Below are 42,823 nucleotides of genomic sequence, written 5' to 3'. Positions count from 1 at the left end.
CGGCCGAGCCGATCGTCACCGCCCGTCCCGGCGTCAGTGCCGCCGAGGCCGTCGCCCAGATCGTGGCCTCCGTCGGCCCGTACAGGTTCAGCATCGTCCGGCCCCCGGCGAACCGGTCCACCAGCTCCGTTCCGACCGCCTCCCCGGCCACTGCCAGCACCTCGACCGACGTCAATGCCGCCGGCTCCAGCGTCGAGAGCACCGACGGCGTGAGGACGATGTGCGTCACCTGCTCGGCATCGAGCAGCGTGGCGAGTTCCGCGCCGCCGACGACGCCGGCCGGAACCGACACCAGGCAGCCCCCGGAGCCGAAGGCGGCGAGTTGTTCGAAGATCGCCGCGTCGAAGCTCGGCGAGGCGAAGCCGAGGACCCGCGCGTCCGGTCCGACCGCGAGTGAATCATCCTGGGCGCGAACGATGTTCGCCAACCCACGGTGGGTGACCGTGACGGCCTTCGGGGTGCCGGTCGAGCCGGAGGTGTAGATCAGGTAGGCGGCGTGGTCGGGATGCAGCGGCCGGGTCCGGTCCGCGTCGGTCAACGGAGCGGCGGATTCGGCGGCGGATGCGGCCCGCAGCGCCGGGTCGTCGAGTTCCAGCCAGGTGAGCGCGCCGGGCAGCGCGGCCCGGTGCGCGGTCGTGGTCAGCCCGAGCGTGGCACCACAGTCGTCGAGCATGTGCGCGATGCGCTCGGCCGGATACGCGGGGTCGACGGGCACGAAGGCGCCGCCGGCCTTGGCGACCGCCCACACGGCGAGCACCGACTCCGCCGAGCGGGGTAGTGCGAGGGCCACGCGCACGTCCGGGCCCACCCCGGCGGCGACGAGCAGGCGGGCGAGCCGGCCGGCGGCGGCGTCGAGTTCCCGGTAGGTCCAGGTGGTGCCGTCGACACGCACGGCCGGGCGCTGGGGGTGCGCCGCGGCGGCGGCCCCGAGCAGCGTGGGCAGCAGCCACGGCCCGACACCGGCCGGACCGGCGGTGGCGTGCAGCGCGGCGGACTCGGCGGCGTCGAGCAGCTCCACGTCCCCGACGGGAACGGCCGGGTCGGTGGTGACGGCGGTGAGGAGCCGCACGAACCGCGCGGCGATCGTGTGCGCGGTGACGTCGTCGAACAGGTCGGTGGCGTAGGTGAGGGTGGCGTCCAGGCCGGCGGGCCGGCCGTCGTCGCCGGTGTGTTCGCGCAGCTCGAGCCCGAGATCGAACTGCGAGGAGTCCCGCTCGACGTCCTCGACGGCGATCTCGAGCCCGTCGATCTCGAGGGTGGGTGCCGCGAAGTCGGCCAGCGCGAGGGAGACCTGGAACAGCGGGTGGTGCGCGGTGGACCGGGCCGGGCGCACCGCCTCGACCACCTGGTCGAACGGCAGGTCGGCGTGGGCGAAGGCGGCCAGGTCGGCCTCGCGCACCTGCGCCACCAGGTCGGCGAAGGCGACGTCCGGGCGCACCGGGGTGCGCAGGACCACGGTGTTGACGAACATCCCGACCAGGTCGTCGAGTTCGGCGGCGCCGCGGCCGGCCACCGCGGTGCCCACCGCGATGTCGTCGCCGGCGCCGAGGCGGGACAGCAGCGCGACGAGCGCGGCGTGCAGGGTCATGAACACGGTGGCGTTCTCGGCGCGGGCGAGGCGACGCAGCGCGGCGTGGACGCCGGCGTCCACGGTGAAGGCGACGTCGGCGCTCGCGCCGGACTGCACCGCGGGTCCGGGCCGGTCGGTGGACAGGACGATCCGATCCGGCAGGCCGGCCAGGGTGCGGGTCCAGAAATCCAGTTGCCGGGCGGTGGTCGAGTCGGGGTCGTCGGGCTCGCCGAGCACCTCGCGCTGCCACAGCGTGTAGTCGGCGTACTGCACCGGCAGCGGCGCCCACGCCGGGGCCGCCCCCACGGTGCGCGCGGCGTACGCGGCGATCAGGTCCCGGGCCAGCGGCGCCACCGACACCCCGTCCGCGGCGATGTGGTGCAACACCAACACCAGCACGTGCTCCTGCGCACCCAGGCGCAGCACCCGGGCCCGCACCGGCAGGTCCACGGTCAGGTCGAAGCCGGCGCCGGCGAAGCCCACCACAGCAGCATGCACGGCGTCCGCGGGGACGTCGACGACGTCCGGACCGGTGGGCGTCGCGTCGACGATCACCTGGCGGGGACCTTCCGCGTCGGTGGGGAACACGGTACGCAGGCTCTCGTGCCGGGCGATCAGGTCGCCGAAGGCGGCGGCGAGCGGGGCGATGTCGAGCCGGCCGCGCAGGCGCAGCGCCACCGGGATGTTGTAGACGCCGGACGCGGGGTCGAGCTGGTTGAGCACCCACATCCGGTGCTGCGCCGGGCCGAGGGGCAGACGGGCCGGCCGCTCCCGTCGCCCGAGCGCGACGACGGCACCGGAGCGGCCCGCGGCACGGGCGGCCAGCGCCGCGGGGGTGGGCGCCTCGAACAGGTCGCGCACCGCCAGGGCGGTGCCGGCGGTGGCGTTGATGCGGGCGATCACCCGGGTCGCGTCGAGGGAGTTGCCGCCCAGGTCGAAGAACGAGTCGTCCGCGCCGAGCCCGTCCAGGCCGAGGACGTCGGCGAAGGCCGCGGCGGCGGCGGTCTCGACCGGTCCGCGCGGCGCGCGGGCCGGGCGCCGGCTGCGGCCGAAGTCCGGCTCCGGCAGCGCCGTCCGGTCCAGCTTGCCGACCGGGGTCAACGGCACCTCGTCGAGGACGACGACCGCGGCGGGCACGAGATGGGCGGGCAGCTGTTCGGCGAGCCGGTCCCGCAGCCGGTCCGGGTCCAGCCCGCGGCCCGGCACGGGCCGCACATAGGAGACGAGGACGGCCGAGCCGGTGGGACCGGGACGGCCGAGCGTGGCCGCGAAGTCCACGTCGGCGACGGCGGCGAGGGCCGCGTCGACCTCCCCGAGCTCGACGCGGATGCCGCGCACCTTGACCTGGAAGTCGGTGCGGCCCAGGTATTCCAGTACCGGACCGCCGTCGGCGTCGCGGGTCCAGCGCACGAGGTCGCCGGTGCGGTACATGCGCTCCCCGGGCCGTCCGGGATGCGCCACGAACCGGGTCGCGGTCAGCTGCGGACGGCCGTGGTACCCGCGCGCCAGCGCAGGTCCGGCCAGGTACAGCTCACCGGCCGTGCCGAGCGGCACCGGCCGCAGCCAGCCGTCGAGGACTTCGGTTTCGGTGCCGGGCACACCGGCGCCGAGGGTGACGGGCGCGTCGACGGTGAGGGGGGCGACGGTGGCCCAGATGGTGGCCTCGGTGGGGCCGTAGAGGTTGAACATCGTGCGGCCGGGCGCCCATCGGCGCACCAGGTCGGTGGGGACGGCCTCACCGCAGACACCGACCACCCGCACGGTGGGCGCGGCGGCCGGGTCGAGGGTCGCCAGCACCGCGGGGGTGAGGATGAGGTGGGTGACGCCCGCGTCGGCGAGCCGGTCGGTCAGTTCGTCGCCGCCGACGACCGTCGGGGGCACGACGACGAGCCGGGCACCGGCGGCGAACGCGGCGAGCTGTTCGAACACGGACGCGTCGAAGCTCGGTGACGCCACGTGCGCGACCCGCGCCGACGGGGTCGGCTCCAGCACGGCGAGCAGTGCGTCGACCAGGTTGCCGAGACCCCGGTGGGTGACCGTGACGGCCTTCGGCGTCCCGGTCGAGCCGGAGGTGTAGATCAGGTAGGCCGGGTCGTCGAGCCGGGCCGACGACGGCACCGCGGGGGCGGCCGGGGTGTGGCGGGCGGTCGCGGGATCGTCGAGCACCAGCCACGTCGTCGCCGAGCCGGGCAGCCGGTCGCGGTGGGCGGTGACGGTGACGCCGAGGCGGGCGCCGGAATCGGTGAGCATGTGCTCGATCCGGTCCAGCGGGTGGCGCGGGTCGACGGGGACGAACGCGGCGCCGGTCTTCGCCACCGCCCACACGGCGAGGACCGATTCGAGCGAGCGGGTGAGCGCGAGCGCGACCAGCGTGCCGGGTCCGGCACCGTGCGCGGCGAGCAGCCCCGCCAGGGCGGTGGCCCGGTCGTCGAGTTCGCGGTAGGTGAGCTCGGCGGGGCCGGCGACGACGGCGACCGTGTCCGGGTGACGGGTGGCGGTGCCGGTGAGGATGTCGGCGAGGGTGACGGCCCGGTCGCGGGCCGGGACGAACGGGGCGTCGACACCGGGGGCGCCGAGCGCGGCGATGCGGCGGTCCGGGGTCCGGGCGAGCGCACCGAGCAGCTCCGCGCACCGCTCGAGGATGCGGCGCGCGACGGCGTCACCGACCGCGGCGGGGCGGTAGCGCACGCTCAGCTCCGGCCGGGCACCCGGCTCGACGATCAGGCTCACGGGGTACGGGGTGGCTTCGGCGCCGGTGACACCGAGGACCCGCATCCCGGCGCCGTCGGCGGTCGCGGACAGGGCGTCGCGGTCGAGCGGGTAGGACTCGACGACGGCGAGGGTGTCGAACAGTTCGGTGACGCCGGCCGCCCGGTGGATCTCGGCGAGGCCGAGGTGCTGGTGCTCGAGGAGCGCCGCCTGTTCGGCCTGGAGGCGGCGCAGCAGGTCGGCGCCGGTGTCGGTGGGCTGCAGGCGCACCCGCACCGGCACGGTGTTGACGAACAGGCCGAGCACGGCGTCCACGCCGGGCAGTTCGGCCGGGCGGCCGGAGACGGTGGAGCCGAACACCACGTCGGTGCGCCCGGTGATCTCGGCCAGGGTGAGCGCCCACGCCGCCTGCACGACGGTGGCGAGGGTGACGTCGTGGGCGCGGGTGGCAGCGACGAGGGCGGCGGCGGTGTCGTCGCTCAGCGCGACGGTGTGGGCGGCCCCGCCGGTGTCGGCGGGATCGTCGTGCGGGGCGACGAGGGTGGGGGCGTCGATGCCGTCCAGGGCGTGGGCCCATGCGGTCCGTGCGGCGACGAGGTCCCGGCCGGCGAGCCAGGCCAGGTGGTCCCGGAACGACGGCGCCGGTCCGGGCATCGCCGCGCCCGCCGCGTAGGCGGTGAGCAGTTCGGCGACGAGCAGCGGGGTGGACCAGCCGTCGAGGACGAGGTGGTGGTTCGTCAGCAGCAGCCGGTACCGGTCGGCGGCGGTGCGGACCAGGTGGACGCGCAGCAGCGGCGCGGCGGCGAGGTCGAACCGCTCGGCGCGGTCCGCGTCGAGGATGCGCGCCAGCTCGCCGTCGGTGTCGGCGCGACCGCGCAGATCGGTTTCCCGCCAGGCCACGTCGGCCGTGCGGAGCACCACCTGGAGCGGGCCGGCGGCCGTGTCGCGGAACGCGGCCCGCAGGCTGTCGTGCCGGTCGACCACGGACTGCACCGCGGCGCGCAGCCGGGCGGCGTCCACGGTGCCGGCGAGTTCGAGCACGGTCTGCACGGTGTAGTCGTCGGGGGCGTCGGTGGCGGCGTACCCGGTGTGGAACAGCAGCCCGGCCTGCAGCGGGGACAGCGGCCACACGTCGGCCAGGCCTCCGCGTTCGCGCTCCCACTCGTCGATCCGGTCCTGGTCGACGGCGACCAGCGGGAAGTCGGAGGGGCTGTGACCGCCGGCGGCCGGGTCGCCGACGTGCCAGGCGAGCGCGGCGAGCGCGGCCACCCACAGCTGCGCGAACTCGTCGACGGCGTCCGCGTCGAGCAGGCCGGTCGCGTAGGTGAAGGTGGCGGCGAGGCCGTCGGCCTCGACGGTCGCGTCGATGTCGAGCACCGCGGGCAGCGGCATCTGCGGTTCGCGGGTGGCGGCGGTGCCGAGCGGCAGCCACGGTCCCTCGACGGTGGTGTCGATGCGACCGAGGAAGTTGAACGCGATCTGCGGTGCCGGATGCGCGGGCAGGACGCCGGCGACGTACCGGAGCAGGCCGTAGCCGATGCCGTGGTCGGGAACGGCGGCGAGCCGTTCCTTGACCGAACGGATCGCCGCGCCCGCCGCGGCACCGCCACCGAAGGCGTCGTCGACGTCGATCCCGGTCAGGTCCACATCGAGGGGGTGCACGGTGGTGAACCATCCGACGGTGCGGGACAGGTCGGCGCCGGGGACCGCCGCCTCCTCGCGGCCGTGGCCCTCGACGCCGACGAGCGTCGCGGGGGCGGTGCGGCCGCGGTTGCGGCGCCACCGCTCGGCCGCCAGGCCGAGCGCGGCGAGCAACGCCTCGGCGGTGCCGCAGTGGAAGCGCTGGGGCACGGCGGTCAGCACGGCGTCGGTGACCTCGGCAGGCACGTGCACGCGCAGCCGGGCGGAGGTGGCGACGATGTCGCGCGCCGGATCGAACGGCCGCTCCCCCAGTGCCGGGTCGGGCGTCGCGAGAATCCGCTCCCACAACGGCAGTTCGTCGCTGCGGTCGGCCTCGGTCAGGCCGTGCGCCCACCGGCGCAGCGACGTGCCGACCGGGGCGAGGGCGGGCGCCGCACCGCCGGCGATGGCGATGTAGGCGGCGGCGAGGTCGGGCAGCAGGATGCGCCAGGAGACTGCGTCCACGGCGAGGTGGTGGACGACGGCCACGAGCAGGTCGTCGCGGCCGTCGGGCGAGGCCAGCCACTCGAACTGCGCAACGATCCCGGCGGCCGGATCGAGTCGGTCCGCCGCGGCCTCCAGCGCGGCCTCGGCGGCGCCGCGTGGCTCGTCGACGGCGGCGCGGCGCAGCACCGCGTCGGACGCGACCGCGCCGACGGGGAGCACCTCGAGCGTGCGGGGAGCGGTCAGCCGCATCCGCAGCGCGTCGTGCCGATCGAGCAGCGCCTGCACGGCCCCGGCCAGGTGCGCCGGGTCGGTATGCTCGGGCAGCCGGATCAGCACGGCCTGCCCGTACCGGTCGACGGGCCCGCCGCCGGCCAGCAGTTCGGCGACGATCGGCGTGGTGTCGACCGGACCGGTGCCGCCGCCGGGGAGTTCGGCAAGGGCGACGCCGGCCCCGGTGTCCGCCACCGCGACGGCGGCGAGGGCGGCGACGGTGCGGCGTTCGAAGACGTCACGCGCGGTGAACCGCAGTCCGGCGGCCCGGGCGCGGGAGACGAGGGTGATCGCGACGATGCTGTCGCCGCCGAGGGCGAAGAAGCTGTCGTCGGCGCCGACGCGTTCCACGCCGAGCACCTGGGTGAACAGGGCGGCGATCAGTTCCTCGCGCGCACCCTCGGGGGCGCGGCCGACGGCGGGGGTCCCGAAGTCCGGGGCGGGCAACGCGGCGCGGTCGATCTTGCCGACAGGGGTGAGCGGCAGTTCGGGCAGCACGGTGAGCGCCGCGGGCACGAGGTAGGCGGGCAGGGTGTCGGCGAGTTCGCCGCGCAGGGCGTCGACGTCGACGGTGGCGCCGGGGTGCGCGACGACATAGGCGGCGAGGACGGTCGCGCCGGCGGGCGTGGTGGCGCCGACGGTGACGGCCCGGGCAACGGTGTGGTGCCGGAGCAGCGCGGCGTCGACCTCGCCGAGTTCGACGCGGAACCCGCGGATCTTGACCTGGTGGTCGGTGCGGCCGGCGAACTCGAGCGCGACGGCTGCGCCGCCGGTGTGTCCTTCGGGTCCCTCCGGCAGCCCGAAGGACGCACCGCGCCAGCGGACCAGGTCGCCGGTGCGGTACATGCGTTCTCCGGGCGCGTACGGGTCGGCGACGAAGCGGGCGGCGGTCAGATCGGGGCGGCCGAGGTAGCCGCGCGCGATCCCGGCGCCGGCCAGGTACAACTCGCCGGTCACCCCGGCCGGCACGGGCTGCAGCCGGCGGTCCAGGACGAGGGCACGCATGCCGCGGATCGGGGTGCCGACGGCGACCGGGTCGCCACGGTGGTGCGGGGCCGCGAAGGTGGCGGTGACGGTGGCCTCGGTGGGTCCGTACGCGTTGAGGAACGTCCGGCCCACCGACCACCGATCGGCCAGGTCGGGCGGGCAGGCGTCGCCGCCGACGACGACCGTGCCGATCTCGGCGTGCTCGTCGGGGTCGAGGGTGGCGAGCACGGCCGGGGTCGCGTCGAGGTGGGTGACTCGTCCGGCGCGGAGCACCTCGGCGAGTTCGGTGCCGCCGTAGGCCTGCGGCGGTACCACCACCAGGGTGGCGCCGGCGGTGAAGGTCACCAGCAGCTCCTCGATCGAGGAGTCGAACGCCGGCGAGTACAGGTGGGTGGCGCGCGAGTCGGCGGCGACGACCAGACGCGCGCGGGCGTCGTCGGCGAGGTTCGCGAGGCCGGCATGGGTGACGACGACCCCCTTGGGGGTGCCGGTGGACCCGGAGGTGTAGACGACGTAGGCGGCGTGCTCGGGCCGCAGCGGGATTCCCCGGTCCGCGTCGGTGAGCGGGCCGGCGTCCGTCGCCGTGACCGCGGCGACGGTCGCGGGGTCGTCCATGGCGATCCAGTCGGTGTCGTCGGGCAGTCCGTCCCGGTGCGCGGCGACGGTCAGGCCGATGCGGGCGCCGCTGTCGCGCAGGACGTGCTCGAGCCGGGCGCGGGGATGACCGGGATCGACGGGCACGAACGCGGCTCCCGTCTTGGCGACGGCCCACACGGCCTGCACCGATTCGACGGACCGCGACAGCGCCAGCGCCACGGTGGTCTCCGGGCCGGCGCCGCGCGCGAGCAGCAGCCGGGCGAGCCGGTCGGTGGCGGTGTCCAGGTCGGAGTAGGTGACGGTGCGCGGACCGTCGATCACCGCGACGGCGCCGGGGTCGAGGGCCGCCCCGGCGGTGAGCAGGTCGGCGAGGGTGCGGGCCGGCACCGGGTCGGCGCCGCGGGCCGGGACGAGGGCGGCGCGCTCGTCGTCGCCGAGCAGGTCCAGGTCGGCGAGACGCCGGTCGGGTGCGGCGGTGGCGAAACGGTGCAGGAACGCGAGGAATCGCCGGTGGTGCGCGGCGAGCTCGTCCCGGTCGTACAGGTTGGGGTTGGCCTGGAAGTCGAGGTGCGTGCTGTGACCGCCCGGATAAAGGTTGACGAACAGGTCCTCGATGAGCCCGGAGGTGAGCACGTGGACCCGCCCGGTGAGCGCGCCGAGCCGGACCCGGTGGTCGAACAGCATGAGGTTGACCGACGGGCCGAAGCCGGCGGCGTGGTCCCCGGTGAGACCGAGGTCGCGGGCGATGTCCTCCTGCCGGTACCGCTGGCGGCGCAGTGCCCCGGTCAGCTCGAGTTCCGCCGCGGCGATCACGGAGGCGACGGTGGCGGCGTCGGTGCGCAACCGCAGCGGCACCACGTTGGCGAGCATGCCCCCGGAGCGGCGCAGCGTGGCGGTGGTGCGGGCCGAGACGGGCAGGCTGAGCATCACCTCGTCGTGGCCGGTCATCCGGGCGAGGTAGGTGCCGAACGCGGCGACCACGTACGGTGCGAGGCTCGACCCGCGCCGGGCCGCGGCGTCGCGCAGGGCCTGCTCGGTGTCGGCGGGCAGTTCCGCGCCGACCAGCAGCGGGTGCGCGTCGGCGGGGGCGGCCCGGCCGGCCAGCGACACGGGATCGCTCAGCCCGGCCAGGTGCTCGGTCCAGTACGCACGGTCGGTCTCGAACCGGGGGGAGCGGCGGTAGGTCTCGTCCTCGGCGACGATGTCGGGCAGCGCCGCGGTGCGCGGCGTGTGCACCGCGGTTCCGGTGACGGTGGCGGTGTAGAGCTCGGCGGTGCGCGCGACGAGGGTCATCGCGCCGACGCCGTCGAGGGCGATGTGGTGGATCCGGGCGTACCAGAACCAGCGGTCCTCGGCGATGCGGAGCACGGCGGTGACGGCGAGCCGGTCGGTGCACATGTCGACCGGGGCGGTGTAGTCGCGCTCCATCCATGCGCGCGCCGCCGCCACGGGATCGGCCTCGGACCGCAGGTCGACCACCGTCAGGCGCTCGCCGGTGTGCACGACGGTCTGGAACGGGTGGCCGTCCTCCTCGACGACGCGCAGGAAGCCGGTGCCGAACTCGCGCCCGACGGCACGGGCGGCACCTTCGAGGGCGTCGATGTCGAGGTCCCCGGCGATGTCGACGTACTGGGCGATGTTGACGGGCGTGGCGCCGGCCAGGTGCTGTGCGAACCAGATCCCGCGCTGGGCCGCCGAGAGCGGGAACGCGCCGGCGGGCTGCGGGGCACCGAGATGTTCGTGGACGACCGGGCTTTCGTGCAACACGGGGGTACTCCTGACGACCGGTGGACTGTGTTTCTTCCACGGTCGTCCGCAGACCTCGATGTCGATACCGACCCCAGCGGTGGGCGCGGCACCCGCAGGGGTGGTCGAGAATCACCCTCGGGTGCGAGAACTCCTCAGCCGGTCCAGCCCGCGGTGGGGTCGCGCCGCCACAACAGGTCGTGGATGGCTTCGACGGCGTCCCCGGCGGAGGTCACGGCGAGCACCCCGGCGGCGGGCAGCGGCCACCCCCCGATCGAGATCACCGGGACCCCGGTGCGGACGGCGAGCGCGATCTCGCTGAGTGTGCCCCAGCTGCCGCCGACCGCGATCAGCGCCTCGCAGGTGCGTACCAGCAGGGCGTTGCGCATCTCGCCGAGACCGGTCGGGATCGACACGGTCAGGTACGGGTTGGCCTCCGCGCGGTCGTCGCCGGGCAGCAGGCCGAGGGTGGTGCCGCCGGCCTCCGCGGCGCCGCGCGATGCCGCGGCCATCACCCCGCCCAGTCCCCCGGTCACGACGACGGCGCGCCGCGCCGCGAGCAGCCCGCCGACCTGACGGGCGATCCGGCGTTGTTCGGCCGTGGCCTCCGCGGGCCCGACCACGCCGACATACCGCTGCGCATCCATGACGCGATTGTCCACCACCCAGGGTGCAGAAGTGGCCCCCTGAGGTGAAATCCACCACCACCGGGGCTGCTCGCGCGGCACCGGAACCCGGCGGATCCTTGTCCGCATGTCCACCCTCCGCACCGAGCGTCTCGTACGCCGCCACACGGTGATCGCCGACGACGGCGTGCCGCTCGCGGTCCACGAGATCGGCGCGGCCGGCGCACCCCTCACCGCCGTGTTCGTCCACGGGCACTGCGGCCGCACGGAAACCTGGGCGCCTCTACGGGATTCGTTGCTCCGGCGCCGCGGAGCGACGCTGCGGATGGTGTTCTTCGACCACCGCGGTCACGGCGCGTCCGGCACCGCCGGGCCGGAGACGTACACCGTCGAGCAGCTCGGGCGCGATCTCGCGGCGGTGCTGCGCGCGGTCTCCGCCGGTCCGGTGGTGCTGGTCGGCCACTCGATGGGCGGCATGACGATCCTGTCCTACGCCCGTCAACATCCGCACGAGATCGGCACCCGCGTCGCCGGGATCTGCCTGATCGGCACCGCCGCCGGTGATCTCGGCCGCTCGGGGCTCGGGCGGTACCTCGAGAGTCCCGCGGTCGAGTTGTTCCACCGCGCGGTGCAGCACGCGCCCGGCGCCGTGCAGCGCGCGCTGCACCTGGGTGGACGGGCGGTGCGGCCGCTGAGGCGGGGGGCACAGCGACGCGCTCCCGGCTCCCGGTGGGCGGCCCTGCTGGCGGTGCTCGCGAACGACACGCCGGTGGTGACGATGGCGGCGTTCCTGCGATCGTTCGCCGTGCTCGACGAGTCCGCCGCGTTGGCGGTGCTCGCCGCGGTCCCCGCGCTCGTGCTGTGCGGGTCGGCGGACGAGTGGACCCCGTTCGAGCTGTCCGCCGGTCTCGCGGCGCGCCTGCCGCACGCCGAGTTGGTCCGGGTCGACGGCGCCGGGCACTCGGTGATCGCCGACCGCCCCGCGGAGGTCGCGCGGGCCCTCGCCCGGTTGCTGCAGCGGGTGGGGTGAGCCGCAGTTCAGAGGTCGCGTTCGGTGATGACGCCGCTGTGCAGTGCGAGTTCGGCGAGCCGGACCCGCTTCTGGTTCTGCGGCAGATCCTCGACACCGAACTTCGCGAACAGCGCCCGCAGGTGCGTCTTGACCGCGTCGACGCTGAGGAACAGCTCGGTGGCGATGTCCTGGTTGGAGGCGGGGGTGGCGAACGCGGCGCCGTGCTTGTAGGGCCGGCACAGCGCGAGCAGGATTCCGCGTTGCGTCTCCGTGAGCGAACGCACCGTCGGCAGCTCCGACGCGACGCGGGTCGCCTCGTCCGGTCCGGCGCCGATCTCCTGGAAGGTCAGGCGGATCGAGCCGACCCGGATGCTGTCGCCCTCCCGCAGTCGCCGGCGTCCGGTGATGCGTTCCCCGTTGAGGAAGGTGCCGTTGCGGGAGAGTCCGTCGTCGAGGATGGTCCAGTGGGTGCCGATCCACTCCACGACGGCGTGCAGACGCGAGACCTCGTTGTCACCGGTGAACGCCACGTCCGAGCTCGGGGCACGGCCGATGGTGACGCGCGGCGACTCCGGCGACAGCTCGAACCGATGCTGCCGCCCCTGCTTGTCGACGTACGACAGACGCGATTCGGTGACGACGCTCATCACAACCTCCAGGGCGCGGACTCAATCCTGCCCGTAGGTTGCAGCGTCGGCAAGGGGGCCGCGCCCCAATCGCAGCAGCGTCGTCGCCAGCGCCGAACCGTCCCGCCCCAGCGCCGCGGTGAACCGCGCGAGCACCGCCATCTCGCGACGCGTGTGCACCGGCACCGTTCCGTGACCGGCGCGGCGGAGCCGGCCGGCGCGGTGCACGAGACCGGTCCGGCGCCGGATCGCGGCAAGGATCTCGGCGTCGACCCGGTCGATCTCGTCGAACACGCGATCCAGTTCGGCCGCGCCGGTGCGCGCGGTGGGGTTCGGGGTGAACGTCTCCGACGTTGCGGTCACGGGGCCTCCACGGGGTTGGCGGTCGGTCGCCCCATCGTGGCTCGGGAACACCTTGTCCCCCAAGGACCCCTGGGGTGGGGATCACCCCACCCCCTCACCCCATCCCTCAGCCGAGCAGAAGCGTCACCGCCACGAAGTAGATGACGATGGAGAGCAGATCCTGGATCACCGTGGCGAGCGGGCCGGACCCGAACGCCGGGTCCTGGCCCAGCCGCTGCAGCGCCCACGGCAGGACCATCGCGACGGTCGTCGCGATGGTGCTGGCGGCCAGCACGGCCGACGCCACGGCGACCGCGAGCTCCCGGTTCCCCGTCATGAGCAGCACCGCCGGCAGCATGGTCGCACCCAGCAGCGCCCCCACCGACAGGCCGGTCAGCACCTCGCGGCGCACGATCCGCCGGATCCCCACACCCACCGAGAACCCGCGGATGACCAGCGTCTCGGTCTGCGTACCGACCGCATCCGCCAGGTACACGATGCCCGGCACGAAGTAGGCGACGGCGAGGTCGGCGTCGAGTTCGGTCTCGAACACCTGCATCAGGCGGGCCGAGACCATGGCCCCGATCAGACCGACGACGAGCCACGGCAGCCGGTGCCACAGGCGGCGACGGACCCCCTCGACGCTCGAGGCCCGGGCCGCGTCCGCCGAGTGCACGAAGCCGCCGAGCCGGGCCATGTCCTGGTCGTGCTCGTGCAGCAGCACGGCGAGCAGCTGCTGGGGCGCGATGAGACCGCGGAACCGGCCGCGTTCGTCCACGACGGCGAGGCCCGGTTCGCCGTGCTGAACAGCCTTCCACGCGGCCCGTTCCTGCGCGGTGTCCGGGCGCACCACCGGCGGATCCGGGTCCAGCACGTCGCTCATCCGGGTGGTGCCGGGGGCCGCCAGCAGCCGTTCGATCGTGACGAGACCGGCGAGCGACTCACCGGCGAGCACGGCGACGACGGCGGCGCTGTCGAAGCTGTGCTCCCGCATCCGGTCGAGCACCCCGGCGACCGTGTCATCCGGCCCGGCGACCGGGACGGCCGCGAAGCTGTGCCGCAGCGCGGTGCCGGGACTGCCCTGCTCCCGTGCATGTGTGTCGGCAGATTCGACCATGCCCCACCGTTCCTCCGGCCGCGCTCGTCCCGAGGTTCGATCGTGCCACGACCGGTACGACCGCCCGATCCCGCCCGTGGCGATAATGTGCCGGTGAGTCCACGCGAGAATGCCCCCCGGCCCGGCCCCACCACACCCTGCCCGTGCGGCCGGGGCCTACCGTACGGCGAATGCTGTGGGCCGTTCCTCGCCGGCGGGGACGCGCCCACGGCCGAACAGCTGATGCGTTCGCGGTACACCGCCTTCGCGGTGGGCGACGAGGCGCATCTGCGCCGCACGTGGCACCCCGGCACCCGCCCGGTGCGGCTGGACCTCGATCCGCCGCAACGGTGGACCGGGCTCGAGGTGCTGCGCACGAACGGCGGCGGGTTCCTGCACACGGAGGGAACGGTCGAGTTCCGCGCCCACTACATGTTCGGCGGTCACGCGGACGTGCTGCACGAACACAGCCGATTCGTCCGCGAGGACGGCCGCTGGCTCTACGTCGACGCTCTCGGCTGACCCTGCCGGGCGACGCGACCGGGCCTCGGTCGTTCGGCGTCCTCAGGCGAAGAGGGCGAACGCGCGCGCCACGAAGAACGCCGCCACTCCGAGCACGATCAGCGCGATGAGCAGGATGGCGAAGACGGGCATCACCCGGCTCGGGTTCGGCTGGGGATGCGACAGGCCGGAGGTCTGTCCGGCGTCGGGCGGCGTGTCCCCGGGCTGCACTCCGCCGCCGGCGTCAAGGCCGGGGACGTCTTCCGGCTGGGGTCCGGGGTTCTGGGTGCTCACGTGCGCTCCTGGTGTCGGTCGTGCGGGGACGGCGCCGAGAGCAGCGCCTCGACCTCGACCACATACCCGGTTTCCGGCCCAGTAATCCTCGGGCGCGAGCGTCAGCCGAACGGTCCAGGCAGATGACGCGAGAACCAGACGGCCTCGCCGAACGGCTCCGTCGCCGCGTCGAGGTGCCCGCTCACGTCGGTGAGAGCGTCGACGAGCCCGGTCACCGCGATCTCGTCGGCGAGCGGTAGGGACTCCCGGTCGAGTGCCTCGGCGGCCGCGACGATCGCGCCGATCTCGCGGGCCAGGTCGAACAACTTGTCGCGAGCGGCACCGACCCGGGACGCGAAACTGGCGTGACTCATGTGGTCCTCTCGGGCAACGTCTTGTCGGGCAACGTCTTCGCGGGTTCGCGGTCCCCTTTCGCTGTCGAGACGACGTGTGTCACCGTCCGCCCCCGGGTGGGGCGCGGACGGTGATGCCCCGTCTCAGCTCAACGAGCCGAAGAGGTCGCGGAACAGGTGCATGAACCAGTTGAACTCAGGTCGGAAGTTCCACATGACCGATCTCCTCCTTCCCTGCCTCGACGTCCCGACCCACTGTCTCGGGTATCCGGCGCGATGTGATTCGAAACACACTCGGGCGCCCCGCCGCCGGGAACCCTCGCGATTCCCGCGGCCCGGCGGCTTCGGGGCCGTGCAGCGGCCGGCCGCGGCCACTCGCGACGACCCGGGGCGCGAGCCCCGCGATCCGGGACATCGATTCGCGCGAGGGCCCGGTCCCACGTGGTGATGCGTGGACCGGCAACCGCCACAGGCGAGCCGGCTCACGTGCCGAACCCGAATGGTCGGGGTGGAAGTGCGCGAGAAGGATCGCGGCCGGCCGCGTGTCCGCGCCGAACAACTCCTCGGCCGCTGCCCGGATCGTTGCCGCCGCGAAGCGCCCGCGCCGGGAGGAGTTGATTTGGTAATTCTTACCGTTCCGTAGTCCATGGATTCCGCAGCCCCGGTGTGCCGGTGCCGGTCCCCGCGGCGCGAGCGCTGCGGCGCCACCCGGCTGCCGCAGCACAGCGTCACCCGCCGGATCGGTCCCGCTCGACCGTGGCGAAGTGTTCCGCGAGGTGCTTCGCGACCTCGTCGGGCTGTTCGAGCGCCACGGAGTGCCCCGCGGCGTCGACCGTGACGTGCCGGCCGCCCGCGGCGTCGGCGATGTTCACCGACGAGATCGGCGGCGGGTAGGCGTGGTCCTCACGGCCGGCGACGGCGAGGACCGGCACGCGGCAGCCGGCCAGCTCCTCGACGATCCGTCCGCGATGGATGACGCCGTGGGCAGCGTCCCCGATGCGCGGCTCGAGGCGGGCGATCGCCGCGCGCCAGGTGCTCGTCATCGGGCTCTCCTGAGCGAGGCTGGAATCACCGAACATGATGTCCATGACCGTGTCGACGACGTCGGCCGTGCCGTGCTCGGTGAGGTGGCCGACCAGCGGGGCGAATTCGTCGAGCTTGTACTCCTCCTCCGCCGAGGAGCCGAGCGCGGTGGCCGTGCGGAGCAGCTCGGGCCGTCGCGCGGCGAGCCGCAGCGCGACGAACCCGCCGAGGGAGTTCCCGACGACGTGGCAGGGTGCGAGACCGAGGTGCTCGATCAGGGCCGCGGCGTCCTCGGCGAGGACGTCGACCGCCAGTTCGTCCCGCGCCGCCGGGGCGCTCTGCCCCTGTCCGCGATGATCGTAGGCGACCACCCGGTACCCGTCGTCCGCGAACTTCTGCACGAGCGCGTCGAACATCGTGTGATCGAAGAAGAGCGAGTGGCTGAACACGATCGGCACCCCGTCGCGCGGACCGACGTCGACGAAGGCGAGTTCCGTCCCGTTGACCGATGCTCGCTGCATGAGAAACCTCCTGGATCCGGGCCACCGCACCGCGCTGTGGCGTTCGTCACTACACTGCCGACGAGCGTAGGGAGCGGTCCGGTCGCAGCACTCGTCGATCCGCGCAGAGCACTGCCCGTCCCGCGCACGGCCGGCGAGGAGATCACGGTGACAGCGGACTACCAGGTGCAGTTCACGACGACCCGCCGCGTGCCGCAGCGCGACCGCGTCGAGTTCTGGACCGACCATGTGCGGTTCAACCACGGGACCCTGGACTACTCCTTCCCCGGCCCGGGCGAGCGGTCGCCGGCCGACTTCGCCGGCGCCACGCACGTGCAGCGCTGCGGCGGTCACCAGCTCGTCGAGTTCTGGTCCGATCGGATCACCTACGCGCGGACCGCCCGGCACGTCCGGGCCGACGACGACCGGAGCATGCGCCTGTTCGTGCCCAAGTCCGGCACCCTCACCGTCGCGCACGACGAGGTCTCGCTGCCGGTGCCGGTCGGCCGCGCGGCCCTGGTGTCGATGGCCCGCCCCTTCGAACTCGTCCATCGCGCGCAGGCCCGGGCGTGGGTGCTCACCGTGCCGGAAGGGTGCCTGCCCGCGCGTGCCGTCGCCGACGGGCCGAGCGTGCTCGACCTGCGCCGCGGCGTCGCCTCCGTGGCGGGGACGATGACGCGGGCGCTGGCCCGCGAACGGAAGTCGTTGTCCGGTCCCGCATTCGTCGCGATCAGCGCGCGGGTGATCGAACTCGTGTCCCTCGCCCTGGCCGACCTGCGCGACGGAATCCGCCCGGGCGGCCTGGAGTCGGTGGCCGAGGCCGCCCGGGCCTACGTCGACGAACGTTCGGACGACCCGGACCTGACACCGGCGTCGATGGCGCGCGACCTGAGCTGGTCGCTGCGGCAGCTCCAGGCCGCGTTGCGGACGGCCGGCACGACGCCCGCCGAGCTGCTCCGCAACCGGCGGCTGGACCGCGCCCGCAGCCGCCTCGAGGACCCGCGCTGGAACGCGGTCGCCGTGGGCGACATCGCGTTCGCCTCCGGTTTCGGATCGCTCAGCGCGTTCGGGACGGCGTTCCGCACCCGCTTCGGGACCACCCCGCGGGCGGTGCGCGTCCCGGGCCCGGCGGCCGGGCCGTGAGCGAGGAGGCACCGGAACCGGTCGGAACGGCACCGGCTCAGCGCAGCAGCGTCGCCCGCAGTGTCGCCGTGAGCCACGCCCGGTACTCGTCCACGTCCCAGCCGCAGTCGCGGCGCAGCAGCGCATGCACCTGCGGGGAACCCAGCGTGTAGAGCACGTGTGCCGCGTGATCGACACTCACGTCGTCGCGCAGCAGCCCGTGCCGGTGCAGCCCGACCGCGATCGTGCGCGCATTGTCCGCGGTGGCGCGGGCATCCTCGTCGGCGAACCGGCGCATGTCCGGGTCCGCGCCCGACGACTCGACCGAGGTCATCAGCAGCCCGCCGGCCCGCTCGAGCAGGTCCGCGCCGTAGCGGACCACCTGCTCGACGATGCGTTCGGCGTCCGAGCCCGCGGTGCCGGAGGCGGCTCGCCCCGGACGCGAACGCTCGGCCGGGACGGGACCGTCGCCGGCCGAGTCCGTGGAGCCGCCCGCGACCGCGGCGTCGAGCGCCTCCCGGAACAGTTCGGACTTGCCGCCGGGGAACGCCGTGAAGACGGTACGCACGGCAACCCCGGCCGTCTCCGCGATCTGCTTGACCGTGGTGCTGACGTACCCGCGATCGACGAAGAGCCGGGCGGCAGCGTCGACGACGGTCGCCCGGGTACGGCGCGCGGCCTCCTCACGCAGCGGCGAACTGTAGGTCCTCTTGGCATGCTGGGGCATCGATCTCAGCGTATCAGCATCGGTTGCATCGAAACTGCAACAGATTTCGGAGGCCTGCAGGCACGACGACGACCGGGCATGCTGGTCGGGTGCATACCTTCGAGGTCTGGGCTCCGACCCCGCAATCCGTCCGGCTCCACGTCGAGGGCACGGTCCATCCCATGCGCCGGGACGACGGCGGCTGGTGGCGCGCCGAGGTCGACGCCTCCCCCGGCGCCCGCTACGGGTACGTCCTCGACGACGACGAGACCGTGCTGCCCGACCCGCGCTCGCCGCGGCAACCCGACGGCGTGCACGGCCTGTCCGCGCTGCACTCGCTCGACGAGAGCGCCTGGACCGACGCGTCCTGGACCGGCCGGCAACTCGCGGGCGGGGTGATCTACGAGCTGCACGTGGGCACCTTCACCGACGAGGGCACGTTCGACGCGGCCGTCGACCGCCTCGACGACCTCGTCAACCTCGGGGTGGACCTCGTCGAGCTGATGCCGGTCAACGCCTACAACGGCACCCGTGGCTGGGGCTACGACGGGGTGCTCTGGTACGCGGTGCACGAGCCGTACGGCGGCCCGGACGGCCTGCAGCGCTTCGTCGACGCCGCCCACGCCCGTGGCCTCGGGGTGATCCTGGACGTGGTGTACAACCACCTCGGACCGTCCGGCAACTACCTGGACCGCTACGGCCCGTACCTGTCCGGCGGGCAGGGCACGTGGGGCGCGTCGGTCAATCTCGACGGGCCGGACTCCGGCGAGGTGCGCCGCTACATCCTCGACAACGCCCTGCGGTGGATGCGGGACTTCCATATCGACGGGCTGCGCCTGGACGCGGTGCACGCGCTCGTCGACCACACCGCCGTGCACCTGCTCGAGGAACTGGCCGTCGCGACGTACCGGATGTCCGCGCACCTCGGCCGGCCGCTGAGCCTGATCGCCGAGAGCGACCTGAACGATCCGAAGATGATCTCGCCCCGCGCCGCCGGTGGCTACGGCCTGCAGGCGCAGTGGGACGACGACATCCACCATGCGGTGCACGCCGCCGTCTCCGGCGAACGACAGGGCTACTACGGCGATTTCGGTTCACTCGACTGCCTCGCCCGCACCCTGCGGCACGGGTTCTTCCACGCCGGCACATATTCGAGCTTCCGCGGGCGCACGCACGGGCGGCCGCTCGACGTGGGGCGCATCCCGGCGAGTTCCCTGCTCGCCTACACGTGTACCCACGACCAGGTGGGCAACCGGGCGATCGGCGACCGGCCCGGTCACTACCTCGACCACGGTCAGCTCGCCGTCAAGGCCGCGCTGGTGCTCACCTCCGCCTTCACCCCGATGTTGTTCATGGGCGAGGAGTGGGACGCGAGTTCACCGTTCCAGTACTTCACCTCCCACCCGGAACCCGAGCTGGCCCGGGCCACCGCCGAGGGACGGCGGCGCGAGTTCTCCGAGCACGGGTGGGACGCCGAGGACGTTCCCGACCCGCAGGATCCGGAGACGTTCCGGCGGTCGACGCTGAACTGGGCCGAGCGCACCGAACCCGGCCACGCACGCATGCTCGACTGCTACCGGCAGCTGCTGGCGCTGCGGCGCGAACGCGCCGAGCTGACCGATCCGTGGCTCGAGCACCTGCACGTCGACTACGACGAGGACGAGCGCTGGATCGTGATGCACCGCGGCAGCCTTCGCGTGGCGTGCAACCTCGGGCCCGACCCGGTGACCGTGCCCTTCGGTGGTGCTCCGCTGGTGTGGTGGGAGCCGGTTGTGGTCAACCGGACCGGGTCCGCGACGCTCGTACCGGGGCACTCGTTTGTCGTGCTCGACTCCGCCGTCGCACCGCCGGCCTGAGGCCGCGCAGTGTCACCGCCGGCCTGAGGTCGCGCAGTGTCACCGCCGGCGGAGCATGAGCAGGGTCAGCGCGGCGGTGGCTGCCAGGATCACCGCGGTGGCGGCCGCGGCCCCGTGCGTGCCGGCGACGAACGCGTCCCGCGCCGACCCGAGCAGGGCCTCGGCCTCCGCCGCCGGGAGTCGTCCGGCCGCGGCCACCGCGCCGCCGAGGGTGTCGAACTCGTGGCCGGAGCCCGGCACCCCGAGCCGGGAACGGTAGACGGCCGTGACGACGCTGCCGAGCACCGCCACACCCAGCGCGACACCGAGTTCGTACGCCGTCTCCGACACCGCCGACGCGGCGCCGGCCCGGTCGGCCGGGGCGGCCCCGACCACCAGGTCGGTGGTCAGGGTCAGCGCGACGCCGACCCCCACGCCGATGAGGGTGAAGCCGACGACGAACAGACCGGCCCCGTCGGTGGTGCCGAGAGCCAGCAACATCGCCGCTCCCACGGCCGCAATGGTCAGAGCACCCGACAGGACGGTCCCGACCGGCAGGCGCCGCACGAGCCACGCCGCTCCGAGCGAGGACAGAGCGCTGGTCGCGGTGCCGGGGAGCATCAGCAGACCCGCCTGGAGAGGTCCGATCCCGAGCACCAGCTGCAGATACTGCGAACCGAAGAACAGCACTCCGGCGAGGGCGAAGATCGACAGCAGATTCGTCCATACGGCCGCGGAGAACTCGCGCCGCCGGAACAGAGTGAGGTCGAGCAGCGGGTTCTTCGCGACCCGCTGACGGTGCACGAACGCCGCGGCGGCCGTCAGACCGCCGCACAGGGCGACCAGGGCGGCGGCGTGCGGGCCCTGCAGCGCCGTTTCCTTGACCGCGTAGACGATCGGAACCACGGCCAGCAGCGACAGGGCGGCGCCCGGCAGGTCGAAGCGGCCCGGGTGCGGATCCCGAGATTCCGGGACGAGGAACGGCCCGGCGAGGACGAGCACCGCCATGATCGGCAGGTTGATCAGGAACACCGAACCCCACCAGAAGTGTTCGAGCAGCCAGCCGCCCACGAGCGGGCCGAGCGCGGCGCCGCCGCCGGCCATCGCACCCCACACGCCGATGGCGACGGTCCGCTCCCGCGGATCGGTGAACATGTGCCGGATGAGCCCCAGGGTCGCGGGCATGAGGGTGGCGCCGGAGATTCCCTGCAGTGCACGCGCCAGGATCAGCATCTCGGGGCTCACCGCCCACGCCGCGACGGCCGAGGCCGCGGCGAAGCCGACGGCGCCGACCAGCAGGAGCCGGCGACGGCCGACGCGGTCGCCGAGCACGCCCATCGTCACCAGCAGGCCGGCGACGGCGAACGAGTACACGTCGATGATCCACAGCAGCTGCACCCCGCTCGGGGCCAGATCGGCACTGAGGAAGGGCAGGGCGAGGTCGAGAACGGTCGCGTCGACCGCGATCAGCAACACGGCACAGGCGAGGACCACCAGCCCCGCCCAGGTGCGCACCCCCGCGGCCGCATGGCCGATCCCCGCGTCCGCCGGGCGGACCCCCGGCATCTGCCCGGTGTTCGTCATCCCGTTCCCTCCACACTGAACCGTCCAGCCGGTACAGAAAGACGGTAACACCGACCGTCCGGACGGTACAAATATGATCGCTAGAATCGGGCCATGGCCTCCGACACACGCGACCGCATCCTCGACGCCCTCGAACGCACCCTCGTCGACGTGGGGGTCGCCCAGGTGACGCTCGAAGGCGTCGCGGCCGCCGCGGGCGTGTCGAAAGGCGGCCTGCTGTATCACTTTCCGACCAAGGAGTCGATGCTCGCCGCGATGGTGCGGCGCCTCGGCGAACGGGGCGACGCCCGGCTCGCCGATGCCGTCGCCGGCGGCACCCCGGTCGCGGAGTGGTACCTCGCCGATCCGGACGAGACCGGCGACTCCGCGGAGATGGCCCTGTTCCGGTCCACGGTGGCCGCTCTGCGCAGTGCCGACGGCCGGCACGACGACGTGCAGCGCGCGGTGGTCGAGGTGATGCGCTCGTGGGACGAGGGCCTGCGCGCCGAGATCGACGATCCCGTCACCGCGGAGATCGTGCGCCTCGCGGGCGACGGGATCTACCTCGGCGCGATGCTCGGCCTCCCGAAACCCGATCCGGACCTGCACCGACGCGTGGTCGCCCGCTTGCTGGGGAAGAAAAACCCTTAGTTGGCGCCCACAACCACGAGTACGGTCAAGAGCAGTCGGGGAATCTTCTTGGAAACACACGCTTCTCGGGGTGAACTGACATGAAGTACCGGACGGCAACCGTGGGCGCACTCGTCGCCGCCACACTCGCCCTCGCCCCGCCGGCGTCGCCGCCGCACCCGCCGCCGCACCCGTCGACGCGCCCGCACCGATCGGGATCACCTGGGAGCAGACCGATCACCGCAACGACTGGAACCGCTGGGACGACCGCCAGCACGACGACCGCGGTCGCCGCGATCGCGGCTGGGATCGGAACTGGTGGGGTCCACCCGCACCGTGTTGGTGGTTCGGATCCTGGCTGGTCTGCGCTCCCTGGCGCTGAGACGCCGCCCGCGGAATCCGGTGGGGACTCACTCCCCCACCGGGAATCCCGTGCGGCTCAGGTGAGATAACGGTACGCCGGTGAGCCCGGCTCGAGCCGCTGCGCCTCGATCGGCGAGGCCGCCATGCGCGCCAGCAGCGACGACAGCCCGTCCGCCGCCCCGAGTTCGATGCCTACCAACGCCGCCCCGAACTCCCGGTTGTTGCGCTTGACGTACTCGAACAGCGTGATGTCGTCGTCGGGTCCGAGCACCTCGTCGAGGAACCGCCGCAACGCACCCGGCTCCTGGGGGAAGTCCACCAGGAAGTAGTGCTTGAGGCCGCGGTGCACGAGGGAGCGCTCGATGATCTCCCCGTAGCGGGAGACGTCGTTGTTGCCCCCCGAGATCAGGCACACCACCGTCGAGCCCGGCGCGATGGTCAACCCTTCGAGAGCAGCGACGGACAGCGCGCCCGCGGGCTCGGCGATGATGCCCTCGTTCTGGTACAGATCCAGCATCGCGGTGCACACTGCACCCTCGTCGACCTGGGTCATCCCGAACGGCCCGGTGCCCAGACCGTCGTTGCGGAGCGCCGCGACCAGCGGCAGGTTCGCGTGGGAGACGATCTCGGCGCCGAGCCGGGAGACCACCGCGTACGGCACGTCGCCGACCCGCTTGACGGCGGCACCGTCGACGAACGGATCCACCTCGGGCAGGGTCACCGGTCCGCCCGCGACGAGGGCCGCGGTCATCGACGCCGCGCCGGCCGGTTCCACCCCGACGATGGAGGTGGACGGCGACTTCTCGTGCAGGTACGCCGCGATGCCGGCCAGACAGCCGCCACCGCCGACCGGAACCAGCACCAGGTCCGGCGCCGCGGGCAGCTGGTCGAGCACCTCGCGGGCGATGGTGCCCTGCCCCGCCGCGGTGCGGGCGTCGTCGAACGGCGCAACCATCGTCGCGCCGGTGCGCGCGACGTCGGCGGCGGCGGCGGCGGCCGCCGCGTCGAACGTGTCGCCCGTCGGGATGAGCTCGACGAAGGCACCGCCGTGCGCGCGGATGCGGTCCCGCTTCTGCTTCGGGGTCCGGGTGGGCACGTAGATCCGGCCCATCACCCCCATCGCGCGGCACGCGTAGGCCACGCCCTGCGCGTGGTTGCCGGCGCTGGCCGTCACCACACCCGCCTCGCGTTCGGCGGGAGAGAGCTGCGCCATGACGTTGTAGGCGCCGCGCAGCTTGTACGAGCGGACGCGGGTGAGGTCCTCGCGCTTGAGGTAGACGTTCGCGCCGGTGAGGACGGAGAGCCGCTCGCTGTGCTCGAGCGGCGTGGGGGCGACCACCGCCGAAATTCGCTCCGCCGCGGCCTCGATGTCGGCCACGCTCAGGGCGGGCAGGTGCATCGGATCGGCGGTTCGCGAAGTAGTGGTCACCTACCTATGCTGCCACTGCCCGCCCGGAACCCCCAACGCGGGTTTCGTCACCCCGCTCGCCGCGCCCGGCTCCCGCCCTCGCGCGCTACCGGGGTTCCAGGATCAGGAGCGGGATCTCCCGGTCCGTCTTCTTCTGGTACTCCGCGTAATCGGGGAACGCCTCGACAGCACGCCGCCACCACAGGGCCTTCTCCTCGCCGTGGACCTCGCGGACGGTCATGTCCCGGACCGTCGGCCCGTCGCGCAGTTCGACGTGCGGGTCCGCCAGGACGTTGTAGTACCAGACCGGATGCTTCGGCGCCCCGCCGAGGGAGGCGACCACCGCGTAGACGCCGTCGTGCTCGACCCGCATCAGCGGAGTCTTGCGCAGCTTGCCGGTCCTCGCTCCGCGGCTGGTCAGCACGACGACGGGCCGGCCGTTCAGGGTCGTGCCCTCGGTACCGCCGGAACTCTCGTACAGCGCCACCTGGTCGGCGGCCCACTGGGACGGACTCGGTTCGTATTCTCCGGTGAGAGGCATGGCTCCAGTCAACACCGCCGGGCCCGGCATCACCGCACCGATCGGTAAAGTTCGGTGGCCCGAAAACAAGTCTGCGAGTAGCCTGGTGGACGGGTTTCCCGAGGTGCACGGAGGTCGAGATGACGACGATGGATTCGCCCACCCCCGCCCGCCGCCGGCCCGCGTCCGTCGACATGGCCGGAACCGCATGGCCGCTGTACAAGCTCGAGGCACTCGTCGCGGCCGTCCTGGTCCTCCTGGCGCTGTTCGCCATCACCGCGGACGCGCAGACCGCCGTCCTCGCCGCCGCCGCGACCGCCACCGTCGTCTGGTGGGCGCGCATGCTGCACTACCGCCGCGACACCTGACCGCAGCGACGTTTGACCGCAGCGCACCGGCGGGCGGGTCAGGTCGCCAGGCAGGCCGGCCCGAGCAGAGCCTTGAGATCCCCCATCAGCGCCGACGACGGCTCCACCCGCAGGCTGTCGTCCACCTTCAGCACGGTGACCTTGCTGCCGGAGATCAGCCGGACGTGCACATCCGAGGTACCGGGGTGGCGGGTGAGCACGCTCTTGAGCGCCCCGACCTTGTCGGGGGTGCACAGCCGGGTCGGCATCGACACCGACAGCGGCTTGGCCACCCCGACCTGCGAGAGGTCGGGCACGGCGAGATCGTTGGCGATCAACGAGATCCGGTCGTCGCGGATCGAGACGCGCGCCTTGACCAGCACCACCGAGTCCTCGACCACGTCCATGCCGTACACCGAGTAGGACTGCGGGAAGAAGAGCACCTCGATGCCGCCGGCGAGGTCCTCGAGTTGCGCCGACGCCCAGGTCAGACCGTTCTTGTTGATGCGGCGGTTCACCGACGCAAGGATGCCGCCCACGGTGACCTGGCTGCCGTCCTTGATCGCGCCCTCGAGGATGGTCGGGATCGCGGTGTCCGACTGCTGGGCGAGCACGTGCTCGACGCCGTTGAGCGGATGCCCGGACACGTACAGGCCCAGCATCTCCCGTTCGAGGGCGAGCTTGTGCTTGGTGTCCCATTCCTCCTCGGGGATCTTCACATTGAACACCGAGGTGACCGACTCGTCGGCGTCCGCGCCGCCGAACAGGTCGAACTGCCCGATCGCCTCGGCCTTCTTGGTGCCCATGACCGCGTCGATCGCGTCGGCGTGCACCAGCATCAGGCCCTTGCGGGGATGGCCGAGCGAATCGAACCCGCCGGCCTTGATCAGGGACTCGGTGACCTTCTTCGAGCACGCGAGCGCATCGATCTTGTTGAGGTAGTCGGAGAAGTCGGTGAACCGGCCCTTCTCCTCCCGCGCCCGGATGATGGACGCCACGACGTTGGTACCGACGTTGCGCACCGCGCCGAGGCCGAACCGGATGTCCTCCCCCACCGACGCGAAGTCGACCCGCGACTCGTTGACGTCCGGTGGCAGTACGGTGATGCCCATCTTGCGGCAGTCCGACAGGTAGACCGCAGCCTTGTCCTTGTCGTCGCCGACGGATGTGAGCAGGCCCGCCATGTACTCGGCGGGGTAGTTCGCCTTGAGGTACGCCGTCCAGAACGAGACGAGACCGTACCCGGCGGCGTGCGACTTGTTGAACGCGTATCCGGCGAACGGAAGCACCGTGTCCCACAGTGCGGTGATCGCGGGCTGGGAGAAGCCGTTGTCGAGCATGCCCTTCTGGAAGCCGCCGTACGCCTCCTCGAGGATCTCCTTCTTCTTCTTACCCATGGCTCGCCGTAGCAGGTCTGCCTGTCCGAGCGAGTAACCGGCCACCTTCTGAGCGATCTGCATGATCTGCTCCTGGTAGACGATCAGGCCGTAGGTGTCGGTCAGGATCTCCTCGAGCGGCTCCTCGAGCTCGGGGTGGATCGGCTTGACCTCCTGCCGGCCGTTCTTGCGGTCGGCGTAGTCGTTGTGGGCGTTCATGCCCATCGGTCCGGGCCGGTACAGCGCGAGCACGGCGACGATGTCCTCGAAGCCGGTCGGCTGCATCCGGCGCAGCAGATCGCGCATCGCACTGCCGTCGAGCTGGAACACGCCCAGGGTGTCGCCGCGGGCCAGCAGCTCGTAGGTGGCCGGATCCTCGAGCGGCAGCGTGTCCAGGTCGAGGTCGATGCCGCGGTTGTTCTTGATGTTCTCGATCGCGTCACCGATGACGGTGAGGTTCCGCAGACCGAGGAAGTCCATCTTCAGCAGGCCGATGGCCTCGCACGACGGGTAGTCCCAGCCGGTGATGATCGCGCCGTCCTGCGCCCGCTTCCACAGCGGGATGGCGTCCATCAGCGGCTCGGAGGACATGATCACCGCGCAGGCATGCACGCCGGCGTTGCGGATCAGGCCCTCGAGGCCGAGCGCGGTGTCGTAGATCTTCTTCACGTCCGGGTTGGACTCGATCAAGGCCCGGACCTCGGCGGCCTCCTTGTACCGCTCGTGGTTCGGGTCGGTGATGCCCGACACCGGAATGTCCTTGGCCATGATCGGCGGCGGCAGCGCCTTGGTGATCTGGTCGGCGATCGCGAAGCCCGGCTGGCCGAACTGCACGCGCGCCGAGTCCTTGATCGCGGCCTTCGTCTTGATGGTGCCGAACGTGATCACCTGGGCGACCTTGTCGTTGCCCCACTTCTCGGTCGCGTACCGCACCATCTCGCCGCGGCGGCGATCGTCGAAGTCGATGTCGATATCGGGCATCGACACGCGCTCGGGGTTGAGGAACCGCTCGAACAGCAGGCCGTGTGGGATCGGATCGATGTTCGTGATGCCCATCGCGTAGGCGACGAGTGAACCGGCGGCCGAGCCTCGGCCCGGACCGACCCGGATACCCACCTCGCGGGCGTGGTTGATCAGGTCGCCGACGACGAGGAAGTAGGCCGGGAAACCCATCTCGCAGATCACGTCGATCTCGTAGTCGGCGCGGCGCAGGTATTCGTCGGGCGCGCCGTTCGGGAAGCGGCGGTCGAGGCCGCGCATGACCTCCTTGCGCAGCCAGCTCGCCTGCGTCTCCCCCTCGGGCACGGGGAAGATCGGCATGCGGTCGCGGTGGGTCCACACCTCCTCGTAGGACTGCACCCGCTCGGCGATGAGCAGCGTGTTGTCGCACGCGCCGGGCACCTCGCCGTCCCACAGCGCCCGCATCTCCTCGGCGGACTTCAGGTAGTAGCCGTCGCCGTCGAACTTGAAGCGGGTCGGATCCGAGAGCGTCTTGCCGGTCTGGATGCACAGCAGCGCCTCGTGGTTCTCGGCGGCATCCTTGGTGACGTAGTGGCAGTCGTTGGTGGCCAGCGGCGGGATGCCGAGCGTGCGGCCGATCTCGAGCAGCCCCTCCCGGACGCGGCGCTCGATGGACAGGCCGTGGTCCATCAGCTCGAGGAAGAAGTTGTCCTTGCCCCAGATCTCCTGCCACTTCGCGGCCGCCTCGAGCGCCTCACGGTCGTGGCCGAGACGCAGCCGGGTCTGGATCTCCCCCGACGGGCAGCCGGTGGTCGCGATGATGCCCTCGGCGTGGTGGGCGATGAGGTCCTCGTCCATGCGGGCCCATTTGCCGAGCTGGCCCTCGATGGAGGCGAGCGAGGACAGCTTGAACAGGTTCCGCAGGCCGGTGGCGTTCTCGGCCACCATCGTCATGTGCGTGTACGAACCGGAACCGGAGATGTCGTCGGACTTCTGGCTCGGATCCCCCCACTGCACGCGCTTGGTGCTGAACCGCGACTCGGGCGCGATGTAGGCCTCGATGCCGATGATCGGCTTGATCCCGAACTTCGTCGCGGCATTGTAGAACTCGCTGGCGCCGTACATGTTCCCGTGGTCGGTCATCCCGACCGCCGTCATCTTCAGCCGCTCGGCCTCCTTGAACAGGGGACCGACCTTCGCGGCTCCGTCGAGCATCGAATACTCGGTGTGGTTGTGCAGATGAACGAACGAGTCAGCCACGCGTGCCTCTCCCGGAAGGTCTGTGAGCATCCCGAGTGTAGGCCTCCCCGGCGACGGGATCGGACCGCCACACCGGCGCCGGCGGCGAGTCGTGACCGGTGTTACTCCGGTGCACTCGAGGTGACCGGTTCGAGGCGTCCGCGTGCCGTGCGGGCCCGCAGTACGGCGTCGACGGTGAACACCGCCAGCGCGGTCCAGATCAGCCCGAATCCGATCCACCGCGAGGCCGGCATGTCCTCGTGCAGCACCAGCACGCCCCACGCCATCTGCAGGCCGGGTGTCAGGTACTGCAGCATGCCGAGGGTCACCAGCGGCACCCGCTGGGCGGCAGCACCGAACAGCAGCAGCGGCAGCGCCGTGACGAGCCCGGCCGACACGAGCAGCAGCGAGTGCCCCACCCCGTGCCCGGTGAAGGTGCCCGTGCCGGTGACCGCGAGGAAGACCAGGTAGCCCGCCGCGAAGGGCACGGCGACGATGCCCTCCCCCGTCAGCGACGTCCGCGGATCGAGCGGCACGATCTTCTTGAGCACCCCGTACAGCGCGAACGACAGCGCCAGAGTCAGCGCGATCAGCGGCGGCCGGCCGTAGTCCACGGTGATCACCGCCACCGCGGCGGTCGCGACGAACAGGGCCGCGACCTGGGCGCGGCGCAGCCGCTCCCGGAAGAACAACACCCCGAACAGCACGCTGACCAGCGGGTTGATGAAGTAGCCCAGCGCGGTCTCGACCACCCGGCCCGACACGACGCCGTAGATGTAGGTGCCCCAGTTGACGGCGATGGCCGCCGACGCCGCCGCGACCAGGGCCCACACCCGCAGTCCCAGTCCCCGCAGCGAGCCGAGCCGGCCGAGCACGGAGAGCAGCAGCAGCATCGCCAGCAGCGTCCACAGCACCCGGTGCGCGAGGATCTCGACCGGTCCGGCGGGCTCGAGCAGCCCGAAGAACGCCGGGAACAAACCCCACGTCAGATAGGCGCCGAGCCCGCACACGATGCCGGCGTCGAAGCGCGATGCGGTACTGCTCACCGCTCAACGGTAGGGCCCGGCGACGCGACCGGGCGCGCCGGGTGGATCAGAACGACACGGTCGGCGGCAGTTCCGTGCCCGCCGGGGCGGTGTAGAACTCGCGCTCGCGCACGCCCGCCGGTCCCGCGAAGAACATCCACGGGATCGTCTTCAGCGAGGTGTTGAGCCGGCCCGCGGCGTCGTTGTAGTACTGGCGGGCGAACGCGAGCTGGTCCTCGGTCTCGCCGAGCTGGCGCTGCAGATCCAGGAAGTTGGCCGAGGCCTTCAGATCCGGGTAGTTCTCGGCGACGGCGAGCACGTCGAACACCGCCTTCTCGAGCCGGGCGTCGGCCTGGGCCTTCTCCGCGACCGTGCCGCCGGAAGCCGCCCGCGACGCGGCGGTGCGGGCGGCGGTGACCTCCTCGAACACGCTCTTCTCGTGCGCCGCGTAGCCGCGCACCGTCGCCACGAGGTTCGGCACCAGGTCCGCGCGCCGGCTCAGTTGCACGTCGATGCCGCCGAGGGCCTCCTGAGCCAGCACGTCGGCGCGGCGCAGCCGGTTGAAGCCGACCACGAACACGGCACCGAGCACCACCACCAGCACGACGACGATCACGATTGCGGTCACCATGGGGCCGCCCTCCTTCCGTAGCCCGGCACCGGTGCGGACGCGCCGGTGCCTCGTTCACCGCGGCGATCGGTCACCACGAGCCGCCACCGCCGCCCCCACCGCCTCCGCCACCGCCGCCGCCCGACGACGAGGACTGCGACGCGGTGTATGCGCCGATCGACGACGACAGGGCCGACTCGAAGCTGTCGAATCCCCCGGTCCCCGAGGCGAATCCGTGCACACCGACCGGATACGGGTACCACGCCGGCGCCGGCGGCTCGGACCCGGTGACCGTGCGGTACTTCTCCGCCCACCGGTCGGCCACGCCGAACGCGACCGCGTGCGGAATGTAGCGGGTGTAGAGGTCGCGTTCCGCCGAGAACCGGTAGCGGTCCTCGCTCGACGGGGTCACGAGCATGCGCCGGAACCCACCGGCACGCGACCACATCTCGCGGCCCTTCGCGGTGCGCCGCGTCCCCGCCTCCGGCCGCAGCAGCTCCCATCCGCCGAACACGAAGGCCGCCGCCGGCAGGCCCCACATGCTCGGCCATACCGGCACTGCGAACCCGACCACCGCGAGGACCAGCGCCAGCACCACCGCCGCCTTGCCGAGACGCTCGCGGGCCGACGGGGCCACCAGTCCCTCGTTGCGGGCCCAGATCCGGCACTGCGACGCGAGCTCCGTCGTCGCCTTCGACAACCGTTCCCCCGCCGACTTCGAGCCGTCGGCCCGCAGCACCGCGCCGGGGTACGAGATCTGCAGTGCGTCGCCGGCCGCCCGGGTCACCGGGTCCGTCGCCGCCCACCTGTCCGCGGACGCGACGCCGCGGACCTCCCACACGTCGGACTTCTTCCCGCTGCCGGCGGGGCGCAGCTCGACCAGTTCCTCCTCGGCGGCGTACAGCAGCGTCGCCGCGAGCGGCGCGGGCCCGGGCCGCTCGGAGGCGAGGTAGACGGTCTGCACCGGCCCGAAGCCGTCGGGCGGCGAGTACAGCACCGGCAGGCCCGGCTCGGGTTCGCGGGCTGTCCACGCCCACCGGGCCGCGACGGCGAATCCGAGCAGGCCCAGCATCGCGACCACCGCCACGATCGGCGCCGACCGCCCGAGGATCGGATCCCAGGCGACCGGCCACGGCACCGTGGCCCGGGCCGGGGCGTCGAGCCCGAGCCCGATGCGCACGTTCACCGCCGTCCGGGGTTCGAGCCCGGTCACCCCGACGGAGACGGTGTCGGTGCCGGCCCCGCCGAGGGTGCAGGTCACCCCCGACGCCGCACATTCGACCAGGCCGGACGCCGCGGGCAGCCGCACGGTGATGTCGGCCCGGTCGATGGCCATCTCCCACCCGCCGGGAACCACGCTCCAGTGGAACACCGAGCCGACCGGGGCGGCCGTCCCCGCGGCCGTGTCGAACGTCGCGGCGGCGCCGCCCGGCGGGTCGAGGACCCCCTCGGTCGTGTACTCGATGCGATAGATGTGGGTGCCCGGTTCCAGGAACACGTCGGGGTCCCCGATCTTCGCCACGACGAATCGGTGTCCCTGCTGCCGGCTCGTCTCGAACGGCTCGGGCGCGCCGTCGCGGTCGACGGAGACGATCTCGGGGATGTGGCGCACGTGCGGATCGGCGCCCGTGGTGACGTCCCAGTACCGGAAGATACCGTGCCGGCCGGCCGGGAAGACGACCGTGACGGTTTCGGTGGCGGTGAGCCCGCCGTCGGCGTCGACGGTGTAGTCGGCGGTGTAGTTCGTGATCCGCGCCGGATCCGACGCGGCGGATGCGTCGCCGGTGTCGAGTCCGGCGAGCAGCGGCCACAGCAGACCGGTCGCAGCGAGCAGCGCCACCAGGAGGTACCCCAGAACCCGTGCCACCGCGCCACCGTACCCATCGGCGAGGTGTCTGTCCCGCCGATCCTGCGCGACCGGATCTCAGGGCTCGCCGTCGTCCGGTCCCGGAGCGACGACGTCGATGTGCTCGGGCAGCAGCGGGTTCACCGAGAACGCGCCGGCGACCGCGTCCGCAGGCAGCAGTTCGACGGCGCGGACGCCGGGGGCCGCGGCGAGCTCGGACGCCGCCGCCGGCGCGACGCGCACCACGACGCCGACGACGCAGGCGCACCCGTCCGCGAGGCGATCGGCCGAGACCGCGGCGACGCGCGCGGCCCGGTCGGTGCCGCCCGCCTGCCGCAGCCGGCCCGCCGCGACGGCAGGCGCACGCAGCAGCGCCTCCCGATGGGCGGGCACGGCCACCGCGACCAGCGGGGTCTGCACCCGCTCGATCGGGACGCGGAACAGCACCTGCGCGATGCGGGGGTCTCCCGGCAGCGCCGCCGCCCGCTCGACCGGCACCGGCGCCGTGAAGGAGACCAGTCCCCACCGCGGTTCGCCGGTGGCGGACTCGACGCTCGCCTGAGCGCGCGCAAGGTAGCCGGCGACCGCCTCGCCGTGGTCCGGACCGAGCGTGTCGGTGCGCACCGTCGCCGTCCGGGCCGGCGCGAGCAGCCCGGCTGCGAGCACCGCCAGCAGCAGTGCCGCCGTCGCCGCCCAGGGCAGGGACACGCGCCGCACGGTCAGGCGCTGCGCAGCACGGCGAGCGCGTGCTCGAGGTCGGCCGGGTACTTGCTGGTGATCTCGATCCAGCGCCCGTCGGCGGGATGCGCGAAACCGAGCGACCGGGCGTGCAGCCACTGACGCTCGAGGCCGAGCCGCTCGGCCAGGCGCGGGTCGGCGCCGTAGGTCAGGTCGCCGCAGCAGGGGTGCCGCAGCGCGGAGAAGTGCACGCGGATCTGATGGGTGCGGCCGGTCTCGAGGTGGATGTCGAGCAGGCTCGCGGCCTGGAACGCCTCGAGGGTGTCGTAGTGGGTGATGCTGGGCTTGCCGTCGGCGGTGACGGCGAACTTCCAGTCGCTGCTGCGATGCCGGCCGATCGGCGCGTCGATCGTGCCGCTGCTGGGATCGGGGTGCCCCTGCACGAGGGCGTGGTAGCGCTTGTCGATGGTGCGCTGCTTGAAGGCCCGCTTGAGCACCGTGTAGGCGCGCTCGGACGTCGCGACGACCATGACCCCGGACGTGCCGACGTCGAGGCGGTGGACGATGCCCTGCCGCTCGTGGGCGCCGGAGGTGGAGATGCGGAATCCGGCGGCCGCCAGTCCGCCGATCACGGTCGGCCCGGTCCAGCCGACGCTCGCGTGCGCCGCGACGCCTACGGGCTTGTCGACGGCGACGATGTCGTCGTCCGCATAGAGGACCTCCATGCCCTCCACGGGCGTCGCCTCGATGGTGAGGGGCCGGGGCGGCTCGGGCAGTTCCACCTCGAGCCAGGAACCGGCGGACAGCCGATCGGACTTGCCCGCGGCGGCACCGTCGACCAGGACGGCTCCCTCCTCGCTCAGGGCGGCGATCGCCGTGCGCGACAGGCCGAGCAGCCGTGCCAGGCCCGCGTCGACCCGCATCCCGTCGAGCCCGTCGGGGACGGGCATCGCCCGGGTTTCTCTCACTTGTGTGCTTCCTTTCTGCTGCTGTCGGAGGAGCCGGTCTTCCGCGAGCCGTCCGGTTCGACGCCGAAGACGGTCAGCGCCACGAGCAGGATCGCGCCGCAGACGATCGCGGAATCGGCGACGTTGAACACCGGCCACCAACCGACCGACACGAAGTCGACGACGTGTCCCTGCAGCGGACCCGGGGAACGGAAGATCCGGTCGACGAGATTACCCAGCGCGCCCCCGAGGACGAGCCCGAGTCCCAGGGCCCACCAGCCCGACCGCAGCGTACGGCCGATCCTGATCACGCCCACCACGACGGCGACCGCGACCAGGGTCAGCAGCCACGTCATGCCGGTGGCCATCGAGAAGGCGGCACCCGGGTTGCGCACCAACGTGAGCGTCACCGTGTCCCCGACGATCGAGACGGGATCGGCCGGATCGATGTAGTGGACGGCCAGCACCTTGGTGAGCAGGTCGAACCCGAAGATCACCGCGGCGAGGGCGAGCAGCTCGCGCAGCCGCCGGGCCGGGGCGGGCACGTCCTTCGCCGCGGTTCCGGCCGACGACGACGCAACCGGGGGTTCCGCGACGGCGTCGGGATGGGCATCGTGCTCGGGGGGGTCGTCGGTCACCCTGCCATCATCCCCCATCCGAGGAGCGCGACGGCCACCCCGCCCGCCGTGGCTACCCTGGGGTGCGTGCCTGTGCTGCCCAGATTCGCCCGCCCGAGGGCCCGCTCCCTCGGTGTGGCCCTGTCCCTGACCACCCTCCTCGCCGGGTGCGGCAACTCCGCCGACGGTGCCGCCCCCACATCGACGGCGACCTCGACGGAGGTCACGGTGCCCGTCGCCGCGGTCACCGCGGTGGTCCTGGAGCCGGGGGCCGAGCCGCGCAGCCGGATCCGGCTCACCCCGCCCGTCGACACGAGCCAGCAGGTGGCGCTGACGACCGCCTCGCAGGTCTTCCAGTCGATCGGCGATCAACCGGAACAGGACTTCTCCACCCCCGAACTGACGTTGCCGCTCACCGCGATGGTGAGCGAAGCCGTGTCGGACACCTCGCCGAGCAGCCTCGTGGACCTGCGGATCGACGACGCCACGTCGCCGGATGCGGCCCTCGCCGCGGCGCTCGGGCCCGCTCGGGGATCCGAGGCGGGACTGACGATGTCGCCGTCCGGCGCGGTGAGCGCGCTGCGGCTCGATCCCACGTCGGACTCCGCGGACATCGCCCGATCGGCCATCGAGCAGGCCTTCTACCAGGCCGTGTACCGGATGGTGTCGTTCCCCGAGGAGGAGATCGGCGTGGGTGGGGTGTGGGAGATCCACCAACAGGTGATGAGCGGGATGGCGCTCGATCAGATCGCCACCGCCAGCCTGCTCGAGCGGGACGGCGACCTGCTGACCGTGCACCTGCGCATCACCCAGACCCCGCGCGAGGCCACGTGGGCGCTGCCGAACGGGTCCGGTCGGCTGAACATCGACCGGTACGAGATGACCGGCGAAGGCACGATGACCATCGACCTCGGCCGGCCGCTTCCGATCGCCGGAGATCTCACGGTCGGCGGGGAGCAGGCGTACAGCGATCCCGCGGGCACCACCCGCCTGGCGCAGACCCTGGTGGACCGGGTGCGCTGGCAGTCCTGAGTGGACGGCGGACGGGCGGACGAAGCGGCGGCCGGGGCGGATCTCCGCCCCGGCCGCCGTGTCGGTCTACGTCAGGCGCAGGCCGGCGACTGCAGCTGAGCCGTCGCGACGATGGCGCAGGCGTTGTTCTTCGACAGCTTCCACACGCCGTTCTCGGCGACGAAGTCGACGGTGCCGACGGCGGGCTGCTGCGCACCGGCCAGCAGGGTCTCGATGCCGGCGGTGACCGTGCCGTTCTGGTTGTCGTTGACGTCCAGAACGGTGATCTGCGCGCCGGCCTGCTCGGCAGCGGCGGCGACCTGGTCGATCAGGGCCGGATCCTGCTCGGCACCCTGCACGAGGTTCACCTTCTCCTCGGCCGGGACGGTCTCGTCGAACGCCTTCGCCAGCATGGCGTTGAGATCCTCGACGGTCGGCACCGGCGGGTACTGCGCGGCGGCGGTCGTGGTGCTGGTGGTGGTCTTCGCCGAGGTCGAGGTCGAGCTACCTCCGTCGTCCGAGCTGCAGGCGGACATCGTGAGGGCGGCGGCCAGAGCCACCGTGGCGACAGTGATCTTGCGAAGCTTCAACTTCTCGTCCTTCTCGTTCTCGATCGTGCACGGGTACCGTGCTCGGTTCATCCAGCAGCGGATGCTCCACCGGGACAGCGGATCGCCCGTAAGCGTACCCGGCGGTAGTAAGAAGACCGTGAGAGCGGCGGGGGCCCGCGCGCTCACCCGAGGCCGGCGAGCGGATCGCCCTCGGAGAGGGCGGGATCGTTCTCGGAGAGGGTGCGGGCCGGCCCCGGCCCGGTCGAGCGCGTCTCGAAGCGGATCGTCACCACGCCGTGCCCGGCGCCCTGCACCCAGCCGTGTCCGAACTCCGGATGGTGCACGTCCGTGCCGGGACGCCACCGCTGTCCCGCCACCGTCGTGACGTGCTCCGGTCCGGTGTGCGGCGACGACTCCACCGGGTCCTCCGGGGGCTGCTCGAGCTCGGGGAACAGCGAGTCCTGCCGGATGCTGGACAGGCCGGCGAGGCCGACGCCGACGAGGCGGATCGGGCCGATCTCGAGCGGATCGAGCGCCAGCCGCTGCGCCGCCGCCGTGAGCGTCGCCACATCCTCGGTGGCGTACGGCAGCGTCGACGAGCGGGTGAGGATGCTCATGTCGGCCTTGCGCAGCTTGAGCACGACGGTCCGGGCGGCCCGGCCGTCGCGCCGCAACCGGCGATGCGCGGCGGCGGCGCTGCCGGTGACGGCACGTCGCAGTTCGGCGAGGGTGACGATGTCGGTCGGGAACGTCGTCTCCGCACTGACCTGCTTGGCGTCGGCGCGTTCGACGACCGGTCGATCGTCGTGCCCGTTGGCGAGCCGGTGCAGCGCCGGGCCGACCGTGGCGCCCAGGATCGAGGCCGCCTCCGGGACCGGCAGCGCGGCGAGGTCACCGATCGTGTCGATGCCCAGACGCCGCAGACGCTCCTCCGACACCGGTCCGATCCCCCACAGCTTGCGCACCGGCAGGCCGTGCAGCAGCGCCAGCTCCTCCTCGGGGCGCACGACGAGCGCTCCGTCGGGCTTGGCGAGGCCGGAGGCGATCTTGGCGATCTGTTTGCCGGAGCCGGCGCCGATGGACGCGACGAGGCCGGTGCGGGCCCGCACCTCGTCGCGCAGCCGCGCACAGAACCCTTCCACGTCGTGGTGGGCGGCGCCGGCGAGCTCGGCGGGTTCGGCGAACGCCTCGTCGAGCGACAGCGTCTCGAGCACGGGGATCCGCTCGCGCAGCACGTCGAACACGGTCTGGCTGAGCGCCTGGTACAGCACCCCGCGCGGCGGCAGCACCACCGCCGCGGGCCCCACCAGCCGACGGGCCCGGCTCATCGGCATCGCCGACCGGGCCCCGAAGACGCGGGCTTCGTAGCTGGCCCCGGCGACGACGCCACGCGCGCCGAGGCCGCCGACGAGCACCGGCCGACCCCGTAGGGTCGGCCGGGTCAGTTGTTCGGCGGAGGCGAAGAAGGCGTCCAGGTCCAGGTGCAGCACCCAGCGTCGACCGCTCGGACTCACCACGGCGGGCACCCGGGCATCCTCGCCCCTGGCACCGACATCACGCCCGCCCCGGCGTCACCGCCGTGGCCGCGCCGCGCGCCCCGGTCACCGGGACGCTCACGCCCTGACGATCGCCGCGCGCACCCCTTCACCGAGCTCGAGCGCCCCGTCCCCGGCGGGCGCGAGTTCGAAGCTGGTGGCGAGCACCTCCGAGGCGATGAGCTCGCGGTGCCGCAGCGCCCAGTCGGCGCGGTCGGCCGGCACCTCGAACACCACGGAGATGCGGTCCGAGACGTCCAGGCCCAGGTTGCGGCGCGCGTCCTGCAGCTCGCGGATCCGGTCCTTCGCCCAGCCCTCGGCCTCGAGCTCCTCGGTGACCGTGGAGTCCAGCACCACCAGGCCGGCGCCGCCGGGCAGCGCGGCCGTCGACTCCGGTTCCGCCGCGACCAGGCGGGTGGTGTACTCCTCCGGCAGCAGCGCGATACCGGCGGCCGTGACGGTGCCGTCGGCCGCCTCGGACCAGTCCCCGGCCTTGACCGCCCTGATCACCGTCTGCACGTCCTTGCCGAGGCGCGGTCCCGCCGCCCGGGCGTTGACGACCAGCTCGAAGCGGCCGTGCGCATCGACGTCCTCGGTCAGCTCGACCGACTTGACGTTGACCTCGTCCTGGACGAGCTCGGCGAACGGCTGCAGCCGGTGCGCCTCGGGGGCGGCGACGGTGACCTGCGGGAGCGGCAGCCGCACGCGCAGCTTCTGGGCCTTGCGCAGCGAGAGCACTGTCGAGCACACCGAGCGGACCTCGTCCATCGACTCGACCAGGGCCGGGTCGGCCGGCAGGTCCCCGGCGGCCGGCCAGTCCGCCAGATGCACGGAGCGGCCGCCGGTCAGGCCGCGCCAGATCACCTCGGTGACCAGCGGCAGCATGGGCGCGGCGAGGCGGCTGACGACCTCGAGCACGGTGTGCAGAGTGTCGATCGCGTCGGCGTCCTCGTCCCAGAACCGGCTGCGGGAGCGGCGCACGTACCAGTTGGTGAGGGCGTCGCTGAAGGTACGCAGCTCGTCGCAGGCTCCGGCGATGTCGACCACCTCGAGCGCGTCGGTGATGGCGTCGCGGGTGGCGGCGAGCTTGGCCAGGATGTACCGGTCGAGCACGTGCGGCGAGTCGGTGCGCCACGTGCCGGGCTTGGACGCGTACAGCTGCAGGAAGCTCCACGCGTTCCACAGCGGCAGCAACGCCTGCCGGACGCCCTCGCGGATGCCCTGCTCGGTGACGACGAGGTTGCCGCCGCGCAGGATGGGCGAGGACATCAGGAACCAGCGCATGGCGTCGGAGCCGTCGCGGGCGAACACCTCGTTGACGTCCGGGTAGTTGCCCTTGGACTTGCTCATCTTCAGCCCGTCGTCGCCGAGGACGATGCCGTGGGCGGCGACGGTCTTGAACGCGGGGCGGTCGAACAGCGCGGTGGCGAGCACGTGCAGGGTGTAAAACCAGCCGCGGGTCTGACCGTTGTACTCGACGATGAAGTCGCCGGGATAGTGCGAGTCGAACCATTCGGTGTTCTCGAACGGGTAGTGCACCTGGGCGAACGGCATCGACCCCGACTCGAACCAGCAGTCGAGCACCTCGGGGACGCGGCGCATCGTCGACTTCCCGGTCGGGTCGTCCGGGTTGGGGCGGGTCAGCTCGTCGATCATCGGCCGGTGCAGGTCGCTCGGCCGCACCCCGAAGTCCCGTTCGAGCTCGTCGAGGGAGCCGTACACGTCGACGCGCGGGTAGGCCGGATCGTCCGAGACCCATACGGGGATGGGGCTGCCCCAGTAGCGGTTCCGGCTGATGTTCCAGTCGCGGGCGCCCTCGAGCCACTTGCCGAACTGGCCGTCGCGGATGTGCTCGGGCACCCAGGTGATCTGCTGGTTCAGCTCCACCATGCGGTCCCGGAACCGTGTCACGGCGACGAACCACGACGGGACCGCCATGTAGATCAGCGGCCGGCCGGACCGCCACGAGTGCGGGTAGGAGTGCTCGATCGTCTCGTGCCGCAACAGTTTTCCGGCGGCCTTGAGGTCCTTGATGATCACCGGGTTGGCGTCGAAGACCTGCAGGCCCTCGTAGGGCGGAACGAGGGCGGTGAACTTTCCGCCCGGATCGAGCGGCTGCACCAGCTCGATGCCGTTGCGCTGGCAGTACTCCATGTCCTCTTCACCGAAGGCCGGTGCCAGGTGGACGATTCCGGTGCCGGAGTCGGTGGTGACGTAGTCGGCCGCGATGACCCGGTGGGCGTTCTCCCGGCCCACGAAGAAGTCGAACGGCGGCTCGTAGGCCAGGCCGACGAGGTCCGCGCCGGTGTACCGGCCCAGCACCTCGGGTTCGTCGCCGAACTCGCGGGCGTAGTGACCGAGGCGGTCCTCCGCGAGCACGTAGGTCTTCGCGTCGTCACCCTCGCCGACGCGGACGGCGACGTAGGTGATGTCGGGGTGCACCGCGATCGCGAGGTTGGACGGCAGCGTCCACGGCGTCGTGGTCCAGATCAGGGCGTTGGCGCCGTCGAGTTCGCTGCCCGGTGCGCGCACCACCATGTCGACGGTGACGGCCGGGTCCTGACGCATCTTGTAGGCGTCGTCGAGCCGGGTCTCCTGGTTCGACAGCGGGGTCTGCTCGTACCACGAGTACGGCAGCACCCGGAAGCCCTGGTAGATCAGGCCCTTGTCGTAGAGCTGCTTGAAGGCCCACATGACCGACTCCATGAAGTCGAGGTCCAGGGTCTTGTAGTCGTTGTCGAAGTCCACCCAGCGGGCCTGCCGGGTGACGTAGTCGCGCCACTCCCCGGTGTACCGCAGCACCGACGTCTTGCAGTAGGCATTGAACTCGGCCAGCCCCATCGTGTCGATCTCGGACTTGTCCTTGATCCCGAGCTGCTTCTCCGCCTCGAGTTCGGCGGGCAGGCCGTGACAGTCCCAGCCGAAGCGCCGCTCGACCTTCCTGCCGCGCATCGTCCGGAAGCGCGGGATGAGGTCCTTGACGTAGCCGGTGAGCAGGTGCCCGTAGTGGGGCAGGCCGTTCGCGAACGGCGGGCCGTCGTAGAAGACGAACTCGTCGGCGCCCTCGCGGTTCGCGACCGAGGCGCGGAAGGTGTCGTCCTTCGCCCACCCGTCGAGGACCTTCACCTCGAGCTCGGGGAAGTCGACGCCCGAGTCCTTGGCGACCCCGTAGTCGACGCGCGGGTACCCGCCGGTCGGCGCCTCGGGGGCCTGCGGGCGGTCGGGGGTGCTTTTCGTCACAGCGTGACTCCTCGTGCCTAGACGTGTCCGGCACGGGGACGATCGCCGCGCCCTGTGCGCCGGCAACCGCGGTACCACCCCGCTTGCACCGTCCCCCCGGGCTCTGCCGGCCGGACGGGCCACTCGTTCGGGCTGTGACGGGCCCACCCGTTCGGTTCTACTGGGTCGCGCCGATCGGCACGGCCGTTCTTCCGAAGGCTCCCCGGTGATGGCCGGATCGACGCCGTCCCCGGCGGCTGCCGGGGGAAAGCACTGCAGACTGTCCTCGAACTATTCTATGCCGCCGCGCTCATTCGCTTGCATCGCGTCCCTCGCGGCGCCGTCTCGGCTCGGATCCCGTCGTCGTCGGGGGCGCGGTCCGCTTGCCGCTCAAGGCACTGATCAGCAACAGGACCGCGCCCACCACACACACGACGATGCAACCCCAGGCCCACAACACGGACCCCGTCATGAGGGCCACGACGAGCATGCCGAAGCCGACGGCTGCAAGGGCGAGAGTCACCACCAGCACGGCGCACCCTCATCGGAACCCGGCCATCGGACCGCCGCCTCGATCAGCTGTTGCCCTTGGCGAAGGACGTGGAACCGAACGAGGAGTTCGACTGGTTGAACGCCTCCTGGCCACCGTCGACCGGCACGGCGGAACCGCGCTGCTCGAGCTCCTCGAGCTGAGATTCGAGGTACGACTTCAGGCGCACCCGGTACTCGCGCTCGAAGGTCTTGAGCTGCTCGATGCGGCCCTCGAGCACCGAACGCTGCTGGTTGATGGTCGCCATGATCTCGGTGTGCTTCTTCTCGGCGTCCGCCTGCAGCGCATCGGCCTTCTCCTTGGCCTGGCGCAGCTGCGTTTCGGAGCGGGTGCGGGCGTCGGCGAGCATCGCCTCGGACTTCTGCCGCGCGTCGGCGATCATCGCCTCGCTGCGGGTGCGCGCATCGGAGATGAGCTGCTCGGAATTGGTGCGGGCGTTGCGCAGCAGCTCCTCGGACTCGGCCTTGGCGTCGCCGGTGAGGCGGTCCGCCATTTCCTGGGCCAGGCCCAGGACCTTGGCGGCCTGCATGCTCGCGTCTCCGGAAGCCGGTGCGGCCGCCACCGGTGCGGGGGCCGGCGCGGGAGCCGGCGCCGGAGCGGGTTCCGGCGGCTTCGGCGCCTCGACGACGCGGGCGGGTTCCGGTTTGGCCGGCTGGGCCGGTGCCGCCGCCGCGCCGGGACGGGAGCCCTTCTTGGCCTCGGCGAGTTCCTGGTCGAGCTCGGCCACCCGCTGTCGCAGGTCGGCGTTCTCCTCGATCAGGTGGGTCAGTTCCTGCTCGACGAGATCCAGGAACGCGTCGACCTCGTCCTCGTTGTAGCCACGCTTTCCGATCGGCGGCTTGCTGAACGCGACATTGTGCACATCAGCTGGGGTCAGCGGCATGGAAGGATCCCTTCACGCGTCGTGTGAGCGGTCAAGCAAGCATTCAGTTATATCCACAGTGCGTCACGCGTATCAAACTCACTGTAACTGGCACCCCATTCTGGCACAGGGCGGCTTTCGCACGGATCGCCCGAGCAGGTGTCGGCCGTCAGAGCGTCCCACCTCGGGGAATGAACGCCATCAGGAAGTAGACGATGAACAGCAGCACCATGATGGACAGATCCAGTCGCACCCCACCGAGATTCAGCGGAGGAATGAGCCGACGCAGCAGTTTCACCGGCGGATCGGTGACCGTGAAGATTGCTTCGAGAACGACGACGACGAATCCCGTCGGCTTCCAGTCCCGTGCGAACGTCCGGATGAACTCGACAATGATCCGGCCGATCAGCAGCAGCCAGAAAATGAACAGCAGGAACCAGAGCACCTCGAATACGGCCACCCGCCCACTCTGCCCGACGACGGCGGATCGAGCCAAACCGAAACGCCCGGTGCCCGGTGTTGTACACCGGGCACCGGGCGTCGACCGTGCCGGAACCGCCGCTGCGGGTCCAGGTCACTGCTGGTTGTAGAACCCCGTCTCCGCGATCCGGCGGCGCTCCTCGGCGGAGACGTCGATGTCCGCCGGGGAGAGGAGGAACACCTTGGTGGCGACCTTGTCGAACGAGCCGCGCAGCGCGAAGGCCAGCCCGGCGGCGAAGTCGACGAGCCGCTTGGCGTCGGCGTTGCTCATCTCCACCAGGTCCATGATCACCGGAGTGCCGTCGCGGAACCGTTCGCCGATGGTGCGGGCCTCGCCGTAGTCCCGGGGACGCAGCGTGGTGATCTTCGACAACGGGCCTCCCTCGTCGAACAGTGCGCCGCGACGGGCCTCGGACCGTTCGAGCCGGCCCTCGGAAGCGAGCGACGACCGGGCGGCGGCGCGGG

General features: G+C 72.3%; 33 protein-coding genes. 7 read left to right on the top strand and 26 right to left on the bottom strand.

Going from position 1 to position 42,823, the window contains the following annotated elements; translation table 11 throughout:
• Positions 1-10,027, bottom strand: a 10,027-nt coding sequence (locus tag G6038_RS19360; protein WP_165039413.1) for a non-ribosomal peptide synthetase, incomplete at its 3' end; no start/stop codon positions are given.
• Positions 10,028-10,161: 134 nt separating this feature from the next.
• Positions 10,162-10,653, bottom strand: coding sequence for a TIGR00725 family protein (locus G6038_RS19355; RefSeq protein WP_003938253.1), 492 nt, complete (start codon positions 10,651-10,653; stop codon positions 10,162-10,164).
• Between the two features lie 106 nt (positions 10,654-10,759).
• Between G6038_RS19355 and G6038_RS19350 the strand changes: the two genes are divergently transcribed.
• Positions 10,760-11,662, top strand: a complete 903-nt coding sequence (locus tag G6038_RS19350; protein ID WP_165039412.1) for an alpha/beta hydrolase — start codon at positions 10,760-10,762, stop codon at positions 11,660-11,662.
• An 8-nt stretch (positions 11,663-11,670) separates the two neighbouring features.
• Here the strand turns inward: G6038_RS19350 and G6038_RS19345 are convergent, their stop codons facing one another.
• The 3 genes from G6038_RS19345 to G6038_RS19335 form a co-directional block, all read right to left on the bottom strand.
• A complete protein-coding gene (locus G6038_RS19345) occupies positions 11,671-12,291 on the bottom strand; it encodes an FHA domain-containing protein (RefSeq protein ID WP_165039411.1) in 621 nt (206 codons plus the stop codon).
• A 21-nt stretch (positions 12,292-12,312) separates the two neighbouring features.
• Positions 12,313-12,633: a chorismate mutase gene (locus G6038_RS19340; protein ID WP_165039410.1), complete on the bottom strand. Its 321-nt coding sequence runs from the start codon at positions 12,631-12,633 to the stop codon at positions 12,313-12,315.
• Positions 12,634-12,739: 106 nt separating this feature from the next.
• Positions 12,740-13,729: a magnesium transporter gene (locus G6038_RS19335; protein ID WP_165039409.1), complete on the bottom strand. Its 990-nt coding sequence runs from the start codon at positions 13,727-13,729 to the stop codon at positions 12,740-12,742.
• A gap of 93 nt (positions 13,730-13,822) precedes the next feature.
• Here G6038_RS19335 and G6038_RS19330 point away from each other — a divergent pair, with 93 nt between their 5' ends.
• Positions 13,823-14,230: a YchJ family protein gene (locus G6038_RS19330; protein ID WP_165039408.1), complete on the top strand. Its 408-nt coding sequence runs from the start codon at positions 13,823-13,825 to the stop codon at positions 14,228-14,230.
• Between the two features lie 42 nt (positions 14,231-14,272).
• On the opposite strand, the gene G6038_RS19325 is transcribed toward G6038_RS19330, so the two are convergent.
• From G6038_RS19325 to G6038_RS19315, 3 genes are all read right to left on the bottom strand, one after another.
• Complete coding sequence (locus G6038_RS19325; protein ID WP_165039407.1) at positions 14,273-14,503, bottom strand: DUF6480 family protein; 231 nt, start codon at positions 14,501-14,503, stop codon at positions 14,273-14,275.
• Positions 14,504-14,604: 101 nt separating this feature from the next.
• The gene (locus tag G6038_RS19320) at positions 14,605-14,856 is read right to left on the bottom strand and encodes a hypothetical protein (protein WP_165039406.1); all 252 of its coding nucleotides are present in this window, start codon (positions 14,854-14,856) and stop codon (positions 14,605-14,607) included.
• A gap of 707 nt (positions 14,857-15,563) precedes the next feature.
• Entirely contained in the window at positions 15,564-16,379 is an 816-nt protein-coding gene (locus tag G6038_RS19315) for an alpha/beta fold hydrolase (protein ID WP_165039405.1), read from the bottom strand.
• Positions 16,380-16,526: 147 nt separating this feature from the next.
• Here G6038_RS19315 and G6038_RS19310 point away from each other — a divergent pair, with 147 nt between their 5' ends.
• A complete protein-coding gene (locus G6038_RS19310; protein ID WP_165039404.1) occupies positions 16,527-17,501 on the top strand; it encodes an AraC family transcriptional regulator in 975 nt (324 codons plus the stop codon).
• Positions 17,502-17,538: 37 nt separating this feature from the next.
• Here G6038_RS19310 and G6038_RS19305 read toward each other — a convergent pair whose 3' ends face one another.
• Positions 17,539-18,207, bottom strand: coding sequence for a TetR/AcrR family transcriptional regulator (locus tag G6038_RS19305; RefSeq protein ID WP_165039403.1), 669 nt, complete (start codon positions 18,205-18,207; stop codon positions 17,539-17,541).
• A gap of 89 nt (positions 18,208-18,296) precedes the next feature.
• Between G6038_RS19305 and treZ the strand changes: the two genes are divergently transcribed.
• Positions 18,297-20,042, top strand: a complete 1,746-nt coding sequence (gene treZ, locus G6038_RS19300) for a malto-oligosyltrehalose trehalohydrolase (RefSeq protein ID WP_165039402.1) — start codon at positions 18,297-18,299, stop codon at positions 20,040-20,042.
• 39 nt (positions 20,043-20,081) lie between these two features.
• Here the strand turns inward: treZ and G6038_RS19295 are convergent, their stop codons facing one another.
• Positions 20,082-21,605: an MFS transporter gene (locus G6038_RS19295; RefSeq protein ID WP_165039401.1), complete on the bottom strand. Its 1,524-nt coding sequence runs from the start codon at positions 21,603-21,605 to the stop codon at positions 20,082-20,084.
• 93 nt (positions 21,606-21,698) lie between these two features.
• Here G6038_RS19295 and G6038_RS19290 point away from each other — a divergent pair, with 93 nt between their 5' ends.
• Positions 21,699-22,235, top strand: coding sequence for a TetR/AcrR family transcriptional regulator (locus G6038_RS19290; RefSeq protein WP_165039400.1), 537 nt, complete (start codon positions 21,699-21,701; stop codon positions 22,233-22,235).
• Positions 22,236-22,653: 418 nt separating this feature from the next.
• Here the strand turns inward: G6038_RS19290 and ilvA are convergent, their stop codons facing one another.
• Both ilvA and G6038_RS19275 read right to left on the bottom strand, forming a co-directional pair.
• Positions 22,654-23,976, bottom strand: coding sequence for a threonine ammonia-lyase IlvA (gene ilvA, locus G6038_RS19280; protein ID WP_165039416.1), 1,323 nt, complete (start codon positions 23,974-23,976; stop codon positions 22,654-22,656).
• Positions 23,977-24,091: 115 nt separating this feature from the next.
• Positions 24,092-24,526, bottom strand: coding sequence for a nitroreductase family deazaflavin-dependent oxidoreductase (locus G6038_RS19275; RefSeq protein ID WP_165039399.1), 435 nt, complete (start codon positions 24,524-24,526; stop codon positions 24,092-24,094).
• A gap of 119 nt (positions 24,527-24,645) precedes the next feature.
• On the opposite strand from G6038_RS19275, the gene G6038_RS19270 reads away from it, so the two are divergent.
• Entirely contained in the window at positions 24,646-24,873 is a 228-nt protein-coding gene (locus G6038_RS19270; protein ID WP_165039398.1) for a hypothetical protein, read from the top strand.
• A 38-nt stretch (positions 24,874-24,911) separates the two neighbouring features.
• On the opposite strand, the gene dnaE is transcribed toward G6038_RS19270, so the two are convergent.
• The 7 genes from dnaE to lspA all read right to left on the bottom strand — a co-directional run bounded on the left by dnaE (position 24,912) and on the right by lspA (position 34,171).
• On the bottom strand, positions 24,912-28,448 hold the full coding sequence (dnaE, locus tag G6038_RS19265) for a DNA polymerase III subunit alpha (RefSeq protein WP_165039397.1): 3,537 nt from the start codon (positions 28,446-28,448) through the stop codon (positions 24,912-24,914).
• A gap of 101 nt (positions 28,449-28,549) precedes the next feature.
• The gene (gene rarD, locus G6038_RS19260) at positions 28,550-29,473 is read right to left on the bottom strand and encodes an EamA family transporter RarD (RefSeq protein ID WP_165039396.1); all 924 of its coding nucleotides are present in this window, start codon (positions 29,471-29,473) and stop codon (positions 28,550-28,552) included.
• A gap of 46 nt (positions 29,474-29,519) precedes the next feature.
• Entirely contained in the window at positions 29,520-30,083 is a 564-nt protein-coding gene (locus G6038_RS19255; RefSeq protein WP_100056243.1) for a LemA family protein, read from the bottom strand.
• Positions 30,084-30,153: 70 nt separating this feature from the next.
• Positions 30,154-31,929, bottom strand: a complete 1,776-nt coding sequence (locus tag G6038_RS19250) for a DUF2207 domain-containing protein (protein ID WP_165039395.1) — start codon at positions 31,927-31,929, stop codon at positions 30,154-30,156.
• A gap of 57 nt (positions 31,930-31,986) precedes the next feature.
• On the bottom strand, positions 31,987-32,616 hold the full coding sequence (locus tag G6038_RS19245; protein WP_165039394.1) for a hypothetical protein: 630 nt from the start codon (positions 32,614-32,616) through the stop codon (positions 31,987-31,989).
• Positions 32,617-32,627: 11 nt separating this feature from the next.
• Positions 32,628-33,536 (bottom strand): RluA family pseudouridine synthase, encoded by a 909-nt coding sequence (locus G6038_RS19240; RefSeq protein WP_206025167.1) that lies wholly within the window; start codon positions 33,534-33,536, stop codon positions 32,628-32,630.
• 14 nt (positions 33,537-33,550) lie between these two features.
• On the bottom strand, positions 33,551-34,171 hold the full coding sequence (gene lspA / locus G6038_RS19235) for a signal peptidase II (protein ID WP_165039392.1): 621 nt from the start codon (positions 34,169-34,171) through the stop codon (positions 33,551-33,553).
• 114 nt (positions 34,172-34,285) lie between these two features.
• Here lspA and G6038_RS19230 point away from each other — a divergent pair, with 114 nt between their 5' ends.
• A complete protein-coding gene (locus G6038_RS19230; RefSeq protein WP_165039415.1) occupies positions 34,286-35,182 on the top strand; it encodes a hypothetical protein in 897 nt (298 codons plus the stop codon).
• A gap of 71 nt (positions 35,183-35,253) precedes the next feature.
• On the opposite strand, the gene G6038_RS19225 is transcribed toward G6038_RS19230, so the two are convergent.
• The 7 genes from G6038_RS19225 to G6038_RS19195 all read right to left on the bottom strand — a co-directional run.
• The gene (locus G6038_RS19225) at positions 35,254-35,802 is read right to left on the bottom strand and encodes a hypothetical protein (protein WP_165039391.1); all 549 of its coding nucleotides are present in this window, start codon (positions 35,800-35,802) and stop codon (positions 35,254-35,256) included.
• Positions 35,803-35,894: 92 nt separating this feature from the next.
• Complete coding sequence (locus tag G6038_RS19220; RefSeq protein ID WP_346772860.1) at positions 35,895-37,238, bottom strand: DNA polymerase IV; 1,344 nt, start codon at positions 37,236-37,238, stop codon at positions 35,895-35,897.
• A gap of 87 nt (positions 37,239-37,325) precedes the next feature.
• Positions 37,326-40,487 carry an isoleucine--tRNA ligase gene (ileS, locus tag G6038_RS19215; protein WP_165039390.1) on the bottom strand — a complete coding sequence of 1,054 codons (3,162 nt, stop codon included), beginning with the start codon at positions 40,485-40,487 and terminating at the stop codon, positions 37,326-37,328.
• A 289-nt stretch (positions 40,488-40,776) separates the two neighbouring features.
• Positions 40,777-40,998 (bottom strand): hypothetical protein, encoded by a 222-nt coding sequence (locus G6038_RS19210; protein WP_165039389.1) that lies wholly within the window; start codon positions 40,996-40,998, stop codon positions 40,777-40,779.
• 43 nt (positions 40,999-41,041) lie between these two features.
• Positions 41,042-41,899 (bottom strand): DivIVA domain-containing protein, encoded by an 858-nt coding sequence (locus G6038_RS19205; protein WP_165039388.1) that lies wholly within the window; start codon positions 41,897-41,899, stop codon positions 41,042-41,044.
• Between the two features lie 148 nt (positions 41,900-42,047).
• Positions 42,048-42,338, bottom strand: a complete 291-nt coding sequence (locus G6038_RS19200; RefSeq protein WP_003938221.1) for a YggT family protein — start codon at positions 42,336-42,338, stop codon at positions 42,048-42,050.
• 114 nt (positions 42,339-42,452) lie between these two features.
• On the bottom strand, positions 42,453-42,823 hold a 371-nt coding region (locus G6038_RS19195; RefSeq protein WP_165039387.1), incomplete at its 5' end, for a cell division protein SepF.

The organism is Rhodococcus sp. 14C212, from assembly GCF_011058195.1.
Lineage (GTDB): Bacteria > Actinomycetota > Actinomycetes > Mycobacteriales > Mycobacteriaceae > Rhodococcus > Rhodococcus aetherivorans.
Note: the sequence above shows the minus strand (reverse complement) of the source record. Positions and strands in the feature narration are given on the sequence as shown.

What these genes read in the sequence shown, in the direction of transcription:
- G6038_RS19255 (WP_100056243.1), bottom strand. Translation starts at nt 30,083, where the DNA reads ATGGTGACCGCAATCGTGATCGTCGTCGTGCTGGTGGTGGTGCTCGGT.
- G6038_RS19355 (WP_003938253.1), bottom strand. Translation starts at nt 10,653, where the DNA reads ATGGATGCGCAGCGGTATGTCGGCGTGGTCGGGCCCGCGGAGGCCACG.
- G6038_RS19270 (WP_165039398.1), top strand. Translation starts at nt 24,646, where the DNA reads ATGACGACGATGGATTCGCCCACCCCCGCCCGCCGCCGGCCCGCGTCC.
- G6038_RS19320 (WP_165039406.1), bottom strand. Translation starts at nt 14,856, where the DNA reads ATGAGTCACGCCAGTTTCGCGTCCCGGGTCGGTGCCGCTCGCGACAAG.
- G6038_RS19275 (WP_165039399.1), bottom strand. Translation starts at nt 24,526, where the DNA reads ATGCCTCTCACCGGAGAATACGAACCGAGTCCGTCCCAGTGGGCCGCC.
- G6038_RS19345 (WP_165039411.1), bottom strand. Translation starts at nt 12,291, where the DNA reads ATGAGCGTCGTCACCGAATCGCGTCTGTCGTACGTCGACAAGCAGGGG.
- ilvA (WP_165039416.1), bottom strand. Translation starts at nt 23,976, where the DNA reads ATGCACCTGCCCGCCCTGAGCGTGGCCGACATCGAGGCCGCGGCGGAG.
- G6038_RS19335 (WP_165039409.1), bottom strand. Translation starts at nt 13,729, where the DNA reads ATGGTCGAATCTGCCGACACACATGCACGGGAGCAGGGCAGTCCCGGC.
- G6038_RS19225 (WP_165039391.1), bottom strand. Translation starts at nt 35,802, where the DNA reads ATGAACCGAGCACGGTACCCGTGCACGATCGAGAACGAGAAGGACGAG.
- G6038_RS19295 (WP_165039401.1), bottom strand. Translation starts at nt 21,605, where the DNA reads ATGACGAACACCGGGCAGATGCCGGGGGTCCGCCCGGCGGACGCGGGG.
- G6038_RS19205 (WP_165039388.1), bottom strand. Translation starts at nt 41,899, where the DNA reads ATGCCGCTGACCCCAGCTGATGTGCACAATGTCGCGTTCAGCAAGCCG.
- G6038_RS19290 (WP_165039400.1), top strand. Translation starts at nt 21,699, where the DNA reads ATGGCCTCCGACACACGCGACCGCATCCTCGACGCCCTCGAACGCACC.
- G6038_RS19240 (WP_206025167.1), bottom strand. Translation starts at nt 33,536, where the DNA reads ATGCCCGTCCCCGACGGGCTCGACGGGATGCGGGTCGACGCGGGCCTG.
- G6038_RS19315 (WP_165039405.1), bottom strand. Translation starts at nt 16,379, where the DNA reads ATGCAGCGAGCATCGGTCAACGGGACGGAACTCGCCTTCGTCGACGTC.
- G6038_RS19350 (WP_165039412.1), top strand. Translation starts at nt 10,760, where the DNA reads ATGTCCACCCTCCGCACCGAGCGTCTCGTACGCCGCCACACGGTGATC.
- G6038_RS19305 (WP_165039403.1), bottom strand. Translation starts at nt 18,207, where the DNA reads ATGCCCCAGCATGCCAAGAGGACCTACAGTTCGCCGCTGCGTGAGGAG.